We start from the raw sequence: 55,882 nt of genomic DNA, 5'->3' as shown, positions 1-55,882 counted from the left end.
GTGCCCCGTCCCGCTGCGGCGACTCGTACGACAGCAGCCCGCCGACGAGCGCCGCGGCCGCCGCGATCACCACGACCGCCCCGCCGGCGGCCAGCAGCACGGTGCGCCGCCTATGGGCCGCCGGCTCCTCGTCCGCGAAGGCAGGGGCCGGGTGAGCACCGTTCTCGCCTGTTCCGCCGGGCACTGCGCCGAGCCGCATGGTCTCCTCCGGCCCCGCGAGACCCTCCGGCACGGCACTCCGAGCCGGCACGGCAGCGAGCCGGACCGTCTCGTTCACGGCTGCCGGCCAGACGGTCTCGCCCGCGGCCGGCAGGACGACCGTCTCGTCCGCGGCCGCCCCCCGTGCGGTCCCGTCCGTGTCCGCAGCGGTCCGCCGGGCGGTGTCCGGCCCCGTGCCGAGCCCCTCTGTCCCCGCCGGCTCGGTGGCCGGCCCCTGCACCCCATCGGGAGTGCTCTGCCCCCTGGAACCCTCCGGTCCGGGAGCCGGACGCCCGGTGTCCTCCCGTACGGCCGCGAGCCGCATGGTCTCGTCGGGTGCGGCCGACCCGGCCGCCGGCTCCTCCGCTGTCCGGCCCGGGTCCCCCGGAACCTCGGCCGCGGGGACCGCGAGACCCACATAGGGACGGATCCGCAGCGGATCGAAGTCCTCTGCCGCGGCCGCCTCCGCCGTCCGGGCGTCCCGGAGCGCTTCGGACGCCCGCCGGGTGCACCCGCACGACGGCGTGCCGTCCGGCTGTCGCGGTGCCGCGCACTCCGGGCAGGTCTGTCCGTTCGTTCCGCTCACGCGTGGGTCCCCTCCCCGACGAATTCCAGAAATTATGCAGATCTCCCTCACGGAATCTCCCAGAGCCCCCCGGAATCTCCGCTTCCCATCGGGACTCAACAGGCCATAACTGGTCACACCGACCACGATGAGAGTGGACGACGGACGGGAATCCCCGGGACCGAGCGGGGTCCCCGAGCCCCAGGGTCCACGGAGGTCGTACGACCGTCCCCGGAGGCCTTCATGACCGACGACACGCAGGGCAGGGCGGGAGAGGCAGCAGCGGCAGGCGACGGCATGGGCGATGTCGGCGGCGGACTGCTCGCCGGGCGGCGCGCGTCCGTGGACAGGAGCGTCCAGGGCGGCGTCCTCGTCTCCATCGGCGCACTGCTGCTGGGCATGCTGCTCGCCGCGCTCGACCAGACCATCGTCTCGACGGCGCTGCCGACCATCGTCAGCGACCTCGGCGGCCTCGACCATCTGTCCTGGGTGGTCACCGCCTATCTGCTCGCCTCGACCGCGGCGACCCCGCTGTGGGGCAAGCTCGGCGACCAGTACGGGCGCAAGAAGCTGTTCCAGGCCGCGATCGTGATCTTCCTGATCGGGTCGGCGCTGTGCGGTATGTCCCAGAACATGTTCGAGCTCATCGCCTTCCGCGCGGTCCAGGGGCTCGGCGGCGGCGGACTCATCGTGCTGTCGATGGCGATCGTCGGCGACATAGTCCCGCCCCGGGAACGGGGCCGCTACCAGGGACTCTTCGGCGCCGTCTTCGGCGCGACCAGCGTGCTGGGGCCGCTCCTCGGCGGGCTGTTCACCCAGCACCTCAGCTGGCGCTGGGTGTTCTACGTCAATCTGCCGGTCGGCATCGTGGCCCTCGCGGTGATCGCGACGGTCCTGCGCATCCCGCGGAAGGCCGAGCGGCACGTGATCGACTACCTCGGCACCCTTCTCATCGCCTCCGTGGCCACCTGCCTGGTCCTGGTCGCCTCGCTCGGCGGCACGACCTGGCCCTGGGCCTCGCCGCAGATCGTCGGCCTGGCGGTCCTCGGGGCCGTCCTGCTCGTGGCCTTCGTGCTCGTCGAACGCCGGGCGAAGGAACCCGTGCTCCCGCTGAGGCTCTTCGGCGTCCGCACCTTCACGCTCTCCGCGATCATCAGCTTCATCGTGGGCTTCGCGATGTTCGGTGCGATGACGTACCTGCCGACGTTCCTGCAGATCGTCCACGGCATCACGCCGACCAGCTCCGGTGTGCACATGCTGCCGATGGTGGTCGGCATGCTGCTGTCGTCCACCGGCTCCGGCCAGATCGTCAGCCGCACCGGGCGCTGGAAGGTCTTCCCGATCGCGGGCACCGCCGTGACCACGGTCGGCCTTCTTCTGCTCCACCAGCTCGACGAGCACAGCGGCACCGCGGAGATGAGCGGCTACTTCTTCGTCTTCGGCCTGGGCCTCGGTCTGGTGATGCAGGTCCTGGTGCTGATCGTGCAGAACGCCGTCGGTTACGAGGACCTCGGCGTCGCCACCTCCGGTGCCACCTTCTTCCGCTCCATCGGAGCCTCCTTCGGCGTGGCCATCTTCGGCACGGTGTTCGCGAGCCGGCTCGGCCACAACCTCACCGTGGCGCTCGCCGGGCGCTCGCTCCCACCGGGCGTAGGGCCGGACGCCCTGAAGGCCGACCCGCGCGGTATCGCCACTCTCCCGGCCTCCGTACGGCCCTCCGTCCTGCACGCGTTCGCCGTGTCGATCACCGACGTCTTCCTCTACGCCGCCCCGGTCGCCCTCCTCGGCTTCGTCCTGGCGTGGTTCCTGCGCGAGGACAAGCTGCGCGGTTCGGTGACGGCGCCGGACGGGACGGAGACGCTGGCGAGCAACCCCGTGCAGCGTTCGTCCTACGACGAGGTGTGCCGGGCGCTGTCCCTCCTGGGCTCCCGTGACGGGCGGCGCCAGGTCTACGACAAGATCACCTCGCGGGCCGGGTACGACCTGCTGCCCGGAGCGAGCTGGCTGCTGCTGCGCATCAAGAAGTACGGCTGGGCCGAGCCGGGGGTGCTGGCCGAGCGCAGCACGGTCCCGCTGAAGGTCATCCTCGCCGCCTCGCGGCAGCTGGAGGAGCGAGGTCTGGCCCGGCGCGAGGGACTGGACCTGTATCTGACCCAGGAGGGCCGTGAGGTCGCCGTGCGCCTGGCCAAGGCGCGTGAGGAGTCCCTGGCCGAACTGCTCGGCGACTGGTGGGGCCCGGACCGCCCGACCGATCTGGTCAAGCTGGTCCGGGAGCTGAACACGGAGATGTGCGGCAGCGACGCGGAGCGTCCCGGCGAGCGGTCCCGGACCGGCCCGTCCGGACGGGCCTAGGCCAGCCGCTTCGCGAGCCAGTGCTCCGCGTACGCCTGGTCGTTGTGCGGCTCGGTCTCCTCGTACCCGAGGCGGGCGTACAGAGCGCGGGCCTCGACCAGGTCGTGGCGGGTGTCCAGGATGATCCTCCGTGCGCCGAGCGTGCGGGCCGCCTTCTCGGCGGCGGTCACGAGGAGCGGGGCGCCGCCCCGGCCGCGCAGCTCCTTGCGCACGAAGACCCGCTTCAGTTCCGCGGTGCCGGAGTCCAGCAGCTGGACGCCGGCGGTGCCGGCCGCCTCGCCCTCGTACCGCGCCACCAGCAGCAGCCCGCCCGGCGGGGCCAGATACCCGCCGGTGTCGGCGGCGATCTCCCGCTCCAGCTCGTCCGGGTCGGTGGCACGCCCCTCGTGGAGCTGGTACCAGCGATCGCTGACCTCCGTGTAGTACGCCCGCCACAACGCGGCGGCGACGGGCGAGTCATGGGGCTCGGGGGCGACGGTCCAGGTCATGCCGGACATTGTCGTGAACGGCCGGGCAGCGGGCGCAAGCGAATTTGCGGGGCCGCCACCCGGTGACGACGGTCCACTCCGGTCCGCTCCCCGGCGCACACGGGCCGAGGGGCGGCGGGCTCCGGCTGTGCGCCGGTCGTTTGGCTGCGGCGGTCCGGGCAACCCGGGCGGAAGACGGCCCGCAGGGCCGAGAGACCGGAAGGCATCCATGTCCACAGGCGTGATCATCGTTCTGATCGTGATCGTGATCGTGGCGGCCGTCCTCGCGGGCGCGGCCGCCTTGTCCCCTCGTGCCCGGAGCACGTTCGCCGGGGGAGGTCTGAAAAGCCGCTTCGGGCCCGAGTACGAGCGCACCGTGGCCCGTCACGACGGCGACACCAAGGCCGCCGAGCGGGAACTCGACGAGCGGCTGAAGCGGTACGGCTCGCTGCACGAGCAGCCGCTGGAGCCGTCCGAGCGCGAGCGGTACACGGCGCGCTGGACGGCGGCGCAGGAGCGATTCGTCGACTCCCCGAGGGACGCGGTGGCCGAGGCGGACCGGCTGCTTGCCGAGCTGGCGGGCGCACGGGGCTTCCCGGACGGCGGCCGCTACGAGGAGCAGCTCGACGCGCTGTCCGTGCACCACGCTCACCATGTCCATGGCTACCGCCGGCTGCACCGGGCCGCACTCGCCCAGGCCGACGGCGACACCGAGGAACTGCGCGCGGCCATGCTGGACGCGCGCGGCCTCTTCGAGGAGCTCACGGCGCCCCCGCGCCAGGAGCAGGCCGCTCCCTCGGAGGAGACGCCCGCGCGGACCCCGGCCCGTGACACGGGGAAGTCCCGCCACGCGTGGACGTTCCACCGGCAGCACGCGAAGGGAAGTTGACGGCCATGGCGGACAGGACACCGGGCAGGAGCGCCGACGGCCGGGAACCGGCCGCGGCACGGCCGGACGAACGCGGCCGGCGGGAGGAGACGTCCGTACGGCCCGGCGAAGTGGGCCGCGGCGCGAGGGACGAGGTGCGTCCCGGCGAGAGCGTGGGCGGTGAGCGGTCCGAGGCGCGGTCGGCCGCGAGCGGTCGCCCGGAGGGGGCTGCCGATGTGCGGTCCGGCCTGGGTGAGGGCCGAGAGGAGACGTCCGTACGGCCCGGCGAAGTGGGCCGCGGCGCGAGGGACGAGGTGCGTCCCGGCGAGAATGTGGGCGGTGAGCGGTCAGAGGCGCGGTCCGTCGCGAGCGGTCGCCCGGAGATGGCTGCGGATGCGCGGTCCGGCTTGGGCGGTCGCCAGGAGCGGGCGGCAGAGGTGCCGCCCGGCCCGGGTGATCGCCGGGAAGGGGCCGCGGATGTGCGGTCCGGCGCGGGTGTCCGTCCGGAGGCGGTCGAAGGGCGATCAGCACGGCGCGAGGAGCGCCGGACCGCGAAGGCGTGGCCGGGTGAGGGCCGGCTGCTGCCGCCGGAGACCTGCGACAAGTACGGTCTGCGCCTGCAGCACGCCGTCGGCGAGTTCGTGGACAGCCCCCGGGAGGCAGTCGAAGAGGCCGACCGGGTGGTCGAGGAGGTCGCCGCAGAGCTCGCTGACGCCCTGGTCTCCCGGCGGCGGACCCTGAAGGCCTCCTGGCAGGACACCGGCGACGGCACCCACGCCACCCCCGACACGGAACAGCTGAGGCTCGCCCTGCGCGACTACCGGGCGACGGCGGAGCGGCTGCTCGGCATCTGACATCCAGTCCACGACGCGGGGCCGCACCCCGGACCATGTCCCGGGGCGCGACCCCCGCACGCTGTCGCGCTCAGTCCGCTCCGGGGCGCTCGGCCCGGCGCGCGCGCCAGTCCCGGACGATCTCCTCCACGTCGTACGGCTTGAGACCCAGGGGCGGTCCCGGCGGCGGCTTGAACATCATGTCGCGGATCTTCACGTTCAGGTCCTCGACCAGCCGTCGCACCAGCCGCTCGGAGGGTGCCACCGCGGCCGCCGCCAGCGTGTCCTCCGCCTCCTTGCGCAGGGCCAGCGTCGGGGGCAGGACCGCGATCCCCTCGCGGGCCATCTTGCGCTTGATCCACCACAGTTCGTCGTACACCGTCTCGGTCACGGCGGGCGCGGGCCGGCCCGCCCCCGGCAGGTCCGTGAACTCCCCGCGAGCCTGAGCGTCGCGGATCTGCTTGTCGGCGAAGGACTCGAAGCTGACGCCGGGTGGCTTGCGCTCGGTCATGGGTTCATTGTGCCGGAGGTCACCCGACGGGGCGATCGGGCGAATTATCATTCCGCAGCGAACGCCAACCAGGCTCAGCGGCGGAACACTTGAACCGCCGCAGCGCCGGAACCGCCGCACTCAGGAGGAGCGCACGTGCTCGAACTCACCATGGCCTCGGTCTCCCGGGAGGACGCCGGGGCGACGGCCGGCATGCAGATGGCCGACGCGCCCAGCGATCCGGGCTCCGTGCTGCGGGTGGGCCGGGACAAGACCGTGTGCAGGCTGGCCACCCCCGACGACTGGCTGTTCATCTCCCGTGTCCACCTGGAGTTCCTGTGCGGCCCGGACGGCGGCTGGCAGGTCACCTGGCTGCGCGGCTCGCACGCCGATCCCTCCTCCGAGGTGCTGCTCACGCTGGCCGGGCACCCGGTGCAGCCGCTGCCGTACGGCGGCACGGCCCGACTGCCGCACGGCGGCTCGGGGGAAGTGGTCATCCGGGACCGCACCGCCCCGCGCAGTGTCAACGTGGGCTTCTACCACGAGGTCTGAGGGGCCCGCGGCCTCAGCCGACGACGCGCGCCAGCGCGAACCCGTCGTGTCCCTTCGTGCCCACCGTCTGCACCGCCGTACCGCTCAACTTCGGATGCGAGCCCATCAGTTCCAGCGCGGCGCGGGTGCCCCGCACGCTTGGGTCCTCGCTGTCCGCGTCGGTGACCCGGCCGGCGCGCACCACGTTGTCGAGGATGATCAGGCTCCCGGGACGGGTCAGTTTGAGGGCCCATTCGACGTAGCGCGCGTTGTTGACCTTGTCCGCGTCGATGAAGACCAGGTCGAAAGGCTCCGGGCGCTCCTCGGCCAGCTTCGGCAGCGACTCCAGCGCCGGGCCGACGCGCACCTCGGTGATCCCGCCCAGGCCCGCCCGTGCGAGGTTGCCGCGGGCGACCTCGGCGTGCTTCGCGTCGTACTCCAGGGTGATCAGGCGGCCGTCCTCGGGCAGTGCGCGGCCCATCCAGATCGCGCTGTAGCCGCCGAGCGTGCCGATCTCGAGGATGCGGCGCGCACCCTGGATCACGGCGAGGAGCTGGAGCAGCTTGCCCTGGTTCGGCGCGACGTTGATGGGCGGCAGCCCGGCCACCTCACTGTCGCGCAGGGCCGCGGTGAGTGCCTCGTCTGCGGGGGAGAGAAGGTCGGTGAAGTAGGCGTCGACGTCGTCCCAGAGCTCCTGCGCTGTGCTCATGCACCATGCCTCTCATATGCCTAGTTAGGTGGGCTAACTAGTCTCCCTAAGGAATATAGCCCGAGGCGAGCTCTCCTGTCAGTGGATGTCCCCTGATCGGGCCGCCCCACGTGCGGCACCGGGACGACGTCGGTGGACGCCCCCGTACGGGCCCCGGTCAGCGCTCCCCGCGCTCGACCGAGGGCGCCGAACCGGGCAGCGGCCGTCCGGCGGACTCCGCCATGAACCACACGGCGGCACCTCCGATCACGGCCGCCGCCATCATGTAGTAGGCGGGCATCATCATGTTCCCGGTCGCCCCGATCAGCGCTGTGACCACCAGCGGGGTCGTGCCGCCGAACAGCGACACCGAGACGTTGAAGCCGATCGAGAGCGAGCCGTAGCGCACCCGGGTCGGGAAGAGGGCCGGCAGCGCGGCAGGCATCGCCGCCGTGAAGCAGACCAGCAGCATGCCCAGCGCGCCCATCCCGAGCGCGACCGCGAGCAGGCTGCCCTGGCGGATCAGCAGCAGTGCCGGAACCGACAGCAGCAGGAAGCCCGCGCAGCCCGCCGCGATCAGCGGGCGGCGGCCGATCCGGTCGGTGAGCGCGCCGGCGAAGGGCTGCACGACCATCATCAGCGCCATCACGCCGAGCACGACCAGCAGTCCGTGGGTCTCGTCGTACTTGAGCTCACTGGTGAGATAGCTCGGCATGTACGACAGCAGCATGTAGTCGGTGACGTTGAAGACGAGCACCAGGCCCATGCACAGCAGCAGCGCCTTCCACTGCCCGGTGACCATCTCCCGCAGGGGCACCTTGGGCCGGTCGGCCTCGGCCTTCTCGACCTCCGCCGCGAAGGCCGGGGTCTCCTCCAGGCGCATCCGCAGATAGAGGCCGATGACGCCCATCGGGCCCGCGATCAGGAAGGGGATCCGCCAGCCCCAGGCCACCAGGTCCTCGGAGGACAGCAGTGCGGTCATCACGGTGACCAGGCCGGCGCCCCCGATGTACCCGGCGAGCGTGCCGAACTCCAGCCAGCTGCCGAAGAAGCCGCGCCTCTTGTCCGGCGCGTACTCGGCGATGAACGTGGACGCGCCCGCGTACTCGCCACCGGTCGAGAAGCCCTGGACCAGGCGTGCCGCGAGCAGCAGGACCGGGGCGCCGACGCCGATCGTCGCGTACGACGGGATCAGGCCGATCGCGAACGTGCCGGCCGCCATCATGATCATGGTCAGGGCGAGCACCTTCTGCCGTCCGATGCGGTCGCCGAGCGGCCCGAACACCGTGCCGCCGAGCGGGCGGACCAGGAAGGCCGCGGCGAACGCGCCGAACGTGGACAGCAGCTGCGCGGTGGGGTTGCCGGACGGGAAGAACACCTTGCCCAGCGTCACCGCGATGTAGCTGTAGACGCCGAAGTCGAACCACTCCATCGCGTTGCCCAGTGCGGCCGCCTTCACGGCGCGCCTGACCAGAGCCGGGTCGGTGACGGTGGCCTTGGGGTGGGCCGGGGCCTTCGGTGCGAGGGGGACGGAGAGTGGAGCGACGGTCGCCAAGGTTCCGCTCGCCTGCCTTTCGACGGGGACAGGGACAGGGCTCGCCGCCGGCGGGCGGACCGGTGGACTGCCGCGGGGCGGGCCGAAAAGCGACCATAGGTGTACCTGCCACCGTTACGTCCGGTGACCGGTGTACCGCCCAGCGTGCCTAAATGCGGCCTAAGCAGGTGCGACGCGCGCGTCGCGGGGCGCCGTCCGCCGTCCTGTTTGTGATCCTTCTCGCGCCCCCTGGCTGGAACCGGACTGCTCATGCACCGTCGTCCGGACCAAAGCCGGGCGGATCTCAGGTGAAGTGGGGGTTGCCTGCGTCTCACATCGGGGGTGCCAAACCTCATAGGGTGCGGACAGGCGTAAACGCGCGGGATACACGGAACGAACGGGGCGGGAGGGCCGACGGGGCGTGGCGAACGCGGAGCACAGCGGTCAGATGGGCGGTGCCTTCGGGGCGGGGGCGGCGGAGCAGGCGCAGGCACGGCTGAAGGTGGCCCGGATCGGCCTCTGGACGATCGCCGCCGTCCTGGCTCTGCGCCAGGTCACCGTCGCCCTGAGCACACCCCGGGGCGACCGGCTGACGGACCTGGAGACCTGGGTGGGGCCCAACGGGGTCCTGCACGTCAGCGGGTCGCTGTACGACTCGACCCGGTTCACCGGCACGCCGTTCGCCGGTCTGGTGCTCAAACCCCTGACCCGGGCGGCGCAACAGGCCCTCGGCTGGAGCTGGACCTTCGGCACGCTGCTGCTGGTCGTCGCGCTCGGCCTGGTCGCCGCCCGCGCCCTGCCGCAGCCGGTGACCCGGCGCAGCTCACTGCTCGCCGCGCCCGTCGCGATCAGCCTGCTGATGCTGTCGCTGCCGGTGCGCAACACCCTCTACCTCGGCCAGACCAGCATCATCCCGGTCCTGCTGGTGCTGCTCGGCTGCTTCGCCGTACGGGGGGAGCGGGCCGGCGGTCTGCTGATCGGCCTGGGCGCCGCGCTCCAGCCGACCGTGCTGCTCTTCGCCCCGCTGCTGTGGTTCACCGGACGCCGCCGTGCCGCCGTGTCCGCCGCCGGTACGTTCGCGGTGTGCACCGTGCTCGCCTGGGCGGCGATGCCGCACGACTCGTACACCTACTGGGTGCACCATCTGGCCGGCACCGGCCTCGGCGGCAAGGCCGACGACCACGCCAACCAGTCCCTGCACGGCGCCCTGCTCAGACTGGGCCTGGCAGGACCGCTGGAGATCGGGCTGTTCTTCCTGCTGGGCGCCGCGGTCGCGGTCCTCGGGCTGCGCCGCGCGATCCGGTACGCACACGACGGTCAGCTGCTGCTCGCCGTCGCCGTCACCGGGTGCGTCGCCGTCGTCGTCTCGCCCACGAGCTGGCAGCACCAGCTGCTGTGGGTGCTGCTCGCGGTGGTCGGACGGGTCGGCCGCAGAGCCTCCGACCGGTATATGTGGCCGGTTGCCGTCGTCCTGGTGATGACACTGCCGGCGACGATGATGTTGCCGAACATCGGGGGCATCGAGCCGCTCCGCGACAACCTGGTCCTGCTGGCCGCCCTCGCCGCCGCCACCTGTGTGCCGTTCCTGTTCCGGACCTCCCCTCATTACCGGGCGCCCGTGCCCACCGAGTACGCCCGGCCCGCCCCCGCCCGCTGGAAGCACGTGCCCCTCCTGCCGTACTTCCGCAGGGTCCTCAGCCGCCCCAACCTGCTGCTCGAACTGCTGCTGATCAGGGTCACCTACGCCGCCTACGCCCAGGTCAGGCTTGCGGCGACCGGTGACAGCAGCACGGCTGGCCGGCCCACCGCCGAGCACCACGGCGACCAGGTCCTCGCGGCCGAACGGTTCCTGCACATCGACGTCGAGCACTGGGCCAACCATGCCGTCGTGAAGGTGGGCTGGCTGCGCGGCTTCTTCGACTTCTACTACGAGTCCTTCCACTTCGTGGTCCCGATGACCGTCCTCGCCGTGCTCTGCCTGCGCCGCCCGGTCGACTACCGTTGGGCGCGTTCGGTCCTCGGCTTCACCACCCTGATCGCCCTGGTCGGCTTCTGGCTCTATCCGCTCGCCCCGCCGCGTCTGATGCCGCACCTCGGGATCATCGACACCGTCCACGGGGTCCAGGACTTCTCCAAGCCCGACTACGGGACGCTGACCGCCGTGACGAACCAGTACGCGGCGATGCCCTCGCTGCACTTCGGCTGGTCCGTGTGGTGCGGCCTCACCATCGCGATCCTCGCGCCCAGGTGGTGGATGAAGGCGCTCGGCCTGCTGCACCCTCTCTTCACGGTCTCGGCGATCGTGGCGACCGGCAATCACTGGGTGCTGGACGCCGTCGGCGGTGCGGCCGTGGTCGGTGCGGGCTTCGGGCTCGTCTATCTGCTCCAGGGGCCCCGGGCCCGGGTGGCGGTGGCGGCCGCCGAGGTCAGCACCGCACCGGCCCCGGTGAAGGCCCGTACTCCGAGCTGATCCGGTACGTGCCCGGCGCGGTGACCGTCAGCCGGGTGAACTCTCCCGCGCGGGTGAGACAGCCGCCCTCGGCCCGCAGCCAGGGCGAGTAGGCGATCCGCACGGTCACCGAACCGGGCCGCGGCACCCGCACGTCCATCGTGGCGCTCGTCGTCCGCAGCACGGCGGCCGGCGCCTGCACCAGGGGCACCGCGCCCCGCACCCGGTACACCCTCCAGTGAGCGTCCTGCCACACCGGCTCCAGCCAGGCCGGGCGGTGGTCGCGGACCAGCCGCGCCTCTTGTTCGGCATACCCGTCCGGCTTGCCCAGCGGCAGGACGACGAGACCGACCGCCCAGTGGTCCAGCCAGCCGCGGTAGGCCGCCGCCGAGAACGTGCCGTCGTAGAAGAGGCGGCCTCGCTCGATGTCGAGCTGCCGGTTCCAGCCACGGGCCAGGTTCATGTGCGGGGCGAGCGCGGTCGCCTCCCGGTGGTTGCGGGCGGGCACGACCTCCACCCGGGTGCGGTCGGCGCCGAGTGCCTCGAGGGTCCGCAGTACACCGCCGGTGTCCGCGGCCCAGGCCGGCACCGTGGTCGAGACACGCAGGTCGTCGGCGGTCTTGCGGCCCACCCAGGCGACGGAGAGGACCAGCGCGACGATCAGGAGATTGCGCCGCAGCAGGTGCAGCCGGGGCGCGGTGAGCAGCGCCGCGAGCAGCACGGCCGGTGCGAACAGCTCCGCGAACCGCTCGACGTTCGTCCCGATCGGCGACGGGATCAGATACACGAGGACGGTTCCGGCCGCATAGACGACCCCGCTCCACCGCGCGACCCGCCAGCGGCGCGGAGCCAGCACCGCGACGGCCAGGCCCAGCAGGGCCGGCTGCCAGATGCGGCCCGCGGGCATCAACTGCTCGCCCTCGAACGGGAACAGCAGGGTGGTGGTGGCGACCACCGCGAGGGGCGGCAGCAGCAGGACGAGGGCCCGACGCCAGTCCCGTACGAGCAGGAATCCGGCCCCCACCACGGCCAGGAACAGTCCGGCCACCGGGCTCGCCATGGTCGCCAGGGTCGCGCACGCCGCCGCGAGCACCGGCCGCCACCACCTGCCCCGGTCTCGGCCGCGCTCGTGCCGGGGGACCCCCACCAGCAGCACACAGCCCGCCAGCCCGAACGCGACGCCCAGCGCGAACGTCGTACGGCCCGACGCCACGTCGCACCACAGCGCCAGCGACGCGAGCAGCGCGGGTCCGGCCGGCCTGCGGACCCCGGCGCGCACGATCAGCGCCGCGGCCAGCCATGTGGCGGTGAGGCCGGAGACGACGGTGACGGTGCGCACGCCGAGCGCGGCCATCAAGTAGGGCGAGATCACGCTGTAGTTGGCGGTGTGCATCCCGCCATACCAGAAGAGGTTGTACGCCGACGCACCGTGCCGGGCGGCGAACCCGGCCCATGCCTCCTGGGCCGCGAGGTCACCGCCGCCGGTGGCCAGCAACAGCCACCACACCGCGTACAGCGGCAGGACGGGGAGCGCGGCGAGGAGCGGTATCCGGTGGCGGTCCCGGAATGCCAGGAAGGGGTGTTTCCGCAGGGTGGCCGGGTCCTCCGGCCGGACGACGGTGAGCTCGGCAGGGGCCACGGGTGCGCATTTCCGTTCGACGTCTTCGGCGGGTGGGACGACTGTGCCCCCTGGAAGACGCCGGAGGGAAGACGGACGTTCACCTGAAGGTGGGTCACATGGGTCGTATGCGCCGCGGGGGAGGCAGGGGCGGGGCGTAGGGGAGTGCCCCTGCCTCCCCCGGGACGGGCCGGCGGCGCCGGGAAGCCGACGGCCCGGGTCCGTCAGTCCACCGTGACCTGGAGCTCCTTCACACCGTTGATCCAGGCCGAGCGCAGACGGCGCGGATCGCCGGCCGGCCTGAGGCCCGGCATGGCGTCGGCGATCGCGTTGAAGATGAGGTCGATCTCCAGCACCGCGAGGGACTTGCCCAGGCAGTAGTGCGGGCCTCCGCCGCCGAAGCCGAGGTGCGGGTTGGGGTCGCGGCCGATGTCGAAGGTGTCCGGGTCGTCGAAGACCTCGGGGTCGTGGTTGGCGGAGGAGTAGAAGAGGCCGACCCGGTCGCCCTTCCTGATCTGCTTGACGCCCAGTTCGGTGTCCTGGGTGGCGGTGCGCTGGAAGGAGACCACTGGGGTCGCCCAGCGGACGATCTCCTCGGCGGCGGTGGACGGGCGCTCCCGCTTGTACAGGTCCCACTGCTGTGGATGGGTGAGGAAGGCGTGCATGCCGTGTGTGATGGCGTTGCGGGTCGTCTCGTTGCCGGCGACCGACAGCATCAGCACGAAGAACCCGAACTCGTCGTACGTCAGATTGCCCTCGCCCTCGGCGGCCACCAGCGTGGTGACGATGTCCTTGGCCGGGCACTGTTTGCGGTCGGCGGCCATGTTCATGGCGTAGGCGATGATCTCCGTGGCCGCCTCGGCACCGACCTCCTTGGTGATCGCGTACTCCGGGTCGTCGTAGGCGATCATCTTGTTCGACCAGTCGAAGATCTTGGACCGGTCGTCCTGGGGGACGCCGATCAGCTCGGCTATGGCCTGGAGGGGGAGCTCGCAGGCGACCTGGGTGACGAAGTCGAACGGGCCCCGTTGTGCGACAGCGCCCTGGACGATGGCCTGCGCACGGGCGCGCAGTCTGTCCTCCAGCGCGCGGATGGCCCGCGGGGTGAAGCCGCGCTGGACGATCTGGCGGACCCGGGTGTGCTCGGGCGGGTCCATGTTCAGCATGATCAGCCGCTGGGCGTCGATCGCGGCGCGCTCGATGTCCTCGTTGAACCGGATGATCGCGGTGTTGAGGGACGAGGAGAAGATCTCCGGGTGCGTGGAGACGTACTTGACGTCCGCGTGCCGGGTCACGGCCCAGTACCCCTCGTCCTGGAAGCCGGCGGCATTGCCCGCCTGGGGTATCCAGCGCACGGGTTCGGCCCGGCGCAGCTCGGCGAACTCCGGCAGGGGCACTCGGTGGTGCAGCAGATCGGGGTCGGTGAAGTCGAACCCGTCGGGCAGCGCGGGACAGGGCATGGCGACCCCCAGCATTCTGACGGTCCATCAGGAATTGCCGTGAAGGTAGTAACGGGTTCTATAAGTCGCAAGGGGTGCGGCCACCCCAATTGCGTGCGGGATTCGTGCAGATCACGACTTCTGAGGCTGCAAGACCCTTGCGGCCTCGGGTCCGGTGTCAGCAGACTGCACGCAGAACTAGAACGCGTACTAGTTCTGCGTGGCGGGTGGGCCGGGACGCCCGCGCCGCGCGGGTGACCGAGGAGAGGACGAACCCCCCATGGCCGCGGAGCCCGTGATCGTCGAAGCCGTACGCACCCCCATCGGCAGGCGCGGAGGCGCGCTCGCCAATCTGCACCCCGCCTATCTTCTGGGCGAGACCTACCGCGAACTCCTCGGCCGCACCGGCATTCACGCCGACTGCGTCGAGCAGATCGTCGGCGGCACCGTGACACACGCCGGCGAGCAGTCCATGAACCCCGCGCGCACGGCGTGGCTGACCATGGGCCTGCCCTACGAGACCGCCGCCACGACCGTGGACTGCCAGTGCGGCTCCTCGCAGCAGGCCTCGCACATGGTGGCCAACATGGTCGCGGCGGGCGTCATCGACGTCGGGATCAGTTGCGGCGTGGAGGCCATGTCGCGGGTGCCGCTGGGCTCCGGGTCCAAGCACGGCCCCGGCAAGCCCTTTCCCGACGAGTGGAACGTGGATCTGCCGAACCAGTTCGAGGCGGCGGAGCGGATCGCCCGGCACCGCGGACTCACCCGGGAGAACATCGACTCGCTCGGGCTCATCTCGCAGGAGCGGGCCGCGATCGCCTGGTCGGAGGAGCGGTTCAAGCGCGAGACGTTCGCCGTGCAGGTGCCCACCACCGAGGAGGAGCAGCAGGCCGGCCAGGGCATGTGGCGGCTGGTCGACCGGGACGAGGGGCTGCGCGACACGTCGATGGAGGCGTTGGCGAGGCTCAAGCCGATCATGCCGACGGCGGTGCACACGGCGGGCAACTCGTCGCAGATCTCGGACGGCGCTGCGGCGATCATGTGGGCGTCGAAGCGGATGGCCCGGGCGCTGAAACTGCGCCCTCGGGCGCGGATCGTGGCCCAGGCGCTGGTGGGCGCGGACCCGCATTTCCACCTGGACGGGCCGATCGACGCGACGAAGGCCGTACTCGGGAAGGCCGGGATGTCGCTGAAGGACATCGACCTGGTCGAGATCAACGAGGCGTTCGCGTCGGTGGTGCTCAGCTGGGCGCAGGTCTTCGAGCAGGACCTGGAGAAGGTGAACGTGAACGGCGGCGCCATCGCGCTGGGGCACCCGGTGGGCGCGACCGGTGCCCGGCTGATCACCACGGCGCTCCATGAACTGGAGCGCAGCGACAAGGAGTTCGCGCTGATCACGATGTGTGCGGGCGGCGGACTGGCCACCGGCACGATCATCCAGCGGTTGTAGACGCCGTAGTCGGTCGGTGACCGTGTTCACCGCTGCGGCGGAGCGACTCGCGCGCAAACGCCGAAGGCGGCGGCCCCGGTTCGGGGACCGCCGCCTGCGCAGCAGCGAGAGCTCGGCTCGATCAGTACCAGTGGTGGGTCGACCAGAAGTTCCAGGCGGCGGCCGGGCTGCCGTAGCGGGAGTTCATGTAGTCGAGGCCCCACTTGATCTGAGTGGCCGGGTTGGTCTTCCAGTCGGTACCGGCGGACGCCATCTTGGAGCCCGGCAGGGCCTGGACCAGGCCGTAGGCGCCGGAGGAGGCGTTGGTGGCGTGGACGTTCCAGCCGCTCTCGTGGGAGACGATCTTGTTGAACGCTTCGTACTGCGTGGCGTCCGGAATCATCTGACGCGCGATCGCCTGGGCGTTGGTGGCCGTAGAAGGAGTGGCGGCCTGAGCGGGCGCCGATGCCAGTGCCATGCCGGCGGCGGCAGCCGCGACGGCGGCGGTGGCGATGGCCTTCTTCGGGGTGGCGATGCGGCGGATGAAGGAGACGGACACGTGGCACCTTTCGGTCGGGTACAGGGAGTCGCGGCATGCCCGAACCACGCGGGGCGTGGTGAGGGTGTGCATCGGTGCCGCGGCCCGTGTGGGCTCGTCGGCGCCCGGCGACGTCATCCAGAGAAGCAGGCCGAAGGAATGTCTGCAATGACCCCATTTACTAGTGGTGGTCGCATCAGCGGCTCGGGCCGGTTGTGTGATCTGGCTCTCAATTCCCAGGTCAGCGCCTGAATTGTCGCGTACATGACTTCCGATTCCGGCTACGGCCCGAGGCCGTAGGTGACGCCGCTCACGTGGGGCTCGTCACGGTTTGTGTCACCGAAGGTCGAGGCAGCGATACGCAGCGCAGACATACGGTGTGACCCGCGCCGCAGCCGGAGGGGCGGTCGTTGTGACCCAGGTCGCAGCCCAGGGGTGGTGAGGATGCCCGTGAAGGGCCCCGGATGTGACCGGCGCCGCATGCACGGGAGTTGAGATGTGACCGGGGTCGCACCCGTGGAGGGCGGGAGCGTGACCCGGGGCGTACCCGCGGAGAGCGGAGCGTGACCGAGGGGGCGGGCTATGCGTCTTCGAAGGCGACCGGGCTCTCGAAAGCCGCGCGCCGGGTCGCCCTGCGCAGCGCCTTGAGCACGGCCGGGCCGAGGGCGAACGTCAGGACGACCGTGACGACGGCGCGGCCGAGGTCCCAGCCCAGGGAGGTGGCCAGGCAGTACGCGAGGAAACGGGCGAGGTTGGCGGCGAGAGCGGCGTGCGGGTCGTAGGCGATGCTCGAGGCGAGGGCCCCCATATAAGGCCAGCCGGCCAGGTTCATCACCGTGCCGTAGGCGAACGCGGCCAGGAATCCGTACCCGGCGAGCATCGCCACCTCGGCGCGCCCCCGCATCCGGCCGGGGCCCGGAAGCAGGCCCGCGCCCAGCGTGAACCAGCCCATGGCCAGCATCTGGAACGGCAGCCAGGGGCCGACCCCGCCCGTCAGCAGCGCCGACGCGAACATGGTCACGTTGCCGAGGACGAACCCGAACCCCGGCCCGAGCACCCGCCCGCTCAGCACCATCAGGAAGAACATCGGCTCGATACCGGCGGTTCCGGCGCCGATCGGCCGCAGGGCCGCGCCGGTCGCGGCGAGCACCCCCAGCATGGCCACGGCCTTCGGACCGAGCCCCGACTCGGAGATCGTCGCCGCCACGACAGCGACCAGCAGCACGAGCAGCCCGGCGAACAGCCAGGGTGCGTCCTGGGCGTGCGCCGCGAGGCCCGAGCCGGGATCGGTGAACAGGGGCCACGTGAACCCCACGACGCCCACCGCGCTCACAAGGGCCAGCGCGGCGACGGAACGGGGGCCGAGGCGGACGGGGCGGATCCGGGAGGTCGCGAACGGACGGGACCGGGACGGCGCGGTCCCCTCCGGCAGCCGGGAGGTCATGACGACAGGGCCTCCTTGACCTGGGCCACGGTGAGCCACCGCTGCGGGGCCAGGATCTTGGTCACCTGGGGCGCGAACGACGGGGACCCCACGACCACCTCGGCGGCGGGGCCATCGGCGACGACCTCGCCCTCGGCCAGGATCACCACGCGGTGGGCGAGTTCCGCGGCCAGCTCCACATCATGGGTGGCCAGCACGATGGCGTGCCCCTCGGCGGCCAGTTCCCGCAGCAGGGCGACCAGACGGGCCTTCGCCGCGTAGTCGAGGCCCCGCGTCGGCTCGTCCAGGAGCAGCAGCGGGGGTCTCGCCGTGAGCACGACGGCCAGCGCGAGCGCCAGGCGCTGCCCCTCCGAGAGGTCCCTCGGATGCGTGTCGTCCGCGACGCCAGGCAGCAGTTCGGACACCAGGGCCCGGCAGGTGCCGGGGGTGGCACCCGCGTCCTGGTCCGCGGCAGCGCACTCGGCGGCGACCGTGTCCGCGTACAGCAGGTCCCGCGGCTCCTGCGGTACGAGGCCCACGCGCCGTACGAGGTCGCGCGGCGCGGTGCGGTGCGGCACGGCGCCGCCGGCCCGTACCGAGCCGTGGGCCGGTTCGACCAGCCCGACGAGCGCGGCCAGCAGCGTGGACTTGCCGGCGCCGTTGCGCCCCATGAGGGCCACGGTCTCCCCGGCGGTGACGGTGAGGTCGACATGGCGCAGGGCCTGGACGCGTCCGCGGCGGACCGCGAGCGCCGTCACGGCCGCCGGGGGTTCCGGCGCCGCCACGGCCGGGGCGGTACGCCGGCGCAGCAGACGGCGTGGTGCGGGGATACCGGGGCCGGGCCCGGACACCGGGCGCGGCCCCGGGCCGTCCACCGGTGCGCTTCCCGCGAGGCGGTCACGCAGGGCGCCCGCGCGGCGGCGGGCGTCGCGGACCGTCAGCGGCAGGGGCGACCAGCCGGCCAGGCGGCCGAGGTCCACCACCGGCGGGTACACCGGTGAGACGGCCATGATCTCCGCGGGGGTGCCGAGGACCGGGCGGGCACCGGGGCCCGGGAGCAGGACCACGCTGTCGGCGTACTGGACGACCCGTTCCAGCCGGTGCTCCGCCAGCAGGACCGTGGTGCCCAGGTCGTGGACGAGCCGTTGCAGGACGGCGAGGACCTCCTCGGCCGCCGCCGGGTCCAGCGCGGACGTCGGCTCGTCGAGCACCAGGACCTTGGGGTGCGGGGTGAGCACCGAGCCGATCGCCACGCGCTGCTGCTGCCCGCCGGAGAGGGCGGTGATCGGCCGGTCCCTCAGCTCGGCGAGACCGAGCAGGTCCAGGGTCTCCTCGACGCGGCGCCGCATGACGTCCGGCGGCAGCCCCAGCGACTCCATGCCGTAGGCGAGTTCGTCCTCCACGGTGTCGGTCACGAAGTGGGACAGCGGATCCTGTCCCACCGTGCCCACCACGTCGGCGAGTTCGCGGGGTTTGTGGGTACGGGTGTCGCGTCCGGCCACGGTGACCCGGCCGCGCAGGGTGCCGCCCGTGAAATGCGGTACCAGCCCGCTCACCGCGCCGAGCACCGTCGACTTGCCGACCCCGGACGGACCCACGAGCAGCGCCAGTTCGCCCTCGGGGATCTCGAAGTCGACACCCCGCACGGCGGGTTCGGCCGCACCGTCGTAGGTCACGGAGACATCCTCGAAGCGGATCACGTGGACTCCTGGGCGGCGGGGGTGACGAACGCGGGCAGCAGACCGAGCAGCACGGCCGCGGCAGGCAGCAGGGGCAGCGCGGGAGCGGTCAGCGGTACGACACCGGGGTTCAGGGCGGCGGGATCCCGGGCGGCGGCGACGGCCAGCAGCGCCGCCGCCGCGATCCCGGAACCGGCGACCAGCCAGGCCCGTACGCCCCACTCGTCGGGTTGGTATCGCGTGCGCGGCGAGCGGCGGCCGCCGAGACGCAGCCCGGCGAGGGCGGCGGCCAGGCCGGTAAGGAGCAGCGGCAGACCGTAGGTGGCCCCTTCCGCCGTCAGCAGTCCGTACGTGCCCGCGCAGACACCGAGCAGACCGCCGAGGGAGAGAGCCGCGGTGGTGCGCCGCACGGCGGGCGGGACATCGGCGGTGCGGCCGAAGCCGCGTGCGTCCATCGCCGCGGCCAGGGCCACCGAGCGTTCCAGCGCGCCCTCCAGGACCGGCAGCCCGACCTGGAGCAGACCGCGCAGGCCCCGGTCGGGCCGGCCGCGCAGGCGGCGCGCCGCGCGCAGGCGCCGCACGTCGGCGACGAGGTGCGGAGCGAAGGTGAGCGCGACGACCACCGCCACGCCGGCCTCGTACAGGGCACCCGGCAGGGCCTTGAGGAGCCTGGCCGGGTTGGCGAGAGCGTTCGCCGCACCGACGCAGACGAGCAGCGTCGCCAGTTTCAGGCCGTCGTAGAACGCGAAGACGAGGCCCTCGGCGGTGACCCGGCCGCCGATGCGGATGCCCTGGGCCCAGTGCGGGAGCGGGACTTCGGGCAGGGTCACAAGGGTGTGGCTGCCCGGAATGGGCGAGCCGAGGACCACGGCGAAGACGAGCCGGATGGCGAGGACGGCGAGGGCGAGCCTGGCGAAGGCGGAGTACGAGCGGGACCAGGGGTCCGAGGTCCGGCGGGCCGCGACGACGTAGGAGGACACGGCGACGAGCAGGGCGAGCACGAGGGGGTTGGTGGTGCGGGTGGCCGCGACGGCGAGCCCCAGGGACCACAGCCACCAGGCGCCCGGGTGGACGGCCCGCCGGCCGCCGCGCGGCGGGGGCGCCATCGTCAGCCCCTGCGGCGGCGGGCCTGCCACAGCGCCGCCCCGCCCAGCGCGGCCACGGCGGCGGCGCCCGCGAGGACGCCCACCGACGGGCCGTGGTCCGGCTCGCTCTTCGAGGGCGCCGGGTCCGACTTCGCCGCGACCTGCTCGCCGCAACCCTTGTGCGGGTAGCCCGCGATGGCGCACAGCAGGGCGTTCGTGTCGTAGCGGAGGGGCTTGGCGACCGCCGCCAGCGCGTCCGCCGTCGTCGCGTCCCCGGGGATGCGGGCGCAGGCGGTGCGAGCGGGGGGCGGGGTCTCGCCCGACGAGGCGTCCGACGCTGTGCCGAAGTCGATGACCAGTGCCACCCGCTTCTGGCCGGCCCGCGCGGGCGTCCTCCCGCAGATGGCGTCGAAGTCCGCCGTGCCGCGCGGCTTCGTGGCGTCCCCGGAGTCCTCGCTGACGGCGAACCGGAAGCCCTGGACGTCACCGTCGGCCGGGCGGGCGGTCGACGGACCCTGGGTGGCATACGTCCAATGGCCGTCGCCGCGCTCCCAGAAGGACCAGTAGCGGTAGCCGACGGCCTCGGCCTGGCCGGCGGCGCTCAGCAGCAGGAGCAGAGGAGCCAGGAGCAGGGCGCACACACGGCGGATCACGGCCGCCTCCCGCCCCGGGAGGTGTACAGGATGCCCCCGGCGGTCAGAGCGAGGAGGCAGGCGCCGACGATCCACGCGACGCGCAGGGGGCCGTCGCCCTCGTCGGCCGTTGCCGAGGTCCCGGAGTCGTCCGAAGAGGACGCGTCCGCGTCGGGCACGGACTTGGGGGCCGGTCCGGTCGCGTCCATGAGCTGGACCAGGTCCTGGCCGCCGAAGTCGCGCGGGTCGAAGCCCTCCGCGTTCGCGGCGAGGATCAGCTGGGCGTACGCGGCCGGTCCGGTCTGCTTCGCCCACTGCGCGTAGTGGGCCTCCAGCCAGCGCAGCGGACGGGCGGCCTGCTCGCCCTGGCCCACGGTGGCGAGTGCGACGACCGCGTCCGCGGTGTTGCCGTAGTCGGGCTGCGGCTTGGCGCCGGGCAGGGTCTGTGTGAGGTGCTGGTCCTTGGCCAGGGCCTTGAGGAGGTACGCGGCGCCGTTCCGGGCGGCCTGCCCGGGGTCGGTGGCGTCCTTGCAGGTCAGGGTCGCGCCGTCGGGCTTCACACCGTCCCCGGCCAGCCCCTTGCCGAGCGCGCCGGCCACGGCTGCCGCCGTCGCGTCCGCGTTGGCCGCCAACGTGCCCTTCTTGTCCGGCTGGTAGGCGAAGGCGCCCGCCCCGTCGCCGGTGCAGGGGAGCGCGAGCTTCAGCAGGGCGTCGTACGGGGACTTGCCGCCCTTGCGGACCTCCTGCGGCTTCTCACCCGTGGCGGCGAGGGCGCCGATGACGACGGCCGTGGAGTTGGCGTCGCTCGCGCCGCCCGGGGAGTAGCCCCAGCCGCCGTCCGCGTTCTGCACGGACTTCAGCCAGGTGACGGCCTTGCCGGTGGTGGCGTCGTGCCGGCCGAGCGCGGCGAGGGCCTGGACGGCGGCGCCCGTGCTGTTGGTGTCGACCATGAGCTTGGCGTCACAGGGCTTGGCGGGGGCCGGACGGAACGCCGCGAACGCACCGTTTGCGCACTGCTGCCCGGTCAGCCAGCCCACCGCCGAACTCGCCGGTTCGGCACCCACGGTGTGCTGGGCGAGAAGCGTCAGCGACTGGCGCCACACGCCGTCGTAGGTCGGGTCCGCGCTGCCGTACAGGCCGTCGGGTATCGCCGGGGTCGGCGACGCGGACGGGGACGGGCCGGCGGCGACGGCGGGCGCGGCGAGCCCGATCACGGCCGCTGCTGCCAGAGCCGCGGTGCTGCGGCGGAGGTTCATGTGCCACTCCCTGCGAGGAGCCGGGCAGCACGGAACACTCCGGGCGGCTCGGCTCCGTAGACCTCGACGGTGCCGTACACCGGCGGGCCGCCGGTGCGCGTGAGCCGGTCACGAACCGTGCGGGGCAATCCGGCTCGCCACGTGCGTGGCTCACGGCTGCGGGTCAGCGCCGGATTTCCACCGGCTTCCCCCCGTACGAGTGTGAGAACGACCCGGCCACTCTACCCGCCGGTACAGGCACCCTTGAGAGGCCCCTGTGAGCCGGTCCGTCCGGGCGGCGGTGACGGGCACGGCCGCTAGCCGGGCAGACGGGGTGTCGGGCCGCCGAAAGCGAGGAAGAGGGTGCGGCCGGAGAGCAGCCAGGTGTCGTGCATCTTCTTGAACTCGTCCTCGTAGTGGCCGACTTGCGTCGGCGGACCCGCCGGGACCATGCCGCCCTGGTGGCCGTCGACGCGGTACGTCGTGAAGTACGACCTCGCGACGGCCGTGTCCGGGGACGTCACCGTGACCAGGACGTTGGACATGAGCCGGCGCGAGAGCCGGTCGGCGGGGCGCCCGGCGAAGTACTTCCGCAGCGCCTCCCGGCCCCGCACCAGTCTCTCGCCCGCCGGCCACCGCCAGCTGCCGTCCTCCGTGAACAACTCGGCCACCGACGCGGGCTCGCCGAGGTCGAGGCGGTGGACGAAGTCGAGGACGAGGCGCTCGCAGGCGCGTTCGGCGAGGAGCTGCTCCACGGGATCCATACCGTTTGGTACCAGCGTGGGAAGGCCGGATGCGAGGTCTTTTACACGGCCACGTACGTCACGGGGTCGGTTCCGGGCACCGCCTCCGCGCGGCCCGTCTTCACCAGGCGGCGCACATGGGCCTCGGCCTCCGAGACCGCTATGTTCCGCGAGCCGTACGGGATCTCGTCCCAGGGGCGGTTCCACTCCATGCGCTCGGCGAGCTGCCAGGGGGTCAGCGGGGTGCCGAGCAGGGCCAGCAGGCCGGTCAGCCGGTCCTGGTGGTGGGCCAGCAACTCCCCGACGCGGGCGGAGGCGTCGGTGAACATGTGCTGGTGGGCCGGGAGCACCTCGGCGGGGCCGAGGCGGCCGACGCGCTCCAGGGAGTCCAGGTAGTCGCCAAGAGGGTCGGTCACGGTGGTGTCGTCCGGGTCCTCGTACAGGCCGATGTGCGGGGTGATCTCCGGGAGCAGGTGGTCGCCGGAGAAGAGGCGGCCCTGGCCCGGGAGCCCGGCGGGGTGCTCCTCCTCGAGGTGGAGGCACACATGGCCGGGTGTGTGTCCGGGGGTCCAGATCGCGCGCAGCCGGCGGCCGGCGAGGTCGAGGAGCTCACCGGGGACGATCTCGCGGTCGGGGAGCGCGGGGGAGAATCCGGGCAGGCTGCCCCGGCCGCGCGCGGCGCGCAACGGTGCCAGGTGGTCCTCGGGCGCGCCGGCCGCCGCCAGTTTGGCGGCCATGTAGGAGAACCACTGCTCGGGGCGGGTCTCGCGGGTCCGGCGCACGATCGCGGCGTCCGCCGCGTGCATCGCGACCCAGGCCCCGGACGTCTCGCGGACCTTGCCGGACAGGCCGTGGTGGTCCGGGTGGTGGTGGGTGACGACGACCCCATGGATCTCCGTGGCCGATGTGCCGCACGCGGTCAGCCCCTCGGCGAGGGTGTCCCACGAGTCCGGGTCGTCCCAGCCGGTGTCGACCAGCACCGGGCCGCGGTCGGTGTCGACGACGTACACCAGCGTGTGGCCGAGGGGATTGTCGGGGATCGGGACCCTGATCGACCGTACGCCCCCGCCGTGATCGGCCGTCTCAGCCATGGCTCCCCAATCGCCGTCTTCGGGCCACTATAACTAGAACGTGTTTCGAAGGTAGCCCGGGTCATCTTCCATGTGCGTCCCGGCCGTGGACTCCGTCGGCCGGACCTGGTATCAGTGGCGATATCTGATGGATCGTCAGAGGCGTCCCGGGGAGGCAGTCGGCCATGACCGAGCTCGTGGAACACGGACAGCTGTTCATCGGCGGGGAGTTGACCGACCCCCTGGGCAAGGACGTCATCGAGGTGGTCTCGCCGCACACGGAAGAGGTCATCGGCCGGGTGCCGCACGCCTCGCGCGAGGACGTCGACCGGGCGGTGGCCGTGGCGCGCCGGGCCTTCGACGAGGGCCCCTGGCCGCGGACGACGCTCGGCGAGCGGATCGAGGTGGTCGGCCGGATCAAGGACGCGATCGCGGCACGGTACGAGGAGATCGCCCGCGTGATCTCCTCCCAGAACGGCTCGCCGTACTCCTGGAGCGTCCTCGCTCAGGCGCTGGGCGCGATGATGGTGTGGGACGCGGCGATCACGGTCGCACGGGACTTCACCCACGAGGAGCCGCGCGACGGCGTCCTCGGGAAGATTCTCGTGCGGCGCGAGCCGGTCGGGGTCGTGGCGGCCGTCGTGCCCTGGAACGTGCCGCAGTTCGTGGCCGCCGCCAAGCTCGCCCCCGCCCTGCTCAGCGGCTGCACGGTGATCCTGAAGCCGTCCCCCGAGTCGCCGCTGGACGCGTACGTCCTCGGCGAGATCGCATGCGAGGCGGGGCTGCCGGAGGGCGTGCTGTCGATCCTGCCCGCCGACCGCGAGGTCAGCGAGTACCTGGTCGGGCACCCCGGTGTGGACAAGGTGTCGTTCACCGGTTCGGTCACGGCGGGCAGGCGCGTCATGGAGGTGGCCTCGCGCAACCTGACGCGCGTGACCCTGGAACTGGGCGGCAAGTCGGCGGCCGTGGTGCTGCCGGACGCGGACCTCTCCACGGCGGTGCAGGGGATCGTGCCGGCCGCCTGGATGAACAACGGCCAGGCCTGTGTGGCCCAGACCCGCATCCTCCTACCGCGCTCGCGCTACGACGAGTTCGCCGACGCCTTCGCCGCCGCGGCGAGTGCCCTCGTGGTCGGGGACCCGCTGGACGCGGCCACCCAGGTCGGTCCGCTGGTCGCCGGGCGCCAGCAGCAGCGCAGCCTCGACTACATCCGCATCGGCCAGGAGGAGGGCGCCAAGATCCTCACCGGCGGCGGCCGGCCACCGGGCCTGGACCGCGGCTGGTACGTGGAGCCGACCCTTTTCGGCGACGTCGACAACTCCATGCGGATCGCCAGGGAGGAGATCTTCGGGCCCGTCATCTGCCTGCTCCCGTACGGCGACGAGAGCGAGGCCGTGAGGATCGCCAACGACTCCGACTACGGGCTGAGCGGCAGCGTGTGGACGGCGGACGTCGAGCACGGCATCGAGGTCGCCCGCCGGGTGCGTACCGGCACGTACTCGGTGAACACCTTCAGCCTCGACATGCTCGGCCCCTTCGGCGGCTACAAGAACTCGGGTCTCGGGCGCGAGTTCGGGCCCGAGGGGTACGGCGAGTTCCTGGAGCACAAGATGATCCACCTGCCGGCCGGGTACGGGGAGGCGTAGCGCATGGGAGACCGCTGGCACATCGAGGTCGACCGCGCCGTCTGCATCGGCTCCGCGCAGTGCGTCCACCGCGCACCCGGCGCCTTCAGCCTCGACTCGGCCCGGCAGTCCCACCCCGTCCACCCGGACGCCGACGCGGGCGAGCAGGTGCTGGACGCGGCGGAGAACTGCCCGGTGGAGGCGATCGCGATCACGCTGGTGGGAAGCGGGGAGCCGGTGTTCCCGCCGGAGGACTAGCCGGTCCGGGACACCGCCCGAATCGTCCGAAAAATGTGGTCAGAGGGGGTTCCATCCCGGTATGACGATGCTATTCTGAAAGTCGCCTACGGGGCGAGTGAGGAATCTCGACCGGAAGATGCCGACTTTGGCGTGAGACTTCGGTTTCCGCCGGGGCCGACAACGGTCGGCCGAGAGACCTGAAGATCAATAGATCGCAAGATCCAGAGATCGGAAGGTTGAAAGACTCGGAAGGTCGAGAGATCTGAAGGTCGTCCAAGCCCGTCTCGTAGGTCTTTTTTGTGCCCGAGCGGCCCCTTCGCCGCGCCGGCGGCCCTAGCCCCGCTCGCCGGGACCCGTCAGGTCGATCAGCCGGCACACCGTCTCTATGTCGATCCTGACCTGGGCGATGGAGGCGCGGCCGGAGAGCCAGGTGATCAGGGCCGAGTGCCAGGTGTGCTCGATCACGCGGACCGCTGAGAGCTGCTCCGGTGTCGGGTCCTCGAGGCCCATCGCGTCCAGGATGATCGCCGTCGTCTGGCGGGAGACCTGGTCCACCTCGGGGGAGACGCTGCGGTCCGCGAAGGTCAGGGCGCGCACCATGGCGTCGGCCAGATGCGGCTCGCGCTGCAGCGCGCGAAAGGCGCGCATCAGGGTTTCCGCCACCCGATCGGCCGCACCCTCCCCGGCCGGCGGCTTCTTCCTGAGGGTGCCGTGCATGTGCTCCAGCTGGTCCTGCATGGTGGCGACCAGGAGGTGCACCTTCGAGGGGAAGTAGCGGTAGAGCGTGCCCAGGGCCACCTGCGAGGACTCCGCCACCTCACGCATCTGCACCGCGTCGAAACCGCCCCGGCTGGCGAGCTGCGCGCTCGCGTGCAGAATCCTGCGACGGCGCGCCTCCTGCCGCTCGGTGAGCGGAGGTGAGGCCGGCTGCGCCGCCGGTCGCGCGGTACTGGCTGGCACCTTGGCTTCCGCAGGCATGGGTCCCGTTCCGTGACAGTCGGTGAGGGCGGGTGATCAAACAGCATGGCAGGGTGTCGGGCCGTGGCGCGAATCACCTGATCCCCCTCTCACAGCGGCCCTACCTGCCGGTAGATTCGGAGGCTCTACGATCAAGTCTGTAACTTGTTCTAGATTACCGTCCCGGCGTAGTCTCGCGGGAAATGGCAGAACGAAGGGGCCGAGAGTGACCGCTGATGCCAGGGAGGCGGGTCCCCAGGAGGGCTCGGCCGCAGACGGGGACCGCCCGTTGCGCATCGCGCTCCTCACCTACAAGGGAAACCCGTTCTGCGGCGGTCAGGGTGTCTACGTACGGCACCTCTCGCGCGAGCTCACCCGGCTCGGCCACCGGGTCGAGGTGATCGGTGCGCAGCCGTACCCCGTGCTCGACGAGGGGGAGGACCTTCGGGGCCTGTCCCTCACCGAACTGCCCAGCCTCGACTTGTATCGCCAGCCCGACCCCTTTCGCACCCCGAAGCGGGACGAGTACCGGGACTGGATCGACGCCCTCGAAGTGGCGACGATGTGGACCGGCGGCTTCCCGGAGCCGCTGACCTTCTCCCTGCGCGCCGGCCGTCATCTGCGGGCCAGGCGCGGTGACTTCGACGTCGTGCACGACAACCAGACGCTCGGGTACGGGCTGTTGGGCGACCTGGGCGCGCCGCTGGTGACCACCGTCCACCACCCCATCACCGTGGACCGCCGGTTGGAGCTGGACGCGGCCAAGGGCTGGGTGCGGCAGGCGTCCGTACGGCGCTGGTACGCGTTCACCCGCATGCAGAAGCGCGTCGCCCGCCGGCTGCCCACGATCCTCACCGTCTCCGGCACCTCCCGCCAGGAGATCGTGGACCATCTCGGCGTCGCCCGCGACCGTGTCCACGTCGTGCACATCGGCGCCGACACCGACCTGTTCTCGCCGGACCCCTCGGTGCCGCAGGTGCCCGGCCGGATCGTGACGACGTCCAGCGCGGACGTGCCGCTCAAGGGTCTCGTCTTCCTGATCGAGGCGCTCGCCAAGGTGCGGACCGAGCACCCCGGGGCGCATCTGGTGGTGGTCGGCAAGCGCGCCGAGGACGGTCCGGTCGCGCGGGCGATCGAGCGGTACGGGCTCGAGGGCGCCGTCGAGTTCGTGAAGGGCATCTCGGACGCGGAACTGGTCGACCTGGTCCGGTCGGCCGAGGTGGCGTGCGTGCCGTCGCTGTACGAGGGCTTCTCACTGCCGGCCGCCGAGGCGATGGCCACGGGCACGCCGCTGGTGGCGACGACCGGAGGCGCCATACCGGAGGTCGCGGGACCGGACGGCGAGACATGCCTGGCGGTACCGCCGGGCGACGCGGGGGCGCTGGCCGCCGGTCTGAGCCGGCTGCTCGGGGACCCGGAGCTGAGGGTACGGCTCGGCGCGGCCGGCCGGGAGCGGGTACTGCGCCGCTTCACCTGGGCGCGCGCCGCCGAGGGAACCGTGGCCCGGTACCGCGAGGCGATCGCCGGCTCCGCGGCCCCCGGTACCGGCCGTCCCGCAGCGCACCGCGACCGCTCCGTGCCCGCGGTGACGGTCGCCGCCGAAAAACCAGCCGAAGAACTCGTCGTACCCAATCGCGAAAGCAGGGCCACGTGCTGACCGTCGACTTCTCCCGGTTCCCGCTCGCCCCGGGCGACCGCGTTCTGGACCTCGGCTGCGGTGCCGGACGGCACGCCTTCGAGTGCTACCGGCGCGGCGCCCAGGTCGTGGCTCTGGACCGCAACGGCGAGGAGATCCGCGAGGTCGCCAAGTGGTTCGCGGCGATGAAGGAGGCGGGCGAGGCCCCGGAGGGCGCCACCGCGACCGCCATGGAGGGCGACGCCCTCGCGCTCCCCTTCCCCGACGAGTCCTTCGACGTCGTGATCATCTCCGAGGTGATGGAGCACATCCCGGACGACAAGGGCGTGCTCGCCGAGATGGTCCGGGTGCTCAAGCCGGGCGGCCGCATCGCGATCACCGTCCCGCGCTACGGCCCCGAGAAGGTCTGCTGGGCCCTGTCCGACGCCTACCACGAGGTCGAGGGCGGCCACATCCGTATCTACAAGGCCGACGAACTCCTCGGCAAGATCCGGGAGGCGGGCCTGCGGCCGTACGGCACGCATCACGCGCACGCGCTGCATTCGCCGTACTGGTGGCTGAAGTGCGCGTTCGGCGTCGACAACGACAAGGCGCTGCCGGTGCGCGCGTACCACAAGCTGCTGGTCTGGGACATCATGAAGAAGCCGTTCGCCACCCGGGTCGCCGAACAGGCGCTGAACCCGGTGATCGGCAAGAGCTTCGTGGCCTACGCGACCAAGCCCCACCTGCCCCGCCTCTCCGAGGCGGACGCCGCGTGACCACGCCCCGGACAGAACACCTCGTCCTGCCCGGGGTCCTCACCGCCGACGAGGCCGCCGCGACCGTCCGCGGACTCCTCGCCGTGCAGCGGGAGGACGGCGCCGTGCCCTGGTTCCGCGGCCACCACCTCGATCCGTGGGACCACGTCGAGGCGGCCATGGCGTTGGACGCGGCGGGAGAGCACGCGGCGGCCGAGCGGGCGTACGACTGGATGGCCCGGCACCAGAACGAGGACGGCTCCTGGTACGCGGCGTACGCCGACGGGGACCCGCTGGACGTCACGGACCGCGGTCGTGAGACGAACTTCGTCGCGTACGTGGCGGTCGGAGTGTGGCACCACTACCTGGCCACCGGCGACGACACGTTCCTGGACCGGCTGTGGCCGACGGTGTACGGGGCCATGGAGTTCGTGCTCCGCCTCCAGCAGCCCGGCGGGCAGATCGGCTGGAAGCGCGAGGACGACGGCACGGACGTCTCGGACGCCCTGCTGACGGGCTGCTCCTCTATCCACCACGCCCTGCGCTGTGCCCTCGCGATCGCCGAACAGCGCGAAGAGGCCCAGCCGGACTGGGAGTTGGCGGTGGGCGCGCTGCGCCACGCGATACGCCGGCACCCGGAGCGGTTCCTCGACAAGGACCGCTACTCGATGGACTGGTACTACCCCGTCCTGGGCGGCGCGCTGACCGGCCCGGAGGCGAAGGAACGCATCGAGACCGACTGGGACCGCTTCGTGGTGCCCGGCCTCGGCGTGCGCTGTGTCGTCCCCAACCCGTGGGTGACCGGCGGCGAGTCGGCCGAACTCGCCCTGGCCCTGTGGGCGATGGGCGAGTCCGACCGAGCGCTGGAGATCCTCCAGTCGATCCAGCACCTGCGCGATCCGCAGACGGGCCTGTACTGGACGGGTTACGTCTTCGAGGACCGGACTGTCTGGCCGCGGGAACTCACCACGTGGACGGCGGGTTCGCTGCTTCTCGCCGTGGCCGCGCTCGGCGGCGACGAGCCGACGTGCGCGGTCTTCGGCGGTGAACGGCTGCCGCGCGGCCTGGACCCGGACTGCTGCGCCTAGGAAGGCCCTCGGCGGCTCAGTGCCGGTGCATCCGGTGGGCGATGGCGTGGCCCACGAAGAGATAGACCACGGCGGCCAGGCCGTAGCCGGCGACCACCCGTGCCCAGGCCTCGTCGAAGGTGAACAGGTCGTGCGACCAGCCCGCAAGCCAGTTCGCCGCGTCGTGGACGAACTGCACCAGGTCGTTGGTGCGGTTGGCGTCCAGTACGTACATCAGGATCCACAGGCCCAGGATGAAGGCCATGACGTCGGCGACGATCGCGATGACCGTGCCGGCCTGGTTCGCACCGTTGCGATATCGAGGGGACATATCCATCGGGTTGCCCGTCCTCCCTCGATGAAACCAGCGCGGGTGCCATGACTCCCTTGTGGGACAAGGGAGTCACCCGAACGGACCCGTCCGAACGGCGCGGTGCGGCCAGGCGGGCGAGCCTGTCGGTGGAGCCGTGGTCTCCCGGCTTCGGCAGACCTCCCGTTCCCTGTCCAAGGCCCGGAGGATCCCGTGCCCGCACCGATACGCCCTCTAGCCGTGGTGCTCGCCCTTTCTTCCGTCCTGTTCGGCGCCGTCGCCTGCGGCAGGGGCGGTACCGCGGAGAAGGCCGCCTCATACATAGCGGTTGCCACACCGTCCCCGAGCACCCCGGGGGAGCGGCAGAAGTTCGCCAGGTCCCGGCTGGTGACGAACGCGGGGCTCGCGGCCGGCGCCACGTCCCGGTGGATCGCCGAGCCGTCGAAGGCAGGGGCGTTCAAGGCGGGCGACAGAAGGCGGGCGGCGGCACTCGCCCAGGCGGAACTGGCGGGCACCTACGCCTACAACCGGCTCAAGGCGGCTCTGCGCAACGCCCAGGGCGACCCGGCGCTGACCAAGGCCCTCGCCCCGCTCGCCCCGCGCATCGAGGCGCTGAAGGCTCTGCCGCCCCGGCTCCGCAAGGGGGACGAGGCAGCGGCGCGCACCTTCGCCGATGTCGTCCGTCAGGTGAGGAGCGCGGTGAAGAGTGCGGGTATCCCGGTCAGCAGCCAGGTCCCGACGGCCAGACAGCTCGCGACGGGCTGACGCACACGCCGCGAGCACCAGGGGCGCCGCCGCGCAGCGTCGCGGGGCGGTGCCCCTCCTACGCGTTCAGTTCGGCCAGCACCCGGAGCGTGTGCGGATCCGGTGCCAGTGCCAGCAGGTCGGTCACCGGACCCTTGCGCCACAACTCCAGCCGTTCCCCGATGCGTTCGCGCGGACCGACGAGCGAGATCTCGTCGGCGAAGGCGTCGGGCACGGCCTGTACGGCCTCCTGACGCCGGCCCTCCCGGAACAGCCGCTGGATCCGGTGCGCCTCCTCCTCGTAGCCCATGCGGGCCATGAGGTCGGCGTGGAAGTTCCGTCCGCCCCTCGCCCGGCCGCCGCTCCCGGCCGGGTCCTCCGCGGGCCCCTTCATCGGCCCCATCCCGCCGACGTAGAAGCCGAGCATCGCCTTGACCGGCAGCAGCCCCGCGGCCACGTCGTCGCAGACCGTCACCCGGGCCATCGGGGCGACGAGGAAGGGACGCTCGCCCGTTTTCCGGCGGGCTTCGTCCGGTCCCGCGGACGTCACCCCGTACACCTCGGAACGGGTCGGCGACCAGTACAGCGGCAGCCAGCCGTCCGCGATCCGGGTCGTCTGCGCCACGTTCCTCGGCCCTTCGGCGCCGAGCAGGACCGGCAGCTCGGCGCGGAGGGGATGGGTGATCGGCTTCAACGACTTGCCGAGTCCGGTGCCGTCCGGACCGGGGTAGGGGAGCGGGTGGAAGCGCCCGTCCAGCGCGACGGGCGCCTCGCGGCGCAGGACCTGGCGCACCACGTCCACGTACTCGCGGGTCGCGGTCAGCGGCGACGCGGGGAACGGCCGCCCGTACCAGCCCTCGACGACCTGCGGCCCGGAAAGGCCGAGGCCCAGCATCATGCGTCCGCCGGAGAGATGGTCGAGGGTGAGCGCGTGCATCGCGGTCGTGGTCGGGGACCGCGCCGCCATCTGCGCCACCGCCGTGCCCAGCTTGATCCGTGACGTCTGCGCGGCGATCCAGGTCAGCGGTGTGAAGGCGTCCGAACCCCAGGACTCGGCGGTCCACACCGAGTCGTAGCCGAGCCGCTCGGCCTCCTGCGCCAGCGTGACCTGGTCCGCCGCGGGGCCGCGGCCCCAGTAGCCGAGCGCGAGTCCGAGCCGCATGCCGCCTCCCTGCGCCGTCAGATCTGACACAGCGTCAGTTATCCAAGTGTGGCTGCGACTCTACGACAACGGCCCCCCGCCCGGAAGGGTGAGGGGCCGTGCGTGAAACCTGAAAGGGGTTCAGCCGCGCTGGATGCCGGTCGTGTCCTGGAGCACACCGCGACGGCCATCCTGCGTCTGCGCGACCAGGCCGGGGCCGCGCTGGTCGACGGCCAAGTACCAGGTGCCCGGGGCGAGTTCGGCGACCGGCGTGGGCGAGCCGTCCTCTGCGTACAGCGGACGCGGCACCGGCACGGCGAACCAGAAAGGCGAGAACTCCGGGGCGGGAGCCTGCTGCGGCTGCCCGCCGAACGGCTGCTGAACCTGCTGCGGCTGCCCGCCGTACGACGACTGCTGGGCGCCCGGGTAGCCGTAGCCGCCCTGCGGCTGCACGCCGTAGGGCTGGGGCGCGGCGGGCTTGGGGGCCGGGATCAGGGCGGCCTGCAGGGCGGGGACCAGGGGGCCGGCGACGGCCGCGGCGGCCAGGACGAGGGCGGCGATGAAGCCGAGGACGAGGCCGGTGCCGGCGTCCAGGCTGCTCGGGACGTCCAGCAGGAACCAGAACAGGCTCCACGCGGCGAGGATCGTGAACGCCGCACCGACCGTTCCGAGGTCCAGACCGGCGATCTTGCGAGGCTGCGGCAGGCAGCGGTTGGCGATGATCAGAGCGGCACCGATGACTCCACCCATGTAGAGGCCGAGGCCTACACCGAGGGTGTTCCAGGCGTTCGAGCCGCTGAAGCCCGCGGCCGAGTAGAAGTCGAGGAACGACGCGATGAACAGCAATACCGCTGCTCCGATCACCACGCCGTCGCCCCTAGTGAGGGAGCGGATATTCACTTCAGGTCCTTCGTCTGTCGTCTCGTCGTCGGTGGAGGCGTCGCTGTCACCATGTCGCCCCGGGCCGCGGTGTGAGGCGCGGGGAGTGGCCCCTCATCGTAGGAAGACACTATCGTCCGTCCGCGCTGGGTGTCCGCCCGGTCCGGACCGGTGATCGTCACCGGCGCAGGAAACTCACGATTCCCTCAGAGATCCCCTCTGCCGCCTTCTGCCGCCACGTGCCGTTGGTCAGCAATGCCGCGTCCTTGCTATCGCGCATGTTGCCGCACTCGATGAACACCTTCGGAACCGTTGACAGATTGAGACCGCCGAGATCGCTCCGGACGTCGAGGCCGGTGCCGCCGCCTACGTAGTTGGCGGGAGCGCTGCCGGTGACGCGGACGAAGTTGCCCACGATGCGCTCGCCGAGAGCGCGGGAAGGGGTGACGATCGGCCGGGTGTCGGCCGCGCCGTCGTGCACCGAGGCCGGGAGGATGACGTGGAAGCCGCGGTCGCCCGCGGGCGCCCCGTCCGCGTGGATGGAGATCGCCGCGTCGGCGTGCGCCGCGTTGCCGATCCTGGCCCGTTCGTCCACGCAGGGTCCCCACGGGCGGTCGCCGTCCTGGGTGAACTTCACCGTGGCGCCCTGCTGTTCGAGAAGCGTGCGCAGGCGGCGGGCCACATCCAGCGTGAACCGGGCCTCCGGGTAGCCGGCGTTGGTGGACGTGCCGGTGGTGTCGCACTCCTTGCGGTTCGTCCCGATATTCACTTTCCGGTTGATCTCGGCGGTGTGCTGGTAATTGTCGGGGTTGTGCCCGGGGTCGACGACGACGATCTTGCCCGCCAGGGGGCCGGTCCCGCCGCGGGTGGCCGCCCGCGTGGAGGCGGGTGGTGCGGCCGGCTTGTTGCCGCCCTCCGGCGGGGAGGCCATGGCGGAGCGGGACGCCGCGGAACTCGTCGCGGGCGCCGCGCCGGCCGGGCTGCTGCCCGTGTCGGCCACCGCCTCGTAGACCAGCCAGCCCACCAGCGCGGCCGGCACCAGCGTGGCGACCGCCACCGTGAGGGGACCGCGCCGGGAGCGGCGCGGCTCGGGAGGATCGAAGTCCGGACCTGCGTACGACATGTCTGCGACCCTAACGGCGCGGCTCGTCCATCGCCCGCGTTCGCTCCAGGACGCGCAGCGAGTCCGTCGCCGACACCTCCTTGAACGCGCCGGATGCGAGCGCCCTGAGGTAGACGCGGTAAGGGGCCTGGCCGGTGAACTCGTCCTCTGGCTCAGGGAAGACGTCGTGAATGACGAGCAGCCCGCCCTCGGCCACGTGCGGCGTCCAGCCCTCGTAGTCGGCGTTCGCGTGTTCGTCGGTGTGGCCGCCGTCGATGAACACGAGGCCGAGTGGCGCATTCCACACCGTGGCCACCTGGGGCGAACGGCCGACGAGCGCGATCACGTGGTCCTCGAGGCCGGCCTTGTGCAGGGTGCGCCGGAACGTGGGCAGGGTGTCCATCAGGCCGACCTCGGGGTCGACCGTCTCCGGGTCGTGGTAGTCCCAGCCCGGCTGCTGCTCCTCGCTGCCGCGGTGGTGGTCGACCGTGAGCGCGGTGACCCCCGCGGCGCGGGCCGCGTCGGCAAGCAGGATCGTGGAGCGTCCGCAGTACGTGCCGACCTCCAGCAGCGGCAGGCCCAGCCGCCCGGCCGTGACGGCGGCCTCGTACAGCGCGAGCCCCTCACCGAGCGGCATGAACCCCTTGGCGGCTTCGAACGCGGCCAGGATCTCGGGCTTGGGTGCCGCTGGCATGGGGATCCTTTCGTTTGCACGTGCGGGCAGGCGGCGTGCGGCCGCGCAGGCCGGCGCACCACCTGTAGGCGCCCCATGCTGCCGCACCCCCCGTCGCGCGAGCGACGGGGGGTGCGGGGTGCCGGGGCGGATCAGGCGGAGATCGTCCGGCCCGGCAGGGAGAGGTCCAGGTCCACCGGGCGGTCGTCGCCGGAGTGGGTGGCCGAGGAGGCCAGCGGGGCGTGGCCCGCGGCCGTGGTGGCCAGGACGTAGGAGCCCTCGGACGGTACGGCCAGCGTGTAGCCGCCGTCCTCCGCGGACAGCGTCGCGCCCGCCTGGCGGCCCCGGCGGTCGATCAGCGTGACCTTGGCGCGGGCGACCGGGGTGCCGTCGGCGTCCAGGATCCGGCCGCGGAAGGCGCGCAGTGCCTCTTGAACCCGCTCCAGGTTGGCGTCCTCCTCACTGCTGGCGCGCAGCTGCGGCCTGGCCGAGGAGCGGCTGCCCGGCAGGAAGAGGGCGAGCAGCAGACCGACCGCCACCGCGGCCGTCGCGATCAGGAACGAGACGTGGAAGCCGTGCATGGTGGGGATCACGACGCCGTTCACATGGTTCGCGGTGTTGGCGAGCACCATGCCGATGACGGCACTGGAGACCGAGGTGCCGATCGAGCGCATCAAGGTGTTGAGGCCGTTGGCCGCACCCGTCTCCGAGGCCGCGACCGCGCCGATGATCAGCGCGGGCAGCGAGGAGTAGGCGAGGCCGATGCCGGCGCCGAGGACCACCGAGGTGATCACCGTCTGCCAGGCGGCGTCCATCAGGCCGAGGCCGCCGCCGTAGCCGAGCGCGATGATCAGCAGGCCGAGGATCAGGGTGACCTTGGGGCCGTACCTGGCGGACAGCCGGGCGTAGACCGGCGCGGTGAACATCATGGTCAGGCCGAGCGGTGCCACGCACAGGCCGGCGACGACCATGGACTGACCGAGGCCGTAGCCGGTGGCGGCGGGCAGCTGGAGCAGCTGCGGCAGGACGAGCGAGACGACGTAGAACGAGACGCCGACCATGATCGAGGCGAGGTTGGTGAGCAGCACCTCGCGCCGGGCCGTGGTCCGCAGGTCCACGAGCGGGGCTTTCATGCGCAGCTCCATCACGCCCCACAGGACGAGGACCACGACCGACGCGGCGAACAGTCCGAGCGTGGTGCCGGAGGACCAGCCCCAGTCGCTGCCCTTGGTGACGGGCAGCAGGAGCAGCACCAGACCGGCGGACAGGCCGAGCGCGCCGGCCAGGTCGAAGGAGCCCGCGGCGCGGGCGGGGGACTCGGGCACCACGAGAAGGGTGAGGACGATGCACAGGACGCCGAGTCCGGCGGCGCCGAAGAACAGGGCGTGCCAGTTCGCGTGCTGGGCGACCAGGGCGGCGGCGGGCAGCGCCAGTCCGCCGCCGACGCCGATCGATGAGCTCATCAGGGCCATCGCCGAACCGAGCCGCTCGCGGGGCAGCATGTCGCGCATCAGGCCGATGCCGAGCGGGATCGCGCCCATCGCGAAGCCCTGGAGCGTGCGCCCGACGATCATCGGGAGTACCGCGCTGGTGAGGCCGCTGACCAGGGCGCCGACCACCATCACCGCGAGGCTGGCGAGCAGCATCCGGCGCTTGCCGTAGAGGTCGCCGAGGCGGCCCATGATCGGAGTGGCCACGGCACCCGAGAGCAGGGTGGAGGTCAGGACCCAGGTGGCGTTGCTGGGCGCGGTGCTCAGCAGTTGGGGCAGATCCTTGATGACCGGGACGAGCAGAGTCTGCATCACCGCCACAACGATTCCCGCGAAGGCGAGCACCGGCACGATCGCGCCGGACTGCCTCCGAGCGGGCTGGTCGGTCGTCGTGTGCGTCATTGCGTGAGGCCTCCAGGCCGAAAGTGATCAGGCGCGGAATGAGTCGTTCGCAAGATCCGCGCGGGATAAGTGCTGGGTAAACCTCGTATGCACGAGCAACTATTCCGATGCTTCGGCGTACTAACGAATCCTTGACCAGCCCATGGGAATCTGATCCCGGGTCAGGGCCGGACGGCCGTCACGGCTGTCCCGGCGCCGCCCCGCGGTGCGCTACAGCCACCCCTGCTGCCTGGCCTCCCGCATCGCCTCCATGCGGTTGCGGGTGCCCGTCTTGCCGATGGCCGAGGAGAGGTAGTTGCGGACCGTGGACTCGGACAGATGCAGCTTGCCCGCGATGTCGGAGACCGTCGCCCCGTCCACGCAGGCCTTCAGTACATCGCACTCGCGCGCGGTCAGCGGGCTGGGCCCGGCGCTGAGGGCCGCCGCGGCCAGCGCCGGGTCGACGACCGTCTCGCCGGTGAGCACCTTGCGGATCACGGCGGCCAGCTCCTCCACCGGACCGTCCTTGACCAGGAACCCCGCGGCGCCGGCCTCCATGGCCCGGCGCAGATAACCGGGCCTGCCGAAGGTGGTGAGGATCAGTACCCGGCAGTCCGGAGTCTGTTCCCGCAGCTCGGCGGCCGCGTCCAGACCGCTCATACCCGGCAGCTCGATGTCCAGCAGGGCCACGTCGGGGCGGTGGATCAGCGCGGCGTCCACGATCGCGTCACCCGTGGCGACCTGCGCGACGACCTCGATGTCCGCCTCCATGCCGAGCAGCAGGGCGAGCGCGCCGCGCATCATGCCCTGGTCCTCGGCGAGCAGAACCCTGATGCACTTCGCAGGCCGGTGACTTCTGGGCATCTCGTCCACGGAGTGAAGCGTACGGTGCCGGATATGACCGCGACGGCCGGCGGGACGCGTGCCGAGCGCTCGAAGGGGCCACCGGGTCCGATGAGCGAGGAGTCGTCATGATTCGGCCCCGCGCCTCTTCACGTCACCTCCTCTTCTCCTCCTCGGGGCGCCTCCTCCTGGACCGCCGGCGTCGGCCGGGTGGTCAGTCGGCCCTGGACCCGGTGGCCGCCCCCGAGAGCGGTGCGGCGGACGGCTCCATGGGCAGTTCGCCCTCCACCGGGAGTTCGGCGGTGACCGTGAAGCCGCCGCGCGGCGACGGGCCGGCGCGCAGGGAGCCGCCCGCTGCCCCGAGGCGTTCGGCCAGGCCCTTCAGACCGGTTCCGCCGATGCCCGCCGGGGGAGGGGTGGAGGGCGCGCCGTCGCCGTTGTCGGAGATCGTCAGCCGGACGCGTCCGGCCGTGCCCTCGACGGCGATCTCGCAGCGGGACGCGCCACTGTGCCGTACGGCGTTGGTGACCGCCTCGCGCACCACCCAGCCGAGCAGGGCCTCGGTCTGCGGGACCAGAGGAGGGCCCGACTGGCGGACGAGGGGCTCGATGCCCGCGGCGGTCAGGGCCGAGCGGGCCCGGTCCAGCTCCGTCGCCAGGCTTCCCTCGCGGTAGCCGGTCACCGCCTCGCGGATCTCGGTGAGCGCCTGGCGCCCGACCGACTCGATGTCGGTGACCTGCATCAGTGCCGCGTCCAGGTCGCGGTCGGCCAGCCTGCGGGCCGCCTCCGACTTCACGACGATCACCGAGAGGGTGTGGCCGAGCAGGTCGTGCAGATCGCGGGAGAAGCGCAGGCGTTCCTTCTCCACCGCGCGGCGGGCCAGTTCCTCACGGGCGGCGCGCAGTTCGCGCACGGCCTCGGACAGGGACAGGATCGCGGCGGTCACCATCGTCGACAGGAAGGTGCCGTAGGCGATGTTGATCCCGCTCCAGCCGTCGCGCAGGCACGCGACGGTACCGGCCACCACGGTGATCCCCAGGCCGGACTTCCCCAGCCAGGGGCCCCGGACGATGGCGCCTGTCGCCAAGCCGAGCAGAGGGAAGAACAGCAGCCAGTTGCCGCCGTAGCCGATGGCCAGACCGCAGGTCACCGCCCCCATCAGGACCAGGGCCGCACGCGTGGACCACGCCTCGCGCCGTTCCCTGTCGAAAGCGCGGAACACGACGTAGATGTAGAGGGAGTTGAAGGTGAGCAGACCGATGCTGCCGATCCACGGGTTCGGGGTCTTGCCCTGGAAGATGTTGGAGAAGGCCCCCAACCCCATCAGCAGCCACGGCAGCAGGGTGAACCCGGTGGGCGGCGGGCCCGGGTTCTCCACCGCCTTGCCTGCCTTGCGGGCGGCCTTCCGCTCGGCCTTGAGGCGCTCCTTGTCCTCCTTCCACGTCTCGCGCGCGAGCTGCCACGCGTCCACGCGGCAGCCGACCTTGCGCAACCAGGACATGTCCTTCACCTCCGTTCAGACGTTCCCCGCGTTGCGGCGGTACGACAAGACAGCGTACGAACCGAACGCGAGCAGCCAGGCCGTCAGGACGACGACCGCACCGATTGCGGGGGCGTGGCCCTCGGCCACCGATATGCCGATCTCGGAGAAGCGGTGCGTCGGGGTGTACGCGGAGACCGCGCGCAGCCAGCCGGGGAACAGGGCGATGGGGAACCACAGGCCGCCGAGCACCGCGAGGCCCAGATTGCACATCATGTTGGCGACGCCCGTGGTCTGCGCGGTCAGCCGGTAGCCGTTGCCGAGGCCAAGCAGGGTGAAGGGCACCGAGCCGAGCCACAGCAGCAGTGCGATCGCCGCCCACTGCCATGCCGCCAGCCGGACCCCGTTGAGCAGTCCGCCCGCCAGGAGCACCGCCACGATCGCGGGCAGCACCGTGACCGAACCGGTCAGCGCCCGTCCGGCGACGACCTGTCGCGGGGGCATCGGGGTCACCCTCAGCTGCCGCAGCCAGCCGATCGCCCGGTCCTCGGCGACCCCGCCGCCGGTGTTCAAGGCCGAACCGACCGCGCCGTACGCCGCCATGCCCACCATGGAGGCCGTCTTCCAGTCGTTGTCCGCGCCCCCGAGGTTGGTGAAGAGCAAATACATCATCACCGGCATCGCGATCCCGCCGATCACGAAGCCCACGTCACGCAGCGTCCGGCGCACTTCGAGGCGCAGGTAGTCCCACATCACACCGTCTCCTTCTCGCGGGCCGTCAGGGCCAGGAACGCGTCGTCCAGCGACGCGGGGGCGACCTCCAGGCCGCGTATCGCGCCCAGCTCCGCCAGGGCGATGACCGTCGCGTCGGAGTCGTCCGTGCGCAGCAGCGCCCGGTCTCCGCGGACCTCCATCGAGCGCACACCGGGCAGCAGGGTCAGCCCTTCGGTGCCGCGCCCGGCCAGGTCGATGGAGACGAGGTTGCCGCCCGCCGCCCGCCTCAGCTGTTCGCCGGTGCCGTCCGCCACGATGTGGCCGCGGTCGATGACGACGATGCGGTCGGCGTGCGCGTCAGCCTCTTCCAGGTAGTGCGTCGAGAACAGGACGGTGTGACCGCGGCCGGCGTAGTCCCGCATCGAATTCCAGAAGGCGTGCCGCGCCTCCACGTCCAGCGCCGCGGTCGGCTCGTCCAGCACGAGCAGCGCGGGATTGCCGGCGAGCGCCACCGCGAACCGCACCCGCTGTGTCTGTCCGCCCGAGAGCCGGTCCACGCGCCGCCGGGCCAGATCGGCGATCCCGGCCAGTTCCAGGGCCTGCGCCACGGGCATCGGGGCCGGGTAGCGGCCTGCCACGAAGGAGACCAGCTCGTGGACGGTGACCCGGGGCACCGCCCGCGCCTCCTGCAGCATGGCGCCCACCCGGCCGGCCAGCACGGCCTGTTCCGGGGTGCCGCCGAAGAGCTCCACCCTGCCCTCGTCGGGCTCGTTCAGGCCGAGCAGAAGGGAGATGGTGGTGGACTTCCCGGCGCCGTTGCGGCCGAGCAGTGCCACCGTCTCGCCGCTCGCGATCGTCAGGTTCACGCCGTCGACGGCGCGCACCGCGCCGAAGGTCTTGACCGCCCCCGTGAAGGACACGGCAGGTGGTGTCCCGGTCGTCTTCGTCATGTCTGTGACATTACGGAGGCGGAGCTGACGGCAGTAGTGGTTGTTGTACGGACTCCGGCAGGACAAATGTCATGGCCGCCGAGGGCACGTCAGCGTACCTGACGTACCGTCAGCAGTCTTCCCAACTCCTGGGAGCTGGGCTATACAGAAGGACGCCGTACTGGAACGCGTTCTAGAACGGGCGGGTTCCGCGGCCGCTTGACGACCCCGGTGCGGCCGACGGTGCGGACGGCCGCGCCGGGGTCTTACCCGCCAGCGTCAGGAGCCCCATGCCCATCGATGCAGCCAAGGCCCTCGCCGCCGAACCCCGGACCGGCGAGATCACCTGGGACCGCAAGGACGTCCAGCTCTACCACCTCGGCGTAGGCGCCGGCACGAACCCCGACAGGCCGAGCCCGGCGACCGACCCCGACGAACTGCGCTACACCCTCGAGTCCCGCCTGCATGTGCTGCCGAGCTTCGCCACCGTCGCGGGCGCGGGAGCCCCGGGCGTCATCAGCGGCCTCTCCATGCCCGGCGTGGAGGTCGATCTCGCCCGCGTCCTGCACGGCGGGCAGACCCTGACCGTGCACCGGCCGATCCCCGTCGAGGGGAGGGCGAAAACCACCTCCCGGATCGCCGCCCTGTACGACAAGGGCAAGGCCGCCGTGCTCGTCCTGCGCACCGAGGCCGCCGACGCCGACGGCCCGCTGTGGACCAGCGACTCGCAGATCTTCCTGCGCGGCGAGGGCGGCTTCGGCGGCGACCGCGGGCCCTCCGCCCGGCTCGACCCGCCCACCGGGGAGCCCGACAAGGTCGCCCAGCGGCCGGTCCGCGAGGACCAGGCCCTGCTCTACCGCCTCAGCGGCGACTGGAACCCGCTGCACGCCGATCCCGAGTTCGCCAAGGTCGCCGGCTTCGAGCGGCCCATCCTGCACGGGCTGTGCACCTACGGCATCACGCTCAAGGCGGTCGCCGACATACTGCTCGGCGGTGATGTGACCCGCGTACGCGCCTACACCACCCGATTCGCCGGGGTCGTCTTCCCCGGCGAGACCCTGCGCATCCGGATGTGGCGGCGGGAGGGCTCCGTCCGGGTGGCCGTGTCCGCCCTCGAGCGGGACGACGCCCCGGTCCTCGCCGACACGATCGTCGAACACTCCTGAGCCATCCAGCCTTCGAGGGGAGCCGCACCATGCGCGCAGCCGTACTGCACGAGATCGGCCAGGACAAGCTGGAGGTCCTCGACGACGTCGAGGCGACGGGCTTCGGCCCCGGCAAGGTCAGGATCCGGGTGCGCGCCACCGGGCTGTGCCACTCGGACCTGTCCGCGATGAGCGGCGTACTGCCGCAGCCGGCCCCGTTCGTGCCCGGCCACGAGGGCGCGGGCGAGGTTCTCGAAGTGGGCGAGGGCGTCGGCACCGTGAAGCCCGGCGACCGGGTGGTCGTCTGCTGGCTGCCTGCCTGCGGTGCCTGTCCGGCCTGCCGGCGCGGCCAGACCGAACTGTGCCTGGCCGGGTTCATGAACGCGGGCGCCCCCAACTTCAAGCGCCCCGGCGGTGACGTCTTCGGCTTCGCCGGCACCGGGACGTTCACCGAGGAGGTCGTCGTCGACGCGGGCTGCGCGGTGCCCATCCCGGACGACGTGCCGTACGACATCGCCGCCCTCATCGGCTGCGGTGTGACCACCGGCCTCGGGGCGGCCCTCAACACCGCCGACGTGGCGGCCGGTTCGTCCGTCGCCGTCATCGGGTGCGGCGGCGTCGGCATCTCCGCGATCCAGGGCGCGCGGCTCAAGGGCGCGGCCGAGATCGTCGCCGTCGACCCGGTGCTCTCGCGCCGCGAGGCCGCCCTGAGGTTCGGCGCCACACAGGCGGTGCCGCCGGAGGAACTGCCCGACGCCAAGCAGCAGGTCACCGGCGGCGAGGGCTTCGACTACGTCTTCGAGGTCGTCGGCAGGTCGGCCACCGCCCGCACCGCCTACGAGAACACCCGGCGCGGCGGCACGCTCGTCGTGGTCGGCGCGGGCGCCATGGACGACTTCCTCCAGCTGAACATGTTCGAGCTGTTCTTCGACGAGAAACGGATCCTCCCGTCCATGTACGGCGGCGGGGACGTCCTGCGCTCCTACGAGCGGACCATCGCGCTCTGGCGTGCCGGGCGCATCGATCTGGCGGGCCTGATCACCCACCGGGTGCCGCTCGCCGGGATCAACGAGGCACTGGAGCAGATGCGGACGGGCACGGCGCTGCGCACCTGCATCGAGATCTGAGCCGCTTCCCGTCCGCACGTCTTGTGAAGGGACTCTGATGTCGCTGCCACTGGAAGGTCTGTGCGCGGTCGTCACCGGCGCGGGCCGGGGCCTGGGCCGGGCCGAGGCGCTGGAGCTCGCCCGGCTCGGCGCGGCCGTCGTCGTCAACGACTACGGGCAGCCGGGCCGGGACGGCTCGGGCGAGGCCTCGGCCGTCCCCGCCGAGGAGGTCGCCGCCGCGATCCGCGCGGCAGGCGGCCGGGCCGTCGCCCACACGGGGGACGTCGCCGACTTCTCCGAGGCCTGTGATCTCGTCGAACTGGCGGTCGCCGAGTTCGGAAAGCTCGACGTACTGGTCAACAACGCGGGCATCCTGCGGGACCGCATGGTCTTCTCGATGTCCGAGGACGAATGGGACGCGGTGATCCGGGTCCACCTCAAGGGACACTTCAACACCACTCGCTTCGCCGCCGCGCACTGGAGGGCGCGCGCCAAGGCCGGGGACGGGACGGTGTACGGGCGGATCGTGAACACGTCGTCGGAGGCGTTCCTCGCGGGTTCGGCCGGGCAGCCCAACTACGCGGCGGCCAAGGGCGGAATCGTCGGACTCACCACTTCGACGGCCTTTGCCCTCGCCAAGTATGGGGTGACGGCGAACGCGATCTGCCCGCGCGCCCGGACCCGGATGACCCAGGACGTCTTCGCCGGCCTCGAGCGGCTCGACGAGGGCCTCGACCCGCTCGCCCCCGAGCATGTGGCACCGCTGGTCGGCTATCTGGCCTCTCCCGCGGCCGCCCTGGTCAACGGGCAACTCCTCGTCGTGCACGGCGGCCTCGTCGCGATCATCGAACGCCCGCGCGTACAGGCCAGATTCGACACCAAGCAGGACGCCTTCAGCTACGACGAGCTCGACGCCCTGCTCACCCCGCACTACGCACAGCGCCCCAAGGGCGACACGTTCGCAGCGGTGGAGGTGCTGGCACTGAAGCACGCATGACCGGGTCCCGGGCCGCCGCCCCACCGAAACGGCGGCCCGGGCGTCCTTCTCGCCCCCAACCGGCCCTGGCCCGCCGCGTGCCACCGATGCCCGGGCCGCGCTCCATGGCACCGTCGGACCATGACCACGTCGCATGCCGAGAGAGCCGCACCTCCAGCCCAGGCACCATGGGGTGCACTCGCCGCCCTCATGGTCGGCTTCTTCCTGCTCATGCTCGACACCACCATCGTGGTCGTGGCGATGCCCAAGCTCGCCGCCGATCTCCACACGGACATCAGTACGACGGTCTGGGTGACCAGTTCCTACTTGCTGGCGTACTCCGTGCCGCTGCTGCTGGCGGGCCGCCTCGGCGACCGGTTCGGCCCGAAGCGGATGTATCTGATCGGCCTGGCGGTCTTCACCGGAGCCTCGCTCCTGTGCGGTCTCGCGGCCGGCATCGGACAGCTGATCGCCTTCCGGGCCCTTCAGGGCCTGGGTGCCGCCATCATGTCCCCGCAGTCCATGGCGACCGTCAGCAGGATCTTCCCCAAGGAGGTCCGCGGCCGGGCCATGTCGTACTGGGGCCTGGTCTCCGGCGGCGCCATCCTCGTCGGGCCGGTCTGCGGCGGTCTGCTCATCGACTCACTGGGCTGGCGATCGATCTTCCTGATCAACGTGCCGATCGGGATCGTCGGGCTCCTGGTGGCCCGGCGGTTCGTGCCGGCCCTGCCCGGCGACCCGCACCGCTTCGACTTCATCGGCGTACTGATCAGCGGCCTGTCCCTGTTCTGCCTCGTCTACGGCCTGGAGAACGGCAGCGACTACGAATGGTCGCGGATCACCGACAACCTCGAGGTCCTCGGCTACCGCACCGGGATTCCCGTCCGCGTCTTCGACGTCCTCGCCCTCGGAGTGGTCTTCGCGGTTCTCTTCGTCGCCTGGGAGCTGGTGAACAGGAGCGAGCCGCTGGTGCCGATGGGCATCTTCCGGGTCAGGACGTTCGCCGCAGCCAACCTGGCCGTCGCGGCCGGGGGCTTCGCCATCACCGCCGCGAGTTTCCCGGGCACTCTCTACTTCCAGGCCGGCCGAGGTATGACGCCCGCCCAGGCAGCGCTGATGATGCTGCCCTCGGCGCTGGTCTCGGTACCGCTCGCGCCCTGGATCGGCAAGCTGGTCGACCGGGTCGGGCCCAAGTGGCCGGCGTTCACCGGGCTCGCCCTGTTCAGCTGCGCGCTCTTCGTCCGGCACTTCCTGATGACGCCCGACATGTCCCTGGTCCTGCTGCTCGCGCACGCCGCCTGGATGGGCGCGGCGAGCTCGCTGATGATGAGCCCGCTGGCCGTCGCGGCGATGCAGGGCCTGCCGCCCACCTACATCGGCGCGGGGTCGGGCGTGTTCAACGCGGCGCGACAGATCGGTGCCACGCTCGGCTCCGCGGTCATCGCGACCGTCATGACGGCCCAGTTCAAGACCCAGATCGCGGCGCACTCGGCGAACCTCACCGCGAGCCGGCGGGAGGCGCTCAAGAACATCGACTTCCAGCGGCTGGAGTCCGCACACGGCGTGCAGGACTCCGTCCGTGCCGTCGTCTCGGCCGTCATGGCCAACGCCCTGCTGTGGCCGGCGGCGGCGATGGCGATCGGGGCGGCCATGATGCTGCTCGTACGCGGTCCGGCACGCCGGGAATGAACGCTCGCCGAGGGGCGGCCGGCTCCGGACCGCCCGGCCGTTCCTGATCCTGCACGGCGAGGGCCCCGTCCGTGAGGAACGGACGGGGCCCTCGGTGGAACCGATGCACCTTCAGAAAGCGATCGCCTTCTGCTCGGACGTCACGCGGCGGTCTGCTCGGAAGGCTTGCGGTGACGCCCGTTGGGGGTCACGTCGGTCTCCCGGGCGGATACCGGACCGCGGTGCCGGCCGTGCCCGTCGGGCTCGCCGGCCCCGGTGCCGGGCGGCTGGGTGGTGCTGGTGTCGTTCACGCTCATCGGAAGTCTTCACCCCGTAGATATGACCTTCGTACAGGCGGGCGATTTTAGCGGGCACCTGCGGCTGTGGTGACAGGAGACACCCCGGTTGAACACGGGTTGTTGCCGTTTCGTTGAGGAAGACCCGTCGGGCGTGGACCGTCCCCGCTCCCGTCCATATGTGCCGTCTGTCATGGGCGTCCCCCGCTCATGGAGGTCTCGCGGCCGGAAGCAGCACCGTGCGGGGCCAGAAGACGAAAGCGGGGGCGGTTGAGCACGATGCCGCTCGGTCCGGACGGGGGTCCGGCCGCGGCGGCGGCCGCGGGGAGGGGAGATCTCTGGGGGACCTCGGGCTTGGGTGTCACAGGTGTCCCGGGGACGGGTGATCCCTGAGCGGCCTCGGGCTCGGGTGTCAGAGGGGTGCCGGGGGCGGTCGCGGGGAGGGAGGTTCCCCGGGCGCTCTGCGGGGCGTATGCCGCGGGGGTCCCGAAGGGGGCATCTCGCAGGGGCACCGGACGTGCCGACCCCTCCCGCTCGGGGCGTTCCGCGACCTGCTGCTCGCGCGTGTTCCGCGGCGCCGCCGGCGCGACCGGCCCCCTGGGCACCGCCAGGCTCGCCACCCCGCACCGGACGGCCCGCGTCGCGAACGGCAGCCGCAGCACCCCCTCCCGCGTCCACAGCCCCGCCCCCGCCAACCAGCCCGCGGGCGGCGGGAGATGCCGGACCCTGCGCTCGGCCGGGCGCCACAACCCGAGCCAGCTGCCTGCCGCACCGTCGATCCGCAGCGCCACCGCGCAGCTCTCCGGCATCAGAGCCTGGCCCGGCTGGATCGCGAACGGCGTCGTCGGACAGGCCAGTCGCAGACACTCGGGGAAGCGCACCGGCAGCGTGCTCCCCAACACGCCCCAGCCAAGCCGGTCCTCACCCGGTGACGGCGCGTCCGAGCGGATCAGCAGCAGCCCGCTGTCGGGATCCGCGAGCAGCAGCCGGTCGTTGCTCGCGTCCGTGATCTGCAGCAGCGGCGACACCTCCCCGCCTCGCGCGAGATCCACCACGACCGTCTTCGTGGGGCCCGACTCGGGCGTGCTGTCCAGGGCCAGCAGCCGGCCCGTGCGATCCAGCCACGCCCCGCCCGAGCACCGGCCGGGCACCTGCGCCAGCCGCTCGGGTCCGCCCGGTCCGCCCGCGACCAGCCAGAGCACCGTCGACCCCGCGTCCACGGCGAGTGCGAACGCCCGGTCCCCCGTGGGCGCGGGCGGGAGCAGCCGGACCCGGGTCCCCTCCCGCGGGCACTCCAGCGCGCCCAGCGGCAGTTCGCCGGTCCCCGGCCCGGTGGGGTAGAGCAGGGAGAACGTGTGCCGCCCGTCGACGAGGCGGTGGATCAGCACCCGGCCGTCGGCCATGGGCTGCACCTCGGTGCCGGGTTCCTCCGGCTGGGTGCCGGGCAGGGGCACGGCGTAGGGTTCGGGGCCGTCCAGGGTCCAGCGTTCCGGGTACCAGCACTCGCCGTCCAGGGCGAGACGCGCCGCGTAGGAGCCGTCCGCGGTGAGCACGCATCCGGGCCGCTCGGCCCGTTCGTTCCCGTTCGGCGCGGCGGTCGTGAAGGCACAGGCCGTCATCGTTCGGTCACCTCCGGCAACGAAGCTAGTTTTCGTACGCACGGGCGTGACATGGGCAGACGGTCGCTTCACACATAAGGGTGTTCGTCATGCGATTCCGCTGAGGAAACGGGGGCGGGTGTGCTGCACCAGGGGCGCGCGACGGCCCCCGCGCGACCTCTCCCTGGCGGGGACCGGTTCTCTCATGGCCTCGTCTTCGCGCGGGTGGCTCGGTTCTTTGGCGACCTCCCCCTGACGCGAACCCGCTTCTCTCGTGACCCTTCCTCGCGCCCGCCGGCCCTCTCGTGATCTTTTCCTCCTGCGGAGCCGGGTCTCTCGTCGTCCCCCGGCGCGCGGCACAGGTCCTCTCGCGACCCCCTTCTCGCGCCCGCCCGCCCGGCCCTCCCGGGCGGGCATCCGGCGCCGCCGCGCCCGTCCGTCCGGCCCGTCGTCCGTGACCGACGGGGCAGGGACCCGGGGCAGGTAGCCTTTTCCCCGTGCCCCGTCTGTCTGAAGTCATCGCCGCGCTGGAGACCCTGTGGCCCGCCGAGCGGGCCGAGTCCTGGGACGCCGTCGGCACGGTCGTCGGTGACCCCGGCCAGGGGGTGTCCCGGGTCCTGTTCGCCGTCGACCCCGTGCAGGAGATCGTCGACGAGGCGGTGGAGCTGGGCGCCGACCTCCTGGTGACCCACCACCCGCTCTATCTGCGCGGTACGACGACGGTGGCGGCGTCCACCTTCAAGGGCCGGGTCGTGCACACCCTGATCAAGAACGACATCGCGCTGCACGTCGCCCACACCAACGCCGACCGGGCCGATCCCGGCGTCAGCGACGCCCTTGCCGGCGCGCTCGATCTGCGGGTCCTGCGCCCCCTGGTCCCGGACCCGACCGATCCGGAGGGCCGCCGGGGCCTCGGCCGGGTCTGCGAGCTGGACCACCCCGTGCCCCTGCGCGAGCTGACCGCCCGCGCCGCCGAGCGGCTGCCCGCCACCGCGCAGGGCATCCGAGTGGCCGGGGACCCCGAGGCACTGGTCCGCACGATCGCGGTCAGCGGCGGTTCCGGCGACAGCCTCTTCGACGACGTCCGCGCGGCCGGCGTCGACGCCTTCCTCACGGCGGACCTGCGCCACCACCCGGCGTCGGAGTTCATGGCCGCCGGCGCCCACAGTCCTCTCGCGCTGCTCGACGCGGCGCACTGGGCCACCGAATGGCCCTGGTGCGAGCTGGCCGCCGCCCAGCTCGACGAGATCTCCGACCGTCATGGATGGGACCTGCGCGTCCATGTCTCGAAGACGGTCACCGACCCCTGGACCGCCCACGCGGCGCCCGCCACCGCCCTTCCGAGGAGCGCTGTGCGCGCACCGTCCGACACCCCTGGAGCCCCCAACTGAACGCCGCGCCCGCCGACCAGATCCGACTCCTTGACGTCCAGTCCCTGGACGTACGCCTGCAGCAGCTCGCGCACAAGCGGAAGTCCCTGCCCGAGCACGCCGAGATCGAGTCGCTGACCAAGGACCTCACGCAGCTGCGCGACCTGCTGGTGGCCGCGCAGACCGAGGAGAGCGACACCGCCCGCGAGCAGACCAAGGCGGAGCAGGACGTGGACCAGGTGCGCCAGCGTGCCACCCGCGACCAGCAGCGCCTCGACTCCGGCGCGGTCACCTCGCCGAAGGACCTGGCGAACCTCCAGCACGAGATCGCCTCCCTCGCCAAGCGGCAGGGCGACCTGGAGGACGTCGTCCTCGAGGTGATGGAGCGCCGCGAGTCCGCGCAGGAGCGGGTCGCCGAGCTGACCGAGCGCGTCGCGTCGGTGCAGTCGAAGATCGACGACGCCACGGCGCGCCGGGGCGCGGCCTTCGAGGAGATCGACGGCGAGGCCGCCTCGGTGACGAAGGAGCGCGAGGTCGTCGCGGGCTCGGTGCCCGCGGATCTGCTGAAGCTGTACGACAAGCTGCGCGAGCAGCAGGGCGGTATCGGCGCGGCCAAGCTGTACCAGCGCACCTGCCAAGGCTGCCGCCAGGAGCTGGCGATCACCGAGCTCAGCGAGATCCGCGCGGCCGCGCCCGACACGGTGGTGCGCTGCGAGAACTGCCGCCGCATCCTGGTGCGCACCTCCGAGTCCGGGCTGTAAGAGGCGTACGGCGTGCGGGAGTTCATCGTCGAGGCCGACGGCGGATCCCGGGGCAACCCGGGGCCCGCGGGCTACGGCAGCGTGGTGCGGGACGCGGCGACCGGCCGAACGCTGGCGGAACGGGCCGAGTTCATCGGCACCGCCACCAACAACGTCGCCGAGTACCGGGGACTGCTGGCCGGGCTGCGTGCGGCCCGCGAACTGGACCCGGACGCACGGGTGTCGGTCCGCATGGACTCCAAGCTGGTCGTGGAGCAGATGTCCGGCCGCTGGAAGATCAAGCACCCGGACATGAGACCGCTGGCGATGCAGGCGGCCGCCGTCTTCCCCGTCGGGCAGGTCACGTACGAGTGGATCCCGCGCGAACGCAACAAGCACGCGGACCGTCTGGCCAACGAGGCGATGGACGCGGGGAAACGGGGCGAGCAGTGGGACGCGTCCCGGTCCACCGCGGACCTGGACGTGAACGGCGTGACGGCGCCTGATCCGGTCGGGCCGCCGGCTGATGCGAGCGCCGGCGCTGCGGGGGCGAGGGTGGCCCTGGCAGCCTCGGCCGCTTCGTCCTCGGGCGGCCGTTCCCCGGACCGGCGGCAGGAGGGCGCGGCCGCGAGCGCCGGGCCCGACCGGGCGGAGCGGGCCGACGCCGACGTCCGGGCCGCCCGTAACGTCGCCTCGGCCCCGCCCGACCTCGGCACCCCCACCACCTTCGTGCTGCTGCGCCACGGCGAGACGGCCCTCACCCCGCTCAAGCGGTTCTCCGGCAGCGGCGGCAGCGACCCGGCGCTCTCCGGGGTCGGACGCCGCCAGGCCGAACTCGTGGCCGGAGCGCTCGCCGCACGCGGGACCATCGAGGCCGTCGTCTCCTCGCCGCTTGCGCGCTGCCGTGAAACGGCCGGGATCGCCGCCGCCCGCCTGGGACTCGATGTCAGCGTGGAGGAGGGGCTGCGCGAGACGGACTTCGGGGTCTGGGAGGGCCTCACGTTCGGCGAGGTGCGCGAGCGGTACCCCGACGACATGAACGCCTGGCTGAGCGATCCGGAGGCCGAACCCAGCGGCGGCGGCGAGAGCTTCGAGGCGGTCGCCCGCCGGGTCGCCGCCGCACGGGACAAGCTGCTCGCCTCCCACGCGGGCCGCACGGTCCTGCTCGTCTCGCACGTCACGCCCATCAAGACCCTCGTCCGCCTCGCTCTCGGCGCACCTCCCGAGGCATTGTTCCGCATGGAACTGTCGGCGGCGTCGCTGACCGCGGTGGCGTACTACGGCGACGGCAACGCCAGTCTCCGCCTCCTCAACGACACGTCCCCTCTGCGCTGATCGGGCGGCGCAGCCCCGCCGCCTCCCGCGCCAGCCGCTCGACGCGGGCCCAGTCCTTCGCCGCGACCGCGTCCCCGGGCAGCATCCATGTTCCGCCCACACAACCGACGTTGGGCAGTGCCAGATACTCGGGGGCGTTCTCGGGGCCGATGCCGCCCGTGGGGCAGAAGCGGGCCTGTGGGAGCGGTCCGGCGAGCGACTTCAGATACGCCGTACCGCCGGCCGCCTGCGCCGGGAAGAACTTCATCTCCCGTACGCCCCGCTCCAGCAGGGCCACGACCTCCGACGTCGTCGACACGCCCGGCAGGAACGGCACCCCGGACGCCCGCATCGCCGCCAGCAGCGTGTCCGTCCACCCCGGGCTGACCAGGAAGCGTGCGCCCGCCGCCACGCAGTCGTCCACCTGCCCGGGGCTGATCACCGTGCCCGCCCCGACCACCGCGTCCGTGACCTCGGCCCTGATCGCACGGATCGCGTCGAGCGCGGCCGGGGTGCGCAGCGTCACCTCGATCGCGGGCAGCCCGCCTGTCACGAGCGCCCGCGCCAGGGGCACGGCATCGGCCGCGTCGTCCAGAACGACCACGGGGACGACGGGCGCGAGATCGAGGACCGGAACGGCGGACGGCGACGAGGGCAGTGGCGAGGTCATGGCCGTATCCTGCTCAGTGAAAACAACATGCGCAAAGGTCATTGCACATGTTGCAATGCGCCCGAATGTCAGTGGATCTCCGTCACCACCACGTCCAGGGACCACGCCTTCCCCGGTCCGGTGGGCGCCTCGGCCTCCACCACATAGCCGAGGTCTCTCAGCGCTTCCACAAGCGCCACCGGGTGCTTGGGCGCGGCTCCGGCCGTGAGCAGGGCGCGGACAATGCGCCCCTTCGTCGCCTTGTTGAAGTGGCTGACGACCGAGCGCTTCTCCACTCCGTCCACCACCTGGGAGTGCAGTACCCGCACGGTCGCCGTCCGCCCGGCGACGACGCCTTTCGGCCGCCATGCGGGCGTGTACGCGGAGGAGCGCAGGTCGAGCACCAGTCCGTCGCCCGCCACTTCGGGCAGGACGGTGGCCATCGGCGCGCGCCAGTGGGAGGCGAGCGCCCCGAGTCCGGGCAGCTTCGCTCCCATCGAGCAGCGGTACGAGGGGATGCGGTCGGTCACACGAACCGCGCCCCACAGGCCGGAGAAGACCAGGAGCGACGCGGAGGCACGCCGCTTCGCCGCCGTGTCCAGCGAGGACAGATCCAGTGCGTCGTACAGCACACCGGTGTAGATCTGCCCCGCGGGCCGCGCTCCCGCGGTCCGCAGCCCGGTGTTCTTCGCGACCTCCCCGCGCAGGCCCTCACTGAGTCCGAGCACCTCGCTCGCCTTGTCCTCGTCGCCCGCGCACAGCTCCACCAGCTCGGCCAGGACGGCCTCCCGCGCGGCGGTCAGCCCCGGCAGCGACAGCGACCCGAGGTCCAGCGGGGCACCGCGACCGGAGGACGCCTTGCCTTCGGAGGGCGGGAGCAGGACGAGCACGGATTCTCCTCAGGAGCGAGTGGTGGGGCGTTCGTCAGGTTACGGGGTCCCCCTGCGGCCGTGCCGATCGCGCCTGCGTGAGCGCTCGTACGACACGGTCGGCGTCGTCGGCGTGGAAGCGGACGACGCGGACCGGGCGGCTGCGGCCGAAAAAGGTGAGGTGGGCGACCGGCTCGGTCAGTTCGAGCGTGACGGAGGTCTGCGAGCCGACCGGGAGGTCCAGTTCGCCCTCGCGGCGTTCGTGCACGGTGCGCAGTTCGCGGCGCGCAGTCTCGATCCGCTCCAGCGGGATGCGCAGATCGACGTGCGCGCCACGGCGGACGCGCAGACATGTGCCGTCGAGTACATGCGGGCGCACCATGTGGGCCGCGTACAGGGCGACGACGAAGACGACGGTGTAGACGTCCAGGAACAGCACCACCCGGTGCAGCAGCGGCCAGCCGCGCAGCAGCACGGACATGGTGAAGGTCTCCACCACGCACACGAACGCGAGCCCGGACAGCACCGCGCCCTGTCCCCGTGCGTATCCGAAGGCGTGTCCGCCGGCCGTCCCGTGGGTCCGGCGCGCGGCCCACAGCGCCAGGCTTGCGAGGAGCCGCATCTCGTGCCGCACCAGGACGCACACCGTTCTCATCGCCGGCCCCGCAGGTGCATCCGCAGCGCGCGGCGGACGGCTTCCGCCTGGGCCAGTGACATGTCCGCGTAGAGCGCATGCAGGAAGGCGTGGTCGTCGTCGACGCCCTCCTCGGGCACCAGCCCGTCCGGCAGGCACGCTTCGACCGCCCGGGCGGCCTCCTCGACCCGCGGATCGTCCACGTCGGCATCCACGAGCGCGTCGAGCAGCGCATAGACGTCCTGCGCCTGTTCCACGGCGGCCGGGTCCCCGAACGCCTCGCCCAGTGCGGCCGCCAGCCGCTTCCGCTCCTCGGGCCCGGCCGCGGTCTCGATCAGTGCCAGGACCTCACGGTCCTTGGCGGCCATGGGGGAATCGAGGAAGCGCTCCATCCCGGCGAACAGGGCGGCCAGCTCGGGGGAGACGGGGTCCTCGCCCGGCCGGCCCCGCTCCAGCAGCAGGCGCAGCCGGGCCCGGCGCTCACGGATCGCCGCCTCCTGCCGTGCCAGGTCCTCGTCCAGCTCCGAGAGCACCTCGGCGAGGTCGCGCCCCTCGTCGTCCGCGAGCACGTCCCGCACCTCGGCGAGACCGAGGCCCAGCTCGGTCAGCCGCCGTATCCGGGCGAGGACCACGGCATGCCGCAGTCCGTAGTCCCGATAGCCGTTGGGGCGCCGGTCAGGTTCGGGCAGGAGCCCGAGATGGTGGTAGTGGCGCACGGTCCGCGTGGTGACGCCGACGGCCGCGGCCAGTTCTCCGATCCGCATGGCACCAGTACAAACGCTGACGTAGCGGCAGGGTCAAGCGAGCGCCCCGCCGCCTCCGACGTGCCAGCACTGCACGTTCCCGTTCGGCAAGTCGCTGACCCTCCCCGAGCCGTTCGCCTTCGAACTGGACGCGACCGACTTCCTCTGAGCTCCTCGGCGGTATGGAAACGGGCGCTGAAGGCGTTGCACCCCCTGATGAGGGGGGTGCAGGGTGAGCGCACGTGAACAGGCCCACTGGACCAGGGCACATCTCGGCCGCTGCGGGCCGTCGCTCGACCTGCTCACCGCCCGTTTCGACCAGCACCGCTACGCCCCGCACGCCCACGACGAGTACACGATCGGCGTCTGCACCGGCGGCTCCGAGGTCATCGACTACCGCGGCGGCCACATCCGCACCGGACCGGGCACGATCGTCGTCCTCGACCCCGGTGAGATGCACACCGGTGCACCCGCCACCGCCACCGACGGCTACGCCTACCGCGCCCTGTACGCGGAGCCGTCGCTGCTCGCCGACGGCATCCTGGGCGGCCTCCCGCACTTCCGCGAACCCGTCGTCGACGACCCAGAACTCGTCGCCGCGCTGCGCGCCACACACACCGAACTGAGCGTCTGTCCCGACCCGTTGGAGGCCGAGTCGCGCCTGCCCTGGCTGCTCACGGCGCTCGCCCGCCGCCACTCCACGGCCCGCACGCTCGACGACGCGATCCCCGGCGCGGCCTCCATCGCCCACTCCGTACGGGACCGTCTCGCCGACGAACTCGTCACCCCGCCCTCCCTCGCCGACCTCGCCGCCGGGCTCGGCCTGTCCCGCTACCAGTTGCTCCGTGCCTTCCGCACGACCATGGGGGTGCCTCCGTACGCCTGGCTCGCCCAGTACCGGGTGAACCGGGCCAGGACCCTGCTGGAGGCCGGCCTGCGCCCTGCCGAGGTGGCCGCCCTCGTCGGCTTCGCCGACCAGGCGCATCTGACGCGCTGGTTCCGGCGGGTGCTCGGGGTGACTCCGGCGGCGTACCGCACGAGCGTGTCCGTGACGGTGTACCGCAACAGCGTTCAAGACCCGGGGTGAGCAGACGCCGACACTGCCGGTATGACTGCACGCGGCTGGTTCCTGTTCTCCCTGATGGGAGTGATCTGGGGCGTCCCCTATCTGATGATCAAGGTGGCGGTGGACGCCGTGTCCCCGTCCATGGTGGTGTTCACGCGCTGTGCGCTGGGTGCCGTGCTCCTGCTGCCCTTCGCGCTGCGCCAAGGGGGCCTGATCCGGACCGTACGGGCGCACTGGGCACCGATGCTGGCCTTTGCGTGCATCGAGATCATCGGCCCCTGGTTCACCCTCACCGACGCCGAGCGCCATCTGTCCAGCTCCACCGCCGGCCTGCTCATCGCGGGCGTTCCGATCGTCGGCGTGGTCATGGCCCGCTTCTTCGGCGCCACCGAACGGCTGGGCGCCCGGCGGATCGTCGGGCTCGCGCTCGGCCTCGGGGGCGTGGCGGTTCTCACGGTGCCGCATCTGACCGGCGGCGACGCGCGCTCCCTGGCCGAGGTGCTGGTGACCGTGCTCGGCTACGCCACGGCGCCGCTGATAGCCGCCCGGTACATGAAGGACGTGCCCTCGCTCCACCTCACGGCGCCCTGCCTGACCCTCGCGGCACTGGTGTACGCCCCGGCCGCCGCGGCCACCTGGCCGAGCACCGTGCCGTCCGCGCAGGTGCTGGCCGCGCTCGCCGGGCTGGGCGTCATCTGCACCGCCGTCGCCTTCGTGGCCTTCCTGGAGCTGATCAAGGAGGTGGGCCCGACCCGCTCGACGGTCATCACGTATGTCAATCCGGCGGTCGCGGTCGCGGCGGGCGCGATCTTCCTGGACGAGCGGCTGACGGCGGGCATCGTCATCGCCTTCGCGCTGATCCTCGCCGGCTCGGTGCTGGCGACGGCCGCGGCA

General features: G+C 72.1%; 52 protein-coding genes, 1 pseudogene and 1 riboswitch (1 of these 54 only partly in view). Of the genes and pseudogenes, 21 read left to right on the top strand and 32 right to left on the bottom strand.

Features of this window, described 5'->3' with window-relative positions:
• Positions 1-784 carry the 5' portion of a peptidoglycan-binding protein gene (locus ACWDA7_RS01000; RefSeq protein WP_450602088.1) on the bottom strand. Its footprint begins 467 nt before the window's first position, so the window shows 784 of its 1,251 coding nt (coding positions 1-784); the start codon lies at positions 782-784; its stop codon lies beyond the left edge, outside the window.
• 276 nt (positions 785-1,060) lie between these two features.
• Between ACWDA7_RS01000 and ACWDA7_RS00995 the strand changes: the two genes are divergently transcribed.
• Positions 1,061-3,115 (top strand): DHA2 family efflux MFS transporter permease subunit, encoded by a 2,055-nt coding sequence (locus ACWDA7_RS00995; protein WP_450602157.1) that lies wholly within the window; start codon positions 1,061-1,063, stop codon positions 3,113-3,115.
• On the opposite strand, the gene ACWDA7_RS00990 is transcribed toward ACWDA7_RS00995, so the two are convergent.
• A complete protein-coding gene (locus ACWDA7_RS00990; protein ID WP_450602087.1) occupies positions 3,112-3,612 on the bottom strand; it encodes a GNAT family N-acetyltransferase in 501 nt (166 codons plus the stop codon). The genes ACWDA7_RS00995 and ACWDA7_RS00990 overlap by 4 nt on opposite strands.
• Before the next feature lie 199 nt (positions 3,613-3,811).
• Here ACWDA7_RS00990 and ACWDA7_RS00985 point away from each other — a divergent pair, with 199 nt between their 5' ends.
• Positions 3,812-4,471, top strand: a complete 660-nt coding sequence (locus ACWDA7_RS00985) for a hypothetical protein (protein WP_450602086.1) — start codon at positions 3,812-3,814, stop codon at positions 4,469-4,471.
• Positions 4,472-4,476: 5 nt separating this feature from the next.
• A complete protein-coding gene (locus ACWDA7_RS00980; RefSeq protein ID WP_450602085.1) occupies positions 4,477-5,304 on the top strand; it encodes a hypothetical protein in 828 nt (275 codons plus the stop codon).
• A gap of 70 nt (positions 5,305-5,374) precedes the next feature.
• Here ACWDA7_RS00980 and ACWDA7_RS00975 read toward each other — a convergent pair whose 3' ends face one another.
• Positions 5,375-5,794: a DnaJ family domain-containing protein gene (locus ACWDA7_RS00975; protein ID WP_450602084.1), complete on the bottom strand. Its 420-nt coding sequence runs from the start codon at positions 5,792-5,794 to the stop codon at positions 5,375-5,377.
• 135 nt (positions 5,795-5,929) lie between these two features.
• Between ACWDA7_RS00975 and ACWDA7_RS00970 the strand changes: the two genes are divergently transcribed.
• Complete coding sequence (locus ACWDA7_RS00970; RefSeq protein WP_450602083.1) at positions 5,930-6,325, top strand: hypothetical protein; 396 nt, start codon at positions 5,930-5,932, stop codon at positions 6,323-6,325.
• 13 nt (positions 6,326-6,338) lie between these two features.
• Here the strand turns inward: ACWDA7_RS00970 and ACWDA7_RS00965 are convergent, their stop codons facing one another.
• Together ACWDA7_RS00965 and proP are read right to left on the bottom strand one after the other, a co-directional pair.
• Complete coding sequence (locus ACWDA7_RS00965) at positions 6,339-7,013, bottom strand: O-methyltransferase (protein ID WP_450602082.1); 675 nt, start codon at positions 7,011-7,013, stop codon at positions 6,339-6,341.
• Positions 7,014-7,170: 157 nt separating this feature from the next.
• The gene (gene proP / locus ACWDA7_RS00960) at positions 7,171-8,547 is read right to left on the bottom strand and encodes a glycine betaine/L-proline transporter ProP (protein ID WP_450602081.1); all 1,377 of its coding nucleotides are present in this window, start codon (positions 8,545-8,547) and stop codon (positions 7,171-7,173) included.
• A gap of 400 nt (positions 8,548-8,947) precedes the next feature.
• Here proP and ACWDA7_RS00955 point away from each other — a divergent pair, with 400 nt between their 5' ends.
• On the top strand, positions 8,948-10,996 hold the full coding sequence (locus ACWDA7_RS00955) for a bifunctional glycosyltransferase 87/phosphatase PAP2 family protein (protein WP_450602080.1): 2,049 nt from the start codon (positions 8,948-8,950) through the stop codon (positions 10,994-10,996).
• Here the strand turns inward: ACWDA7_RS00955 and ACWDA7_RS00950 are convergent.
• Positions 10,953-12,614, bottom strand: coding sequence for a hypothetical protein (locus ACWDA7_RS00950; protein WP_450602079.1), 1,662 nt, complete (start codon positions 12,612-12,614; stop codon positions 10,953-10,955). The two genes, ACWDA7_RS00955 and ACWDA7_RS00950, sit on opposite strands and share 44 nt — an antisense overlap.
• A 203-nt stretch (positions 12,615-12,817) precedes the next feature.
• A complete protein-coding gene (locus ACWDA7_RS00945; RefSeq protein ID WP_450602156.1) occupies positions 12,818-14,053 on the bottom strand; it encodes a cytochrome P450 in 1,236 nt (411 codons plus the stop codon).
• 259 nt (positions 14,054-14,312) lie between these two features.
• Between ACWDA7_RS00945 and ACWDA7_RS00940 the strand changes: the two genes are divergently transcribed.
• Positions 14,313-15,482 carry a steroid 3-ketoacyl-CoA thiolase gene (locus ACWDA7_RS00940; protein ID WP_450602078.1) on the top strand — a complete coding sequence of 390 codons (1,170 nt, stop codon included), beginning with the start codon at positions 14,313-14,315 and terminating at the stop codon, positions 15,480-15,482.
• Positions 15,483-15,603: 121 nt separating this feature from the next.
• Here ACWDA7_RS00940 and ACWDA7_RS00935 read toward each other — a convergent pair whose 3' ends face one another.
• The 8 genes from ACWDA7_RS00935 to ACWDA7_RS00900 form a co-directional block, all read right to left on the bottom strand.
• Entirely contained in the window at positions 15,604-16,020 is a 417-nt protein-coding gene (locus ACWDA7_RS00935; protein WP_450602077.1) for an aggregation-promoting factor C-terminal-like domain-containing protein, read from the bottom strand.
• A gap of 559 nt (positions 16,021-16,579) precedes the next feature.
• Positions 16,580-17,443 carry an ECF transporter S component gene (locus ACWDA7_RS00930; RefSeq protein WP_450602076.1) on the bottom strand — a complete coding sequence of 288 codons (864 nt, stop codon included), beginning with the start codon at positions 17,441-17,443 and terminating at the stop codon, positions 16,580-16,582.
• Positions 17,440-19,122 carry an ABC transporter ATP-binding protein gene (locus tag ACWDA7_RS00925; RefSeq protein ID WP_450602075.1) on the bottom strand — a complete coding sequence of 561 codons (1,683 nt, stop codon included), beginning with the start codon at positions 19,120-19,122 and terminating at the stop codon, positions 17,440-17,442. The genes ACWDA7_RS00930 and ACWDA7_RS00925 overlap by 4 nt, the downstream gene beginning before the upstream one ends.
• Positions 19,119-20,207: an energy-coupling factor transporter transmembrane component T gene (locus ACWDA7_RS00920; protein WP_450602074.1), complete on the bottom strand. Its 1,089-nt coding sequence runs from the start codon at positions 20,205-20,207 to the stop codon at positions 19,119-19,121. Before ACWDA7_RS00920 ends, ACWDA7_RS00925 begins: the two co-directional genes overlap by 4 nt.
• Before the next feature lie 2 nt (positions 20,208-20,209).
• Positions 20,210-20,839, bottom strand: a complete 630-nt coding sequence (locus tag ACWDA7_RS00915) for an SCO2322 family protein (RefSeq protein ID WP_450602073.1) — start codon at positions 20,837-20,839, stop codon at positions 20,210-20,212.
• Positions 20,836-22,074 (bottom strand): prenyltransferase/squalene oxidase repeat-containing protein, encoded by a 1,239-nt coding sequence (locus ACWDA7_RS00910; RefSeq protein WP_450602072.1) that lies wholly within the window; start codon positions 22,072-22,074, stop codon positions 20,836-20,838. The genes ACWDA7_RS00915 and ACWDA7_RS00910 overlap by 4 nt, the downstream gene beginning before the upstream one ends.
• Positions 22,075-22,196: 122 nt before the next feature.
• A riboswitch (cobalamin riboswitch) is annotated at positions 22,197-22,265 on the bottom strand.
• Positions 22,266-22,370: 105 nt separating this feature from the next.
• A complete protein-coding gene (locus ACWDA7_RS00905; protein ID WP_450602071.1) occupies positions 22,371-22,817 on the bottom strand; it encodes a nuclear transport factor 2 family protein in 447 nt (148 codons plus the stop codon).
• Positions 22,818-22,858: 41 nt separating this feature from the next.
• Positions 22,859-23,887: an MBL fold metallo-hydrolase gene (locus tag ACWDA7_RS00900; protein ID WP_450602070.1), complete on the bottom strand. Its 1,029-nt coding sequence runs from the start codon at positions 23,885-23,887 to the stop codon at positions 22,859-22,861.
• A 164-nt stretch (positions 23,888-24,051) separates the two neighbouring features.
• Between ACWDA7_RS00900 and ACWDA7_RS00895 the strand changes: the two genes are divergently transcribed.
• Both ACWDA7_RS00895 and ACWDA7_RS00890 read left to right on the top strand, forming a co-directional pair.
• Entirely contained in the window at positions 24,052-25,512 is a 1,461-nt protein-coding gene (locus tag ACWDA7_RS00895; RefSeq protein ID WP_450602069.1) for an aldehyde dehydrogenase, read from the top strand.
• 3 nt (positions 25,513-25,515) lie between these two features.
• Positions 25,516-25,749, top strand: a complete 234-nt coding sequence (locus ACWDA7_RS00890; protein ID WP_360988811.1) for a ferredoxin — start codon at positions 25,516-25,518, stop codon at positions 25,747-25,749.
• A gap of 315 nt (positions 25,750-26,064) precedes the next feature.
• Here ACWDA7_RS00890 and ACWDA7_RS00885 read toward each other — a convergent pair whose 3' ends face one another.
• Positions 26,065-26,709 (bottom strand): TetR family transcriptional regulator, encoded by a 645-nt coding sequence (locus ACWDA7_RS00885; RefSeq protein ID WP_450602068.1) that lies wholly within the window; start codon positions 26,707-26,709, stop codon positions 26,065-26,067.
• 205 nt (positions 26,710-26,914) lie between these two features.
• Between ACWDA7_RS00885 and ACWDA7_RS00880 the strand changes: the two genes are divergently transcribed.
• The 3 genes from ACWDA7_RS00880 to ACWDA7_RS00870 are packed head-to-tail and all read left to right on the top strand — an operon-like array spanning position 26,915 to position 30,149.
• On the top strand, positions 26,915-28,345 hold the full coding sequence (locus ACWDA7_RS00880; RefSeq protein ID WP_450602067.1) for a glycosyltransferase family 4 protein: 1,431 nt from the start codon (positions 26,915-26,917) through the stop codon (positions 28,343-28,345).
• Positions 28,339-29,082: a class I SAM-dependent methyltransferase gene (locus ACWDA7_RS00875; protein WP_360988818.1), complete on the top strand. Its 744-nt coding sequence runs from the start codon at positions 28,339-28,341 to the stop codon at positions 29,080-29,082. The genes ACWDA7_RS00880 and ACWDA7_RS00875 overlap by 7 nt, the downstream gene beginning before the upstream one ends.
• On the top strand, positions 29,079-30,149 hold the full coding sequence (locus tag ACWDA7_RS00870) for a prenyltransferase (RefSeq protein WP_450602066.1): 1,071 nt from the start codon (positions 29,079-29,081) through the stop codon (positions 30,147-30,149). Before ACWDA7_RS00875 ends, ACWDA7_RS00870 begins: the two co-directional genes overlap by 4 nt.
• A gap of 16 nt (positions 30,150-30,165) precedes the next feature.
• Here the strand turns inward: ACWDA7_RS00870 and ACWDA7_RS00865 are convergent, their stop codons facing one another.
• Positions 30,166-30,459, bottom strand: coding sequence for a hypothetical protein (locus tag ACWDA7_RS00865; RefSeq protein ID WP_450602155.1), 294 nt, complete (start codon positions 30,457-30,459; stop codon positions 30,166-30,168).
• Positions 30,460-30,651: 192 nt separating this feature from the next.
• Here ACWDA7_RS00865 and ACWDA7_RS00860 point away from each other — a divergent pair, with 192 nt between their 5' ends.
• Positions 30,652-31,203 (top strand): hypothetical protein, encoded by a 552-nt coding sequence (locus tag ACWDA7_RS00860; RefSeq protein ID WP_450602065.1) that lies wholly within the window; start codon positions 30,652-30,654, stop codon positions 31,201-31,203.
• Between the two features lie 58 nt (positions 31,204-31,261).
• Here ACWDA7_RS00860 and ACWDA7_RS00855 read toward each other — a convergent pair whose 3' ends face one another.
• The 9 genes from ACWDA7_RS00855 to ACWDA7_RS00815 form a co-directional block, all read right to left on the bottom strand.
• On the bottom strand, positions 31,262-32,344 hold the full coding sequence (locus ACWDA7_RS00855; protein WP_450602064.1) for an LLM class F420-dependent oxidoreductase: 1,083 nt from the start codon (positions 32,342-32,344) through the stop codon (positions 31,262-31,264).
• A gap of 120 nt (positions 32,345-32,464) precedes the next feature.
• Entirely contained in the window at positions 32,465-33,223 is a 759-nt protein-coding gene (locus ACWDA7_RS00850) for a hypothetical protein (RefSeq protein ID WP_450602063.1), read from the bottom strand.
• A 157-nt stretch (positions 33,224-33,380) separates the two neighbouring features.
• The gene (locus tag ACWDA7_RS00845; RefSeq protein ID WP_450602062.1) at positions 33,381-34,325 is read right to left on the bottom strand and encodes an N-acetylmuramoyl-L-alanine amidase; all 945 of its coding nucleotides are present in this window, start codon (positions 34,323-34,325) and stop codon (positions 33,381-33,383) included.
• 10 nt (positions 34,326-34,335) lie between these two features.
• Positions 34,336-34,998: a class I SAM-dependent methyltransferase gene (locus ACWDA7_RS00840; RefSeq protein ID WP_450602061.1), complete on the bottom strand. Its 663-nt coding sequence runs from the start codon at positions 34,996-34,998 to the stop codon at positions 34,336-34,338.
• Between the two features lie 131 nt (positions 34,999-35,129).
• Positions 35,130-36,869, bottom strand: a complete 1,740-nt coding sequence (locus ACWDA7_RS00835; RefSeq protein ID WP_450602059.1) for an MFS transporter — start codon at positions 36,867-36,869, stop codon at positions 35,130-35,132.
• A gap of 210 nt (positions 36,870-37,079) precedes the next feature.
• Complete coding sequence (locus tag ACWDA7_RS00830; protein WP_450602154.1) at positions 37,080-37,712, bottom strand: response regulator; 633 nt, start codon at positions 37,710-37,712, stop codon at positions 37,080-37,082.
• A 193-nt stretch (positions 37,713-37,905) separates the two neighbouring features.
• Complete coding sequence (locus tag ACWDA7_RS00825) at positions 37,906-39,192, bottom strand: sensor histidine kinase (RefSeq protein WP_450602058.1); 1,287 nt, start codon at positions 39,190-39,192, stop codon at positions 37,906-37,908.
• A gap of 15 nt (positions 39,193-39,207) precedes the next feature.
• Entirely contained in the window at positions 39,208-39,924 is a 717-nt protein-coding gene (locus ACWDA7_RS00820; RefSeq protein ID WP_450602153.1) for an ABC transporter permease, read from the bottom strand.
• Positions 39,924-40,835 carry an ABC transporter ATP-binding protein gene (locus tag ACWDA7_RS00815; protein WP_450602057.1) on the bottom strand — a complete coding sequence of 304 codons (912 nt, stop codon included), beginning with the start codon at positions 40,833-40,835 and terminating at the stop codon, positions 39,924-39,926. Before ACWDA7_RS00815 ends, ACWDA7_RS00820 begins: the two co-directional genes overlap by 1 nt.
• A gap of 269 nt (positions 40,836-41,104) precedes the next feature.
• On the opposite strand from ACWDA7_RS00815, the gene ACWDA7_RS00810 reads away from it, so the two are divergent.
• The 4 genes from ACWDA7_RS00810 (at position 41,105) to ACWDA7_RS00795 (ending at position 45,730) form a co-directional block, all read left to right on the top strand.
• Entirely contained in the window at positions 41,105-41,980 is an 876-nt protein-coding gene (locus ACWDA7_RS00810) for a MaoC/PaaZ C-terminal domain-containing protein (RefSeq protein WP_450602056.1), read from the top strand.
• A 29-nt stretch (positions 41,981-42,009) separates the two neighbouring features.
• On the top strand, positions 42,010-43,086 hold the full coding sequence (locus ACWDA7_RS00805; protein WP_450602055.1) for a Zn-dependent alcohol dehydrogenase: 1,077 nt from the start codon (positions 42,010-42,012) through the stop codon (positions 43,084-43,086).
• Positions 43,087-43,123: 37 nt separating this feature from the next.
• Entirely contained in the window at positions 43,124-44,062 is a 939-nt protein-coding gene (locus tag ACWDA7_RS00800) for a 3-oxoacyl-ACP reductase (protein WP_450602054.1), read from the top strand.
• A 120-nt stretch (positions 44,063-44,182) separates the two neighbouring features.
• The gene (locus ACWDA7_RS00795; RefSeq protein WP_450602053.1) at positions 44,183-45,730 is read left to right on the top strand and encodes a DHA2 family efflux MFS transporter permease subunit; all 1,548 of its coding nucleotides are present in this window, start codon (positions 44,183-44,185) and stop codon (positions 45,728-45,730) included.
• A 140-nt stretch (positions 45,731-45,870) separates the two neighbouring features.
• Here the strand turns inward: ACWDA7_RS00795 and ACWDA7_RS00790 are convergent, their stop codons facing one another.
• Positions 45,871-46,026 carry a hypothetical protein gene (locus tag ACWDA7_RS00790; protein WP_450602161.1) on the bottom strand — a complete coding sequence of 52 codons (156 nt, stop codon included), beginning with the start codon at positions 46,024-46,026 and terminating at the stop codon, positions 45,871-45,873.
• A 170-nt stretch (positions 46,027-46,196) separates the two neighbouring features.
• Positions 46,197-47,624: a hypothetical protein gene (locus tag ACWDA7_RS00785; RefSeq protein WP_450602052.1), complete on the bottom strand. Its 1,428-nt coding sequence runs from the start codon at positions 47,622-47,624 to the stop codon at positions 46,197-46,199.
• A 476-nt stretch (positions 47,625-48,100) separates the two neighbouring features.
• Here ACWDA7_RS00785 and ACWDA7_RS00780 point away from each other — a divergent pair, with 476 nt between their 5' ends.
• From ACWDA7_RS00780 to ACWDA7_RS00770, 3 genes are read left to right on the top strand one after another with little or no spacing between them, the layout of a single operon-like run.
• Positions 48,101-48,994, top strand: a complete 894-nt coding sequence (locus ACWDA7_RS00780) for a Nif3-like dinuclear metal center hexameric protein (protein ID WP_450602051.1) — start codon at positions 48,101-48,103, stop codon at positions 48,992-48,994.
• Positions 48,991-49,734 carry a zinc ribbon domain-containing protein gene (locus ACWDA7_RS00775; RefSeq protein WP_360989441.1) on the top strand — a complete coding sequence of 248 codons (744 nt, stop codon included), beginning with the start codon at positions 48,991-48,993 and terminating at the stop codon, positions 49,732-49,734. Before ACWDA7_RS00780 ends, ACWDA7_RS00775 begins: the two co-directional genes overlap by 4 nt.
• A gap of 12 nt (positions 49,735-49,746) precedes the next feature.
• Positions 49,747-51,048 carry a bifunctional RNase H/acid phosphatase gene (locus tag ACWDA7_RS00770; RefSeq protein WP_450602050.1) on the top strand — a complete coding sequence of 434 codons (1,302 nt, stop codon included), beginning with the start codon at positions 49,747-49,749 and terminating at the stop codon, positions 51,046-51,048.
• Here the strand turns inward: ACWDA7_RS00770 and eda are convergent.
• The 4 genes from eda to ACWDA7_RS00750 all read right to left on the bottom strand — a co-directional run bounded on the left by eda (position 51,023) and on the right by ACWDA7_RS00750 (position 53,943).
• Positions 51,023-51,697, bottom strand: a complete 675-nt coding sequence (eda, locus tag ACWDA7_RS00765; protein WP_450602049.1) for a bifunctional 4-hydroxy-2-oxoglutarate aldolase/2-dehydro-3-deoxy-phosphogluconate aldolase — start codon at positions 51,695-51,697, stop codon at positions 51,023-51,025. The two genes, ACWDA7_RS00770 and eda, sit on opposite strands and share 26 nt — an antisense overlap.
• A gap of 68 nt (positions 51,698-51,765) precedes the next feature.
• Positions 51,766-52,566, bottom strand: a complete 801-nt coding sequence (gene yaaA / locus ACWDA7_RS00760; protein WP_450602048.1) for a peroxide stress protein YaaA — start codon at positions 52,564-52,566, stop codon at positions 51,766-51,768.
• Positions 52,567-52,600: 34 nt separating this feature from the next.
• Complete coding sequence (locus tag ACWDA7_RS00755) at positions 52,601-53,200, bottom strand: hypothetical protein (RefSeq protein WP_450602047.1); 600 nt, start codon at positions 53,198-53,200, stop codon at positions 52,601-52,603.
• A complete protein-coding gene (locus ACWDA7_RS00750) occupies positions 53,197-53,943 on the bottom strand; it encodes a MerR family transcriptional regulator (RefSeq protein WP_450602046.1) in 747 nt (248 codons plus the stop codon). Before ACWDA7_RS00750 ends, ACWDA7_RS00755 begins: the two co-directional genes overlap by 4 nt.
• 211 nt (positions 53,944-54,154) lie before the next feature.
• Between ACWDA7_RS00750 and ACWDA7_RS00745 the strand changes: the two genes are divergently transcribed.
• On the top strand, positions 54,155-55,009 hold the full coding sequence (locus ACWDA7_RS00745; RefSeq protein ID WP_450602045.1) for an AraC family transcriptional regulator: 855 nt from the start codon (positions 54,155-54,157) through the stop codon (positions 55,007-55,009).
• A 21-nt stretch (positions 55,010-55,030) separates the two neighbouring features.
• A pseudogene (locus ACWDA7_RS00740) lies at positions 55,031-55,810 on the top strand (DMT family transporter); the annotation flags it as partial.
• Between the last annotated feature and the right edge of the window lie 72 nt (positions 55,811-55,882).

The organism is Streptomyces sp. NPDC001156 (assembly GCF_053598275.1).
The sequence above is the reverse complement of the archived record's forward strand: the minus strand, read 5'-3'. Positions and strand labels throughout refer to the sequence as shown.

What these genes read in the sequence shown, in the direction of transcription:
- ACWDA7_RS00965 (WP_450602082.1), bottom strand. Translation starts at nt 7,013, where the DNA reads ATGAGCACAGCGCAGGAGCTCTGGGACGACGTCGACGCCTACTTCACC.
- ACWDA7_RS00865 (WP_450602155.1), bottom strand. Translation starts at nt 30,459, where the DNA reads ATGTCCCCTCGATATCGCAACGGTGCGAACCAGGCCGGCACGGTCATC.
- ACWDA7_RS00800 (WP_450602054.1), top strand. Translation starts at nt 43,124, where the DNA reads ATGTCGCTGCCACTGGAAGGTCTGTGCGCGGTCGTCACCGGCGCGGGC.
- ACWDA7_RS00975 (WP_450602084.1), bottom strand. Translation starts at nt 5,794, where the DNA reads ATGACCGAGCGCAAGCCACCCGGCGTCAGCTTCGAGTCCTTCGCCGAC.
- ACWDA7_RS00905 (WP_450602071.1), bottom strand. Translation starts at nt 22,817, where the DNA reads ATGGATCCCGTGGAGCAGCTCCTCGCCGAACGCGCCTGCGAGCGCCTC.
- ACWDA7_RS00755 (WP_450602047.1), bottom strand. Translation starts at nt 53,200, where the DNA reads ATGAGAACGGTGTGCGTCCTGGTGCGGCACGAGATGCGGCTCCTCGCA.
- ACWDA7_RS00855 (WP_450602064.1), bottom strand. Translation starts at nt 32,344, where the DNA reads ATGCGGCTCGGACTCGCGCTCGGCTACTGGGGCCGCGGCCCCGCGGCG.
- ACWDA7_RS00940 (WP_450602078.1), top strand. Translation starts at nt 14,313, where the DNA reads ATGGCCGCGGAGCCCGTGATCGTCGAAGCCGTACGCACCCCCATCGGC.
- ACWDA7_RS00820 (WP_450602153.1), bottom strand. Translation starts at nt 39,924, where the DNA reads ATGTGGGACTACCTGCGCCTCGAAGTGCGCCGGACGCTGCGTGACGTG.
- ACWDA7_RS00980 (WP_450602085.1), top strand. Translation starts at nt 4,477, where the DNA reads ATGGCGGACAGGACACCGGGCAGGAGCGCCGACGGCCGGGAACCGGCC.
- ACWDA7_RS00945 (WP_450602156.1), bottom strand. Translation starts at nt 14,053, where the DNA reads ATGCCCTGTCCCGCGCTGCCCGACGGGTTCGACTTCACCGACCCCGAT.
- eda (WP_450602049.1), bottom strand. Translation starts at nt 51,697, where the DNA reads ATGACCTCGCCACTGCCCTCGTCGCCGTCCGCCGTTCCGGTCCTCGAT.
- ACWDA7_RS00785 (WP_450602052.1), bottom strand. Translation starts at nt 47,624, where the DNA reads ATGACGGCCTGTGCCTTCACGACCGCCGCGCCGAACGGGAACGAACGG.
- ACWDA7_RS00895 (WP_450602069.1), top strand. Translation starts at nt 24,052, where the DNA reads ATGACCGAGCTCGTGGAACACGGACAGCTGTTCATCGGCGGGGAGTTG.
- ACWDA7_RS00790 (WP_450602161.1), bottom strand. Translation starts at nt 46,026, where the DNA reads ATGAGCGTGAACGACACCAGCACCACCCAGCCGCCCGGCACCGGGGCC.
- ACWDA7_RS00830 (WP_450602154.1), bottom strand. Translation starts at nt 37,712, where the DNA reads ATGCCCAGAAGTCACCGGCCTGCGAAGTGCATCAGGGTTCTGCTCGCC.
- ACWDA7_RS00815 (WP_450602057.1), bottom strand. Translation starts at nt 40,835, where the DNA reads ATGACGAAGACGACCGGGACACCACCTGCCGTGTCCTTCACGGGGGCG.
- ACWDA7_RS00805 (WP_450602055.1), top strand. Translation starts at nt 42,010, where the DNA reads ATGCGCGCAGCCGTACTGCACGAGATCGGCCAGGACAAGCTGGAGGTC.
- ACWDA7_RS00990 (WP_450602087.1), bottom strand. Translation starts at nt 3,612, where the DNA reads ATGTCCGGCATGACCTGGACCGTCGCCCCCGAGCCCCATGACTCGCCC.
- ACWDA7_RS00840 (WP_450602061.1), bottom strand. Translation starts at nt 34,998, where the DNA reads ATGCCAGCGGCACCCAAGCCCGAGATCCTGGCCGCGTTCGAAGCCGCC.
- ACWDA7_RS00795 (WP_450602053.1), top strand. Translation starts at nt 44,183, where the DNA reads ATGACCACGTCGCATGCCGAGAGAGCCGCACCTCCAGCCCAGGCACCA.
- ACWDA7_RS00750 (WP_450602046.1), bottom strand. Translation starts at nt 53,943, where the DNA reads ATGCGGATCGGAGAACTGGCCGCGGCCGTCGGCGTCACCACGCGGACC.
- ACWDA7_RS00900 (WP_450602070.1), bottom strand. Translation starts at nt 23,887, where the DNA reads ATGGCTGAGACGGCCGATCACGGCGGGGGCGTACGGTCGATCAGGGTC.
- ACWDA7_RS00885 (WP_450602068.1), bottom strand. Translation starts at nt 26,709, where the DNA reads ATGCCTGCGGAAGCCAAGGTGCCAGCCAGTACCGCGCGACCGGCGGCG.
- ACWDA7_RS00995 (WP_450602157.1), top strand. Translation starts at nt 1,061, where the DNA reads ATGGGCGATGTCGGCGGCGGACTGCTCGCCGGGCGGCGCGCGTCCGTG.
- ACWDA7_RS00920 (WP_450602074.1), bottom strand. Translation starts at nt 20,207, where the DNA reads ATGGCGCCCCCGCCGCGCGGCGGCCGGCGGGCCGTCCACCCGGGCGCC.
- ACWDA7_RS00810 (WP_450602056.1), top strand. Translation starts at nt 41,105, where the DNA reads ATGCCCATCGATGCAGCCAAGGCCCTCGCCGCCGAACCCCGGACCGGC.
- ACWDA7_RS00890 (WP_360988811.1), top strand. Translation starts at nt 25,516, where the DNA reads ATGGGAGACCGCTGGCACATCGAGGTCGACCGCGCCGTCTGCATCGGC.
- ACWDA7_RS00985 (WP_450602086.1), top strand. Translation starts at nt 3,812, where the DNA reads ATGTCCACAGGCGTGATCATCGTTCTGATCGTGATCGTGATCGTGGCG.
- ACWDA7_RS00930 (WP_450602076.1), bottom strand. Translation starts at nt 17,443, where the DNA reads ATGACCTCCCGGCTGCCGGAGGGGACCGCGCCGTCCCGGTCCCGTCCG.
- ACWDA7_RS00835 (WP_450602059.1), bottom strand. Translation starts at nt 36,869, where the DNA reads ATGACGCACACGACGACCGACCAGCCCGCTCGGAGGCAGTCCGGCGCG.
- ACWDA7_RS00845 (WP_450602062.1), bottom strand. Translation starts at nt 34,325, where the DNA reads ATGTCGTACGCAGGTCCGGACTTCGATCCTCCCGAGCCGCGCCGCTCC.
- ACWDA7_RS00910 (WP_450602072.1), bottom strand. Translation starts at nt 22,074, where the DNA reads ATGAACCTCCGCCGCAGCACCGCGGCTCTGGCAGCAGCGGCCGTGATC.
- ACWDA7_RS00825 (WP_450602058.1), bottom strand. Translation starts at nt 39,192, where the DNA reads ATGTCCTGGTTGCGCAAGGTCGGCTGCCGCGTGGACGCGTGGCAGCTC.